The organism is Mesorhizobium sp. L103C105A0 (genome assembly GCF_000502215.1).
Lineage (GTDB): Bacteria > Pseudomonadota > Alphaproteobacteria > Rhizobiales > Rhizobiaceae > Mesorhizobium.
The window spans coordinates 1-56,373 of the sequence record NZ_AYXF01000005.1 but is presented as its reverse complement, the minus strand read 5'-3'; the positions used below and the strand labels follow the sequence as shown (position 1 = coordinate 56,373).

Here is a 56,373-nt window from a genome sequence, read left to right as displayed (position 1 = left end):
GGCTGAGGTCAGTAGTCCTGCAGTTCGCAGGAGCTCTGGTCCAGGAACTGCGACACAACCGGCTTCCAGCTGTCGTCAGGCACGAAGGCGCGGATGACGAAGATGCCTTCCTCGATCGGCGCCTCGACGAAGATCGCCCCTTGCAGGTCTTCGGGAAGCTCCCTGCGCACGTCGATCATCTGTGCCGGCGTCAGCACCACGGTGTCCAGCTTGTTGCCGGTCGCCGTGCGGTCGTTGAATGAATAGAAATTGTGGCCGTTGCGGTCATAGACCGACACCGACCAGAACGGCACGCTGCCCGGCGCCTTGATCCGCACCATGCCTTCGGCAAGGTCGAAGCGGCAGGCGGCGGCGTAAAACAGCGGATCCACCGACTTCACCACCGGCGCGCCGCCCGCCTCGGCATCCAGCCTGGTCATCTTGTAGAGGTCGGACGCCATCGCCAGCCGTGACCAGGCATCGCGCTCGGTAAATTCCGGCACCAGCAAAAGCACCACGATGTGGACGATGCCGGCGCCGAGCAGGCCGAGCAGGATGGCGTGCAGCAACCTACGCATTGCAGCCAGCCTTGACGATCCGGGGCAGCGACACGTCGGAAAGGCCGGTGCTTGAGGCAATCGGCGTGTCGTAGAAGGTGAGCACGAAATACATCCGGCCAAAACCTTCGGTCAGAAGCCAGTTGCCGGGGGCCGGACGGTTGCCGACGGCGATGATCACCGAATTGTCGGGCTGACGCAGCACCTGGTAGGATTGCAGCGCCGCCAGCCTCGGCTTGCCGGTGTCGACCACGCCGAGCGATTGATCCGCGGCATAGAGCGTCCAGAACCGGGCTGTGGGGAAACTGCCCTCGATCCTGTAGTCGCATTGCCGCTGAAGCTCATTGCCGGCCGCATCGCGCTCGGCGATGAAGGACAAGCCCTCGGCCTTGCCGAGCGCCAGCACGCCTTCACGCGCCACGCGCGCCTTCGAATAGGGGTCGGCATCTTGCGTGCCGATCTCGGGAAAGGCGGTCCATTCGCCGATGCTGATCGCGCCGACGCCGCTCTGCGCCTGCAGCGCATACCAGACGCTGCCGCCGCCGAGGCCGATGGCTATGGCAAGCGAAAGCAGCGTGAAAAAGGCGGTCTTGAGCATGAAGAACCGGGACGAGTGAATTATCGTTGGGGGATATAGCGGGGCAGGCCGCAGAGCAAGCAGCGCTGTGGAATCAAAGCGCCGACAGGGTCTCCGGTGTCTGCGGCGAGCCGAGCACGGGCGCGGCCTGGAACACCTTGGTCATCTCGCGCAGCGTCTGTGTCGTGCGGCTGGACAGCACCGCCGGGCGCTCGGCCGCGGCATCCGCTGCTGCCTGATCGGCATTTTTCTTCTCCGCTTCCTCGGCCTTGGCCGCGATCTCTTCGTCGACGAAGGGTTTGTCTAGGCCGGGGATCGGCTTCAGGTCGATATTCTGGTGCGCGTAGACCATCAGCCGCTGCCACACCATCGCCGGCAGCGTGCCGCCGGTCATGTTGCGGGTCGGGGTGAAGTCGTCATTGCCGAGCCAGACGGCAGCCGTGTAGTTGCCGGTGAAGCCGACGAACCAGGCGTCGCGGTAGGATTGCGTCGTCCCCGTCTTGCCAGCGACGACGATGTTGGGCAGCTGCGCGCGCCGCGCGGTGCCGATCGCCGGCACCGCAGCCAGCATGGTGTTCATGTATTTCAAAGCCTGTTCCGACAGAACCCGATGCGGCGCCGGCGCATCCTTGGCAAAGTCGTAGACGACATCGCCGGTGCGGGTGACGAGCTGGGTGATGCCGTGCCGCGAGCCGGCGAAGCCGTTCTGCGCGAACACGCTGTAGCCCGTCGCCTGGTCCATGACCGTCATGCCCGATGTGCCGAGCACCATGGTCTTGTGCGACTCCAGCGGCGATTCCACGCCGAATGATTCGGCCATCGCCTTGATCGGGCCGATGCCGAGATAGTCCTTGGCCAGCCGTACCGGCACGGTGTTGATCGATTTGGCGATCGCCGTGATCAGCGTCACATTGCCGGCCGAGCCGCCATTGTAATTGTGCGGTGACCAGCCGCCCCAGCTGATCGGCCCGCCTGAGACGACGGAGTCCGGGGTGAACCCGTGCTCCATGGCGGTGGCGTAGACGTAAGGTTTGAACGAGGAGCCGGTCTGGCGCAGCGCCTTGGTGGCGCGGTTGAACTGGCTTGCGCCATAGTCGCGGCCGCCGACAATGGCGCGTACCGCGCCATTGGTCTCGATCACTACAACGGCGCCCTCGGTGACGTTGTATTCCTTGCCGAACTGGCGGAGATGGAATTCGACGGATTCCTCCGCCGCTTTCTGGATGTTGGCGTCGAAAGTGGTGTGGGCGACCAGCGAATGCTGGCCGGGCTTGGCGATTTTCTTGACCTCATCGAAGGCCCAGTCGAGGTAATAATCCGGGCTCTTCTGCTCGCCGCGGTCGACGATCTCGGCTGGATGCAGCCTTGCCTGCAGCACCTGGCCTTCGGTCATGAAACCGGAATCGACGAGGTTCGACAGCACCACATTGGCGCGAGCACGGGCGGCGGGCAGGTTGATGTGCGGGGCGTATTTGGTCGGCGCCTTGAACAGGCCGGCCAGCATCGCCGCCTCGGCGAGGTTCAGATCCTTGACGCTCTTGCCGAAATAGAAATCCGCCGCCGCCTCGATGCCGAACGTGCCGCCGCCCATATAGGCGCGGTCGAGATAAAGCTGCAGGATCTCCTTCTTCGACAGATTGGCCTCCAGCCACAGCGACAGGAAGGCTTCCTTGATCTTGCGTTGGAAGGTCCGCTCATTCGACAGGAACAGGTTCTTGGCCAGCTGCTGGGTGATGCTGGAGCCGCCCTGGACGACGGAATTGGCCCGCACATTCTCGAAGATGGCGCGCGACAGGCCGAGCACGTCGATGCCGTAGTGCTCGAAGAAGCGCCGGTCCTCGGTCGCCAGCACTGCTTTGATGACATGGTCCGGCATCTCGTCGACAGGCACGGAATCGCGCTGGATGATGCCGCGCTGGCCAATCTCGTTGCCGTAGCGGTCGAGGAAGGTGACGGCGAAATCGCCCTGACTGCGCCAGTCGCCGGTGGTGATCTGGAAGGCCGGCATCGCGAGTGCGAGCAGCACGACGACGCCGCCGGCGCCCATCGTAAAACCTTCGCTCAGCACCTCGATGATGCCGCGTCGCCAGCCGGTGACTCGGAAGCGCCGCGAAAAAATGGTCGCCGATTCCCAGAACTGGCCGGCCTTGAAGCCGATTTCGTAGAGCGAGGAATCGATCCACGCGTCCACCGCCAGCAGTGCGGCGGCGATCGGACCTCTTCGTCTTGGACGTCGTTCTAAAGGACTGGCCATTCCCGAAACTCACCCCACCCACCTGAGAACCGCAAGCGGGCAATTTCAGGGCGGGCATACCCGGCGAAGACTATTCTTCCATTTCAGCCCGGCTCACAAGGGCAGCCAGGCCACACCGCACGGTTTGTTGAGCGCCGCCCGGATCGTGACGCTGGAGGTCGACGCCGTCGATGCCGACGCCAGTGGCTTCGAGCCAGTCTGGCACAAGGGCCGGCGCGTCGGCTTCGTCGCCTCAGCCGGCTATGGCTACACAATAGGCAAAAGCGTCGCGCTGACGTTGCTGGGCGACGAATTCGCCGGGGAGGGGACCGCGCTTTGGGTGCACATTGTCGGCGTCGAGCGGCCGGCGCGAATTATTCCGGCCTCGCCATACGACCCCGAGGGCAGGCGATGCGGCAATGAGGAGTTTTGGCCATGGTCGATGACATTATAAGGGAGACCAGGCGCGAGCGCCGGCGCGGGCACACCGGTGAGGCCGGCAGCGGGTCAAGCCGCCACCCGAACTATCGCTCGCTCAAGAACCCGTTCCTGCCGCAGCCGGTGTTTTCGGACGACCAGGTCGCGGCCATCCACGACACGGCGTTGCGCGTGCTGGAAGAGCTCGGCATCAAGGTGCTGCTGCCGGAGGCACGGGCGATCTACGCCAAAGCCGGTGCGCTGGTCGACGAGGACAGCCAGATGGTGCGCATCGGCCGCGATATTGTCACTGCGGCACTGGCCTCGGCGCCGAAATCCATCCGGGCGCTGGCGGGCAACCGTAGCCGCGATCTCATGCTGGAGCTCGGCTCGATGACGTTCCTGGCCGGAGCCGGGGCGCCCAACGTCACCGATCTCGAACGCGGACGGCGTCCGGGCACGCTCGCCGCTTTCGAAGAACTGACCAAGCTTGTTCAGAATTTCGACGTGCTGCATATGCTCGGCCCCTGGATCGAGCCGCAGGATGTCGACAACCATTTGCGCCACTATGCCGTCAACCGTGCGCAGCTGACCCTGTCGGACAAGTTCCCCTTCGTCTTCGCCCGCGGCACGCCGCAGGTCGAGGATGGGTTCGAGATGATCAGGCTGGCGCGCGGGCTCTCGCAGGACGAGTTCCTGGCCGGCGTCCATTGCTACACCGTGATCAACACCAATTCGCCGCGCCAGCTCGATATCCCGATGGCGCAAGGCATCATCGACTTCGCCAGCGCCGGCCAGGTCTCTGTCATCACGCCCTTCTGCCTGGCCGGCGCCATGGCGCCGATCACCGTCGCCGGCGCATTGACGCTGCAGCATGCCGAGGCGCTGGCTGGTCTCGCGCTGGCGCAGATGGTGCGGCCGGGCGCACCGGTGGTCTACGGATCCTTCTCCTCCAATGTCGACATGAAGTCCGGCGCACCGGCCTTCGGCACGCCCGAGCACGTCAAGGCGACGCTGGGCGCCGGCCAGCTGGCGCGCTTCACCGGCCTGCCTTGGCGGTCCGGCGGCGGCAGTGCGGCCAACATTTCCGATGTGCAGGCGGCGCACGAGACGCAGTTCGCGCTGTGGGGCTCGGTGCTTGCCGGCGCCACCGTCTGCATCCATGCCGCGGGCTGGCTGGAGGGTGGCCTCAGCGTCTCCTACGAGAAGCTGATCACCGATATCGAGGCATTGCAGACGGTTGCCGAACTCTGCGCTACGACCCCCGGCGACGAGGATTCGATCGGCTTCGAGGCGATCGCTGAAGTCCAGCCGGGCGGGCATTTCTTCTCCGCCGGCCACACCATGACGCGCTACCGCACCGCCTTCTACGAGCCGCTGGTCGCCGATTGGTCGAATTTCGGCAGCTGGACGCAGTCCGGTTCGAAGTCGGCCACCGAGCGCGCCACCGGCATCTGGAAGCGGACGCTGGCCGACTTCCAGCCGCCGGCGTCGGCCGTTGCCACATCCGATGTGCTCGACGAGTTCATTGCCCGCCGCACCGAAGAGGGCGGAGCGTTGCCGGTGTCGTGAGGTTGGCAGCCGTCACGTCGGCCGCTTGTCGCCGGTCTTCGACGGCTCGCGGCGAATCGGCCCGGCATCGGCCTGCCTGTGCTTGTCGGCGGCAATCCGGCGGATGCGATCGAAGCGGCTCTCCTCCGCCGGCTTGGTCGCGGATACAGCGTTTGGCTTCGGGGCGAATGTGATCATCTGTCGATCTCCCTGTCGTTGATGACAGTCTTGACTGACTGACGGAAATTCCTGGCTCGCCGGGGAAATGTCCCCGGCAGCCTGTTCTGATTTATGCCCGCCCAGATTCCAGCGGGCAATTTTCGGGCGATGGTCAGTAGCCGCCCATGCCGCCACCGCCGCCCGCAGGCGCCGCATCCTTGGCCGGAACGTCGGTGATCATCGCTTCGGCGGTGATCAGAAGGGCGGCGATCGAGCCGGCGTCCTGCAACGCGGTGCGCACCACTTTCGCCGGGTCGACGATGCCGGCCTTGATCATGTCGACATAGACCTCGTTCTGGGCGTCAAAGCCCTGATTCTGGTCCTTGCTGTCGGACAGCTTGCCGACGACGATCGAGCCTTCGACGCCGGAATTCTCGGCGATCTGGCGGATCGGCGCTTCAAGCGCCCTGAGCACGATCGAAATGCCTGCCGTCACATCGTCATTGGCGCCAGTCAGCCCGGCCAGCGCCGATCTGGCGCGCAGAAGCGCCACGCCACCGCCGGGCACGATGCCTTCTTCCACCGCCGCGCGCGTCGCATTCAGCGCGTCGTCGATGCGGTCCTTCTTTTCCTTCACTTCAGACTCGGTGACGCCGCCGACGCGGATCACGGCGACGCCGCCGGCGAGCTTGGCCAGCCGCTCCTGCAGCTTCTCCTTATCGTAATCGGACGTGGTCTCCTCGATCTGGCCCTTGATCTGCGCGATGCGCGCCTGGATGGTCGCCTTGGTGCCGGCGCCGTCGATGATCGTGGTGGTGTCCTTCTCGATCAGTACGCGCTTGGCGCGGCCAAGCATCTCGATGGTGACGTTTTCGAGCTTGATGCCGAGATCCTCGGAAATCATCTGGCCCGATGTCAGCACGGCGATGTCTTCCAGCATCGCCTTGCGGCGATCGCCGAAGCCCGGCGCCTTGACGGCCGCGACCTTGAGGCCGCCGCGCAGCTTGTTGACGACCAGCGTCGCCAGTGCTTCGCCTTCGACGTCTTCCGAGATGATCAGCAACGGCCTGCCGCTCTGCACCACTGCTTCGAGGATCGGCAGCATCGCCTGCAGATTGCCGAGCTTCTTCTCGTGGATGAGCACGTAAGGCTCTTCCAGTTCGACGCGCATCTTGTCGGCATTGGTGACGAAATAGGGTGAGAGATAGCCGCGGTCGAACTGCATGCCTTCGACGACGTCGAGTTCGGTGTCGGCGGTCTTGGCCTCCTCGACGGTGATGACGCCGTCATTGCCGACCTTGTCCATCGCCTTGGCGATCATGGCGCCGACGCTGGCATCGCCATTGGCGGCGATGGTGCCGACCTGCGCGATCTCGGCCGACGACTTGACCTTCTTGGCCTTCGCCTTGATGTCCTTGACCACGGCGGCGACAGCCTGGTCGATGCCACGCTTGAGGTCCATCGGGTTCATGCCCGCGGCAACCAGCTTGGCGCCTTCGCGCAGGATCGATGCGGCCAGCACCGTGGCGGTGGTGGTGCCGTCACCGGCGAGGTCGTTGGTCTTCGAAGCCACTTCGCGCACCATCTGCGCGCCCATGTTCTCGAACTTGTCAGCAAGCTCGATTTCCTTGGCCACCGTCACACCGTCCTTGGTGATGCGCGGCGCGCCATAGGCCTTGTCGATGATGACGTTGCGGCCCTTGGGGCCGAGCGTGACCTTCACCGCATTGGTGAGGATCTCGACGCCGCGCAGCATGCGGTCGCGCGCGTCGGTGGCGAATTTGATTTCCTTGGCAGACATTTTTTTCAATCCCGTTGGTGTGGTGAAGCAAGCGGCTCGCCGGAGCCTGGCAAAGCCAGGCCGGTCAGGCGGCCTTCTTGGCTTTGACGCTCTTCTCGGTGACGACCGTCCCGCTCTTGCCGATATTGGCCGTCTCGCTCTTGTCGATGACGCCCATAATGTCGGCTTCCTTCATGATCAGCAGGTCCTCGCCGTCGATCTTGACCTCGGTGCCCGACCATTTGCCGAACAGGATGAAGTCGCCGGCCTTGACGTCGAGCGGAACAAGCGCGCCGTTTTCGTCGCGTGCGCCCGGCCCAACGGCGATGACTTCGCCTTCCTGCGGCTTTTCCTTGGCATTGTCGGGAATGATGATGCCGCCCTTGGATTTGACATCGCCTTCGGCGCGCCGGATGACGACGCGGTCGTGGAGTGGCCGAAACTTCATGAGAACTTCTTTCTGGGGCCGGCATAGGCGACCGCGCCGTTCTTATAGGCGTATTGGCACTCGATAGATAGGAGTGCCAAAAATTATTCGTGGCCAAAATTAAATATTAAAAAGTATTATGATGTCTGCCGGATTCGAAACGTCGCGAGGCGCCTAGATATTTCGAAAAATTGAATTTCGAGGCCAAAGCGACTATTTATATCGTAAGTTCGATTTCACCATTTCAGGCACGAGGAGATTTAGGCGATGGCCGAAGGCAATCAGAGCATCATGGAAAAAGCTGAAGCCCGCTTCATGGACAAGCAGAAGAAGACGGCCGAGCGCAACAAGGCAACCTCCGACTACATGTCCGAAGCGAGGGCCAGGGAGATCAAGACGGCAAGGCTCAGGGAATTGCGCCTGGCCAAGGAAGAGGCCGACCGCGTCGCGGAAGCCTTGAACCCGACACCGAAGAAGAAGCGGGCTACCGTCAAGAAAGCCGCCGCCGCGCCGAAGGGGGGCACGTCATGAGCCTGACATTCCCCAATCCAAGCCGCTTCTATGACGAGGCCGGCAAGCGCATCCGCTTTGTCGGCCATGACGGCATGTTCCAGATTTCCTTCTCTGTCGCCGCCGATGCCCTCTCGAAGGCGCCATCAGGGACGGCGACCGCGGAAGCCACCTATCTGGCGGCCTTCGATACCGCGTCCAGCTCCATCCATGACATTGCCAGCAAGGCCTACGCCCGCACCCGCAAGAGCATTTATGTGCTCACAGCCGCAGATTTCGGCTAGCGCGCGTTCGTCTTGCAATCAGAGCGGCTGAGATCAGCGTGCGTCAGGACTTGCGGTCGGCTTTTGCCCGCCGCTTGACGTCCCGGCTGTTCAGGCGGTCGGCCATCGCTTCCGCATCGCGCAAATTCATGGCCACCATTACCTGTTGCTTAAGCTCGACAGGCTGCCCGGTGAAGATGTCGAAGATAGTCCAGCTCTCGGGCTCGTCCATGCGCAACGCGTAGCGGTTTGCCATATCGGCATCAGGCCCTTGACATGAAAAATGCCGCCGCCAGGATCAGGATTGTCAGGCCACCACCGACAGCTTCAAGGCCAGGCCGCCATGCATTGAAAGTATCTCGCGCATGCGCAGGGCCACGGTGCTCTTCGACAGGGCGGGTGCTGCCGCAATCGCGACCGGGGGCTTGACGCCAAGCTTTCCAAAGGCCGGCAGCAGCGGTGGCGTTCGCATGAAATGACCTCGAATTGCCGGAGAAAACAGGGCTCCTCATAACACCCTTCTTGAAACTCCCCGCATGCCAAATAGAACCCGGTCCGTGAAAGGGCCATGCCGCCCGATTCGCCGCCTTCCATCAGGCGGATCGTCATCTGGCGCAATCCGTGCAACGCGGTTAGGTTGCGCGCGAAACTGAGGTTGTTCAAAGCGTGACAGGCGAACGGAGACGACGATGACGGCGCCCGGCGATTTGCTGCAAGCCTTGTTCATGAGATTGAAGAGCGATGCCTCGCTGACGGCGCTGCTCGGCGGCGCCGGGTTGCGCGAGCAGGCGGCCGACAGTGCCGCCTTCCCTTATGTGACCTATGGCAGGACCAGCGCATTCGATCTGGACACCGGCGCCGACAATGATGACGACCAGCTCATCACGCTGCATGTCTGGTCGAAGGCGCAAGGCGAGGCCGAGACGCGTCTGATCATGGACAGCATCCGGGCGCGCCTTGACGGCGCCGCTTTCGCCACCGGCTCGCGCGACCAGACCCGCCTGTCCCTGGAGTTCGCCGAGGCCCGCTACGACGAGGACCTGGCGCTCTACCACGGGGTGCTGCGGATACGCGCTCTCACCGAGCAAAGTGATTGAAGCAACCTAGATTTGCGCCTGGATCTCGGCCTTGTCGATGACTGACCACACCTCGAGGATGCGACCCTCTCCGAATTCGTAGAAAACATTCTCAGCGAACGACACGCGCTTGCCGTTCACCGGCAGGCCGAACAGCACGCCCTTGGGATGACAGTCGAAATGCAGGCGCGCCGCCACGCGCGGCGGCTGGCAGACCAGCAGTTCGATGTTGAAGCGGAGGTCGGGTATCGCCTCGAAATCGCCTTCGAGCATACGGCGATAACCCGACAGGCCGAGCATTTCGCCATTGTGCTGCACCTCGTCGCCGACAAAGTCTCCAAGTTTCGCCCAGTCCTGGGCATTCAGGCAAGCGATATAGCCCCGGTAAAGGTCGGCAAGGTGTTTATCCGTCATGGCGCACTCCGATGATTTGACGTTTTCCCGCGCTATTTAGGGCGGTCCCAGAATGGTCTCGCCTTGACCTGTTCCCAATCTGGCTGCGAATTGAGAACCTGCGCGCAAACACCATAGCCGCGCAGCCGGTTTTCCGGTTATGAATCCATTGCCCGGTCTGAGGGACTGGGCAGTAGGATCGCATTCATTCGTTGCGCGCGCAGGGGGTATTGCGGGGATGGATTTTCACCCGTTCACCGTTCATTTCACGTTCAGCACAGTTGCGTTACAACGCCGACCATGAAAACGCTTCGCTCTCATGTCAGAACCGCGATACTGGCGCTCACAGCGGCCGGCCTGTTGGCGTCGCAAGCGACGCCGGCAGCCGCGGCGGATTGCTACGCGATCGGCCAGCAGGTTGCCGAGCAGAATGGCGGCACGCTGGCCAAGGCTTCGCAGACGACGCGTGGCGGCCAGGAGGTCTGCGTCATCGTCGTGCTTGTGCCGGGCAAGGACGGCCAGCGTCCGCGCCGCTCCGAGATCGTCGTCCCGGCGAACTGATCCAATCTTCCCCCTTGCAGGGTCGTTTCCCAGACCACCGGAATCGGCCTATAGCTGACCCATCAACAGGCCTGACCGATCATGCGCGTACTCGTCGTCGAAGATGACAAGGATCTCAACCGGCAACTGGCCGACGCGCTGGTCGATGCCGGCTATGTCGTCGACCGCTCCTATGACGGCGAGGAGGGGCATTTCCTCGGCGACACCGAGCCCTACGATGCCGTCGTGCTCGACATAGGCCTGCCGCAGATGGACGGCATCAGCGTCGTCGAGCGCTGGCGCCGCAACGGCCGCAAGATGCCGGTGCTGATCCTGACAGCGCGCGACCGCTGGAGCGACAAGGTGTCGGGCATCGATGCCGGCGCCGACGACTATGTCACCAAGCCGTTCCACATCGAGGAGGTGCTGGCCAGGGTGAGGGCGCTGATCCGCCGCGCCGCCGGCCATGCCTCGTCCGAGCTCACTTGCGGGCCGCTGCGCCTCGACACCAAGGCCTCCAAGGCCGATGTCAACGGCGTGCCGCTGAAGCTGACCTCGCATGAGTTCCGCCTGCTGGCGTATCTGATGCACCATATGGGCGAGGTGGTGTCGCGCACCGAGCTGGTCGAGCATCTCTACGACCAGGATTTCGACCGCGATTCCAACACCATCGAGGTCTTTGTCGGCCGGCTGCGCAAGAAGATGGGCATCGACATGATCGAAACCGTGCGCGGCATGGGCTATCGCATGCGTGAGCCGGAGGCGTAAGGCGGAACCGCTCCCCATACCAGCAAGGAAGCCTTTTTCGGCGCGGCTCTGGCCGCGCTCGCTGGCCTTCCGCGTCATCGGCTTTTCCACGATCTGGGCGATCCTCACCCTGATCGTCATCTTCACTCTGATCACCACGCTCTACCGCCAGGCCAGCGAGCGCGGCTTCGACAGCCTGCTGTCGGCGCATCTGTTCAATCTGATCGGCTCGGTCGGCGTTTCCGAATCCGGCCAGCTCACCGGTGCTCCCGACCTTGGCGACCTGCGCTTCTCGGAGCCGAATTCGGGCTGGTACTGGTCGGTGGAGCCGGCTTCCGAAGGTGTGCACGGCAACCTTCATTCGTCCTCGATGACCACGACGATCCCGTCGCCGACCGTCGCCGAGGTGCCGTTCAATTCGAGCTTCCAGCGCAGCTACTCCACCGACGGTATCGGCGACGAGCAGCTCGAAGTGTTCGAGAGCGAATTCGTGCTCGACGCCAAGAACCGCGCCGCGCGCTTCCGCGTGATGGGCAACAAGACCGAGCTCGAACAGGAGATCGCCACCTTCCAAGGCCGATTGCTGACCTATCTCAGCCTGTTCGGCGTCGGCATGATCGCCATCAATGCGATCGCTATCCTGCTCGGCCTCCAGCCCTTGCGCCGGGTTCGCAACGCGCTTGCCCAGGTGCGCGAAGGCACGGCGCAGCGGCTCGATGGCCGGTTTCCCGCCGAGATCGAGCCGCTCGCCAACGAAACCAATGCGCTGATCGAAAACAACAAGCGCATCGTCGAGCGCTCGCGTACGCAGGTCGGCAACCTTGCCCATTCGCTGAAGACGCCGCTCGCCGTGCTGATAAATGAGGGCCGGGCTCTCGGCGGCGCCAAGGGCCAGCTCATCGCCGACCAGGCCGCGTCGATGCAGAAACAGGTCGACCATTATCTGCAGCGGGCGAGGGTCGCTGCGCAGCGCGACAGCGTCGTCTACCGCACGCCGGTTACGCCGCTGGTGCAGCGCATGGTGCGCGTGCTGCAAAAACTCAAGCCTGATGTCAGCCTGTCGCTTACGCTGCCGGCGGCCGACATCGTCTTTGCTGGCGAGCGCGAGGATTTGGAGGAACTGCTCGGCAACCTTCTCGACAATGCGATGAAATGGGCGAAGAGCACTGTTGCCGTATCCGTCACGCCGGCCGCAGCCGGCCTGTTCGAGCTATCGATCGAGGATGACGGTCCCGGCATCCCCGAGGACAAGGCCCGCGACGTCTTGAAACGCGGCCGGCGCCTCGACGAGACAAAGCCGGGAACCGGGCTCGGACTTGCCATCGTTGCCGACCTCGTCAACGAGTATGGCGGGGCGCTGGCGCTGGAACGCTCCACGATGGGCGGGCTGAAGGCGGTTGTGCGCTTGCGGAGCTTGCAATGATGTACTGCCCAGGGCCAATCGACACGGCCGAATGCCTGTGTTATGGCGGCCCCTCGATTGCGCAAAAGCCGTTAAGAACGGCCAAATTTCCGACAAATATCAATAGTATGACGTCCTGACGCCCCCGATGACGCGGCCCCCAGCGCATCCCGTTCAAGAAAACCGGTTGTTGGCATGAAGATTCGCGTTGCGCTCGTTTCCGCACTGCTCGCTCTTTCCGGCTGCGGAACGCTGGGCAAGGGCAGTGGCCCGGATATCTCCATCACCAACCCGCCCGCGTCGCCTTCTTCAGGGGCCAAAGTCGCGACGACGATAATCTCGGCCATGGCCGGCGGGCTCGTCGGCGGATCGATCGGCAGTGGCCTGGACAGCACCGAGAAGCGCAAGGCGCTCGAGGCGGAATACAAGGCGCTCGAATACACGGCCAGCGGCCAGAAGGTGACGTGGAAGAGCGACAGTTCGGCCCATTCCGGCGAAGTCGTCGCGGCGCAGCCCTATCGTGTCGGCTCTCAGGATTGCCGTCAGTACACCCATACGGTGTTTACCGGCACGGCCGGCCAGACCGCGCGTGGCACCGCATGCCGCAACGCCGACGGCAGCTGGACGCCGCTGACCTGACCATTGGGGCCCGCGACCGGAATCCCGTCAAAGCGTCGCAGCATCCTCATGTTGTGAGAGCAGGGCTCTCGCTCTATTGGAAGAACCATGCTGTTCTGGGTCATAGCCGCAATTCTCACGCTGGGCGCAAGCCTGGCGGTGCTGCTGCCGCTGACCAGTGGCGGCAAGGACGCTCCGACCAGCAGCGACCACGACCTCGAAGTCTATCGCGACCAACTGGCCGAGCTTGAGCGTGACGCCGCGCGCGGCCTGATCCAGCCGGCGGAAGCCGAGGAGGCGCGCACTGAGATCGCCCGCCGCATCCTTCGCCTGGGAGATGTTGGTCAAGCCAATGTCGGTCAAGCCGATGCGCCTGGCACGCGGCAGCCGTCAAAGGCGGCAAGGCTGGTGGCAACGGCTGCGGTACTGGCGGTCCCTCTGCTCAGCTGGGGCCTTTACAGCCAGCTCGGCTCGCCGGATCTGCCGTCGCAGCCGCTTGCCGAACGGCTGGCCAAGAATCCGGCCGATAGTTCGGTCGACGAGTTGGTGGCGCGCGCCGAGGCCCATCTTGCCGCCAACCCTGGCGATGGACGCGGCTGGGACGTGCTCGCCCCGATCTATCTGCGCCTGCAGCGCTTTCCCGATGCCGTGACCGCCTATCGCAATGCCATCCGCCTCGATGGCGACACGGCTGCCCGCGAGGCCGGTCTCGGCGAAGCGATTGCCAATGCGGCCGGCGGCATCGTTTCGGCCGATGCGCAATCCGCTTTCGAACAGGCGCTAAAACTCGACCCGGCAAACGCGAAAGCCTCGTTCTATTTGGCGATGGCGCTGGCCCAGGAAGGCCGCATACCCGAGGCAACCACGGCTTGGCAGAAAATGCTCGATTCCCTGCCGCAGGATTCGCCATGGCGCGGAGCTGTCCAACAGGCACTGGCCGAGGCCGCCAACCGCAGCGTCGCGTCAGGAGAGCCCGCCAAAGGCCCCGACGCCGCAGCCGTCGATGCCGCCTCGTCGATGGCGCCGCGGGACAGGCAGGCCATGATCGAAACCATGGTCGCCGGCCTCGACGAAAAATTGCGGCAAAATCCGCGCGACACGGAAGGATGGATGCGGCTCATTCGTTCCTATGTTGTGCTGGGCAAGGCCGACCAGGCGCGCGACGCGCTGCATCGCGGTATTGCCGTGTTTGGCGCCGACAGTGAGGAAGCGAAGAAATTCACCGCCTTTGCCGCCTCGCTCGGCCTGACGGCGACGGAGTAGGACATGACGCGCAAGCAGAAGCGATTGTCGGTGATTGTCGGAGGTCTTGCCTTCCTCGGCGCCGCCACCGGGCTGACCTTCTATGCGTTGGGCCAGAAGGCCTCCTATTTCTATATGCCCGCCGATCTGACCACCGCCAGCTTGCAGCCGGGACAGCGCATCAGGCTCGGCGGCCTCGTCGAAAAGGGCACGGTCGTGCGCGGGCAGGGCGCGACGGTTGCGTTCTCGGTCACCGACACGCACAAATCGGTCAAGGTCAGCTATACCGGCATCCTGCCCGATCTGTTCCGCGAGGAGCAGGGCGTCATCACCGAAGGCAGCTTTGGCGCCGACGGCGTTTTCGTCGCCGACAGCGTGCTGGCCAAGCATGACGAGCGCTACATGCCCAAGGAAGTCGCTGACGGGCTGAAGGCCAAGGGCGTGTGGCAAGAGAGCAAGAGCCAGTAATGGTTGAGACCGGACACTTCGCGCTCGTCCTCGCCTTTGTGCTGTCGCTGGTGCAGACGCTGGTGCCGCTGATCGGCGCCCGTACCGGCAACCAGAGGCTGATGGCTGTCGGCGGTCCCGTCACGGTCACAGGCTTCGCGCTCACGGCGCTATCGTTCGCAGCACTCGCCGGCGCCTATGCAAGTTCCGATTTCTCGGTGGCGAGCGTGTGGGAAAACTCGCATTCGCTGCAGCCGCTGATCTACAAGATCACCGGAACCTGGGGCAATCACGAAGGCTCGATGCTGCTCTGGGTGCTGATCCTGACCTTCTTCGGTGCGCTGGTCGCCGTCTTCGGCTCCAACCTTCCGGCGACGCTGCGCGCCAATGTGCTGGCCGTGCAGGGGGCTATCGGCGCCACCTTCTTCCTGTTCATCCTGGCGACATCCAATCCGTTCACCCGGCTCAATCCGGCGCCGATCGAGGGCCGCGATCTCAACCCGGTCCTGCAGGATCTTGGCCTCGCCATCCATCCGCCGCTGCTCTATCTCGGCTATGTCGGGTTCTCTATCTGCTTTTCCTTCTCGGTCGCCGCCCTCATCGAAGGCCGCATCGATGCCTCCTGGGCGCGCTGGGTGCGGCCGTGGACGCTGGTCGCCTGGATGTTCCTCACCGGCGGCATCGCGATGGGCTCCTACTGGGCCTATTACGAGCTCGGCTGGGGCGGCTTCTGGTTCTGGGATCCGGTCGAAAACGCCTCCTTTATGCCGTGGCTGGCCGGCACGGCTCTTCTGCATTCGGCGATCGTCATGGAGAAGCGTTCGGCGCTCAAGATCTGGACGCTGCTGCTTGCCATCCTCACCTTCTCGCTGTCGCTGCTCGGCACCTTCCTGGTGCGCTCCGGCGTGCTGACCTCGGTGCATGCTTTCGCCACCGATCCGACCCGCGGTATCTTCATCCTGTGCATTTTGACGCTGTTCATCGGCGGCTCGCTGGCCCTGTTTGCGCTGCGCGCCTCGCGGCTGACGGCCGGCGGCCTGTTCCACCCGATCTCGCGCGAAGGCGCGCTTGTCCTCAACAATCTGTTCCTGACCACGGCCACCGCCACCGTGCTGGTCGGCACGCTCTATCCGCTCGCGGTCGAGGCGCTTTCGGCCGGCAAGATCTCGGTCGGCGCCCCCTTCTTCAACCTGACATTCGGCCCGCTGATGGTGCCGCTGCTGGTCGTGGTTCCGTTCGGGCCGCTGCTAGCCTGGAAGCGCGGCGACCTCTATGCCGTCGCTCAGCGCCTGATGGCGGCTTTCGGCGCCGCTCTCCTGGCGATGCTGGTCACGGGGCTGTTTATCGACGGCGCGTCGGTGTTCGCCGCCCTTGGTGTCGGCCTCGCCTGCTGGCTGGTCTGCGGCGCGCTCACCGACCTCGCCGTCAAGTCCGGCTTTGGCAATGTGTCGCCCGCCATCATGCTGCGCCGTTTCGCCGGCCTGCCGCGTTCGGTGTTCGGCACTGCACTTGCCCATCTCGGCCTCGGGCTGACGACGCTCGGCATTGTCGGCACGCTGTGCTTCGGCACCGAAAGGATACTGTCGATGCATGCCGGCGAGAGCGTCGAACTCTCCGGCCACACGCTGCGTTTCGACGGCCTCTTCCCGGCGCAGGGTCCGAATTACAGCGAGCAGCGCGGCCGCTTTTCCGTGATCGGCGCCGGTGGCGGCGTTTCAGCCGAGATCACCTCGGCCAAGCGCTTCTTTCCGGTGCGGCAGACGACGACGACCGAATCCGGCATCGAGACGATCGGCTTCAGCCAACTCTATCTGTCGCTGGGCGATGAGGGCACCGATGGGTCGGTCGTGGTGCGCCTGTGGTGGAAGCCGCTGGTGACGCTGATCTGGGGCGGAGCTCTGGTGATGATGGCGGGAGCCGCAATGTCGCTGCTCGACCGGCGCCTGCGGGTTGGCGCACCCTCGCGCCGCCGCAAGCAGGCAGCCTCCATGCCGTCGGCAGGCGCGCCGTGAGCACCAGGTTCTCGTTGGCCTCGCTCACCCTGCTTCTGGCGCTGCTGTTTGCCGGCGCGGCGCAAGCGGTGAAACCGGACGAGGTTCTCATCGATCCGGCGCTCGAGGCGAGGGCGCGGCTACTGTCGGAAGGCCTGCGCTGCATGGTCTGCCAGAACCAGTCCATCGACGAATCCGATGCAGACCTCGCCCGCGACCTGCGCATCCTGGTGCGCCAGCGCCTGGTTGCCGGCGATACCGACCAGCAGGTGATGGACTATATCGTGTCGCGCTACGGCGAGTTCGTGCTGTTGAAGCCGCGCTTCAGCCCGCGCAACGCCTTGCTTTGGGGCACGCCGGTGCTTCTGCTTCTAGTCGGCGGCATTTTCATTGTGCTGACCACACGCTCCCGCCGCTCGTTGGCAACCAAGGCGCTGAGCGCCGAGGAACAGGCGGCGCTGGACAAGATGCTGAGCGACTAGCTCGGCCATTCCTCCAAAGGCCAGTCCCGCGACGTGTGGATGGCGCGCAGGATAACAATGCTCTGACGGCCGGCGATCAGGCGCAATTCATAGGCAATGATGTAGGGCAGGCGGCCGATGGGCTTCTCATAAGTGCCTGTTACCCGGCCAGGTCGGCCCGTCGCCATATCACCAAGGCCCCGGCCCATTTCACGGATACGGTCCGCGAGGCGTCGGGCGGCGGCAGGATTGTCCTGAGCGATAAAGGCAACTTGCTGCGTGAGATCGTCCAGCGCCTCTCGCGACCAGGTGACGAACCGCTTCACGCCTTGCCTGCGCGCCTGGCTTTCGCTGCTTCGATCACCGCGTCGACCTCCGCCATGGCGTCGTCGTGGGGCACGACGCGGCCAGCCTCTGCGTCGGCCATGCCACGTTTTATGCCTTCGATGATATCCAGCTCGCGATCGACATAGGCTGAGACCGCCTCGGCGGCGAGGAATGATTTACTACGCCTGGTATCGGTAGCGATCTGCTCCAGCTTCAGCTTGGTCTCGGACGAGACTCGAATGGTCATGGTGGTGCTTGCTGTCATTGTGAAAGCCTTGTGCTGAGTTGTGTACACCATAGCGCAGCAGGCGAGCGCAACCAAGCGATTTGTGCGTCCGCCCAACATTACAAAACTTTCATGCTTCGGAAATGGCGCGGTAATGTGCGCCTCTCTATTTCTCTTGTCCGAGGATGCTCTGCCTGAGCCGCATCCAGTGAAAAGAGGATATGAGACCCATGACTATCGCCCCCAACCCATATTCCCGGACCCGCAAGCGCCTGTTGGCCGCCGCCGCTTCGCTGGCCATTGCCGGCGGCATCGGTTTCGGCGCCGTTGCCACTGGTACAGCTCCCGTTCTGGCCGATGCCGTGCGGGTCGAAGCGCCGCAGGTACCGGGCTTTGCCGACGTCGTCGAGCGCGTTTCGCCGGCCGTGGTCAGCGTCAAGGTCAAGGCCAAGATCGAGCCTGCCGCCGATGACGGCTCCGACCAGTCCGACGATCCGGACGGCATGAACAACCTGCCCGACAATCCGCAGCTGCGCCAGTTCTTCAAGCAATTCCGGGGCTTTGGCGATCAGAACGGCCAGGGCGGCGGCAATCGTCGCTTCAGCCACCGCGACCATAACAACGACCAGCCGCGTCCGGTAGCCCAGGGTTCGGGCTTCTTCATCTCGGATGACGGTTATCTCGTCACCAACAACCATGTCGTCGAGGAAGGCTCCGCCTTCACAGTGGTAATGAATGACGGCAAGGAGCTTGACGCCAAGCTGATCGGCACCGATCCGCGCACCGATCTGGCGGTGCTCAAGGTCGATGGCGTCGGCAAGTTCACCTATGTCGATTTCGCCGACGATTCCAAGGTTCGCGTCGGCGACTGGGTGGTGGCCGTCGGCAATCCGTTCGGCCTCGGCGGCACCGTCACCGCCGGCATCGTCTCGGCCCGTGGCCGTGATATCGGCGCCGGTCCCTATGATGACTTCATCCAGATAGACGCTTCGGTCAACCGCGGCAATTCGGGCGGCCCGACCTTCAACCTTAACGGCCAGGTCGTCGGCATCAACACCGCGATCTTCTCGCCGTCGGGCGGAAGCGTCGGCATCGCCTTCGACATTCCGGCCTCGACCGCCAAGCAGGTGGTGCAGGATCTGATGAAGAGCGGCTCGGTGCAGCGTGGCTGGCTCGGCGTCGAAATCCAGCCGGTTACATCGGACATCGCCGAATCGCTGGGCCTGAAGTCGCAGAACGGGGCTCTGGTTTCGGGCGCCCAGGACGGTGGCCCCGGCAAGAAGGCCGGCATCACCGCCGGTGACGTGATCACCCAGGTCGAAGGCAAGGACGTCGCATCGCCGAAGGAACTGGCTCGTCTGATCGGCGCCTACCCACCCGGCAAGTCGGTCGACGTCACGGTGTGGCGCGACGGCAAGAGCCAGACCATCAAGGTCGATCTCGGCACGTTGCCATCCACTGACAAGCAGGCCTCGGCCGACCCGCAGCAGCCCGCGGCACCGGCAAAGCCCGCCGCGCTGGCCGATCTCGGCCTCACCGTCACCAAGTCGGAAAACGGCAAGGGCCTGGTGGTGACCGATGTCGATCCCGACAGCGATGCCGCCGACCGCGGCATCCAGCCCGGCGATGTCATCACCTCGGTCAATTCGACGGAGGTGAACGGCACCGAAGACGTCGCCAAGGCGATGGCCGATGCGGTCAAGTCCGGCCGCAAGGCGGTGCTGATGCAGATCACCCGCGACGATTCAAACCGCTTCGTCGCGCTGCCAGTCGCCAAAGGCTGACATCACACAGTTTCCAGTGCGGCGGTTTCAACACCCCCGAGCCGCCGCACGGGAAGCAAGGGGCCGAACGCGTTAGTCAGTCATCGTGTTCTGCCCCCGGCGGCAGCGGGCCCCATCGCCCGCTGCCGCTCTAACATCGAAGCATGTCGCCCAAAAGTGCACGGCGGTTTTGGCAAAACGACATGCTTGAACGAAAGCTTTTGCGCTCATGGCCGCCCCTCAATCTTCCGGCGAAATCGCGTATAACGGCTCTATGAAGATTCTCGTCATAGAAGACGATCGCGAGGCGGCCGACTATATGCAGAAGGCCTTTGCCGAGGCTGGGCACACCGCCCATGTCGCCGGCGACGGCGAAACCGGCTTTGCGCTGGCCGATGCCGGCGACTATGACGTGATGGTCGTCGACCGCATGATGCCACGCCGCGACGGGCTCTCCGTCATTGCCGGCCTGCGCTCGCGCGGCAACACCACGCCGGTGCTGATCCTGTCGGCGCTGGGCGAAGTCGATGACCGCGTCACCGGTCTGCGCGCCGGCGGGGACGACTATCTGACCAAGCCCTATGCCTTTTCCGAATTGCTCGCCCGCGTCGAGGTGCTGAACCGCCGCGCCAGCGCCAGGGAGGCCGAAACCGTCTACCGGGTCGGCGATCTCGAGCTTGACCGGCTGTCCCATTCGGTCAAGCGCGCGGCGCGCGAGATCACGCTGCAGCCGCGCGAATTCCGCCTGCTCGAATATCTGATGCGCCATGCCGGCCAGGTGGTGACGCGCACCATGCTGCTCGAAAATGTCTGGGACTATCATTTCGATCCGCAGACCAACGTGATCGACGTTCACGTCTCGCGCCTGCGTGGCAAGATCGAGAAGGGTTTCGACAAGCCGATCCTGCATACGGTTCGCGGCGCCGGCTATATGCTGAAGAGCGGCTAGAGCATGATCCCAAAAAGTAGGTACCGGTTTTTGGAGAAGATCATGCTCCAACAAAGGGGTAGGTCATGATGAGATTTCAGCCAAATCTCATCATGAGCTAGAACTCGATGGCCCTTTCCCTGCCGGCCATCATGAGGACGACGGCGGCGCGGCTTTCAGCGCTTTATTTCCTGCTTTTCGCGCTATGTGCCGTGTTGCTGGTCTTCTACATGACGTCGTTGTCGGCCCGCATGCTGACCGGCCAGACCCAGCAGACCATCAATGACGAGGTGCTCGGCCTCGCCCGTGCCTATCAGAGCGGCGGCCTGCCGCGGCTGGTGCGCGTCGTCGAGCAGCGCTCGCGCCAGCCCGGCGCCAACCTCTATCTCATTGCCGATGTCAACGGCCAGATCCTCACCGGCAACGTGCAGAGCCTGGCACCGGGGGTGCTCGAGACCGATGGCTGGACGACCGAACCCTTCTCCTATCGCCGTTTCGGCGAAGGTGAGCTCGAACGGCAGCGCAACCAGGCTTCTGACCCGAATGGCGCGCAGCCCGGCGAGACCGAAATTCAGCCCGAGGGCGAGAAGGGCCACAACGCCATCGCGCTGGTGCTGCGGCTGCCCAACCAGATGATCATGCTGGTCGGCCGCGATCTCGGCGAGCCCGAGCGCTTCCGCGCCGTCGTCCGCCGCGCCCTGATGCTGGCGCTGGGCATGATGGGCCTGGGCGGGCTGCTGATCTGGTTCCTTGTCGGCCGCGCCGCGCTGAAGCGCATCGACAGCGTCTCGGAGGCAAGCCGCCGCATCATGGGCGGCGATCTCACGGGACGGCTGCCGGTGACCGGCGCCGGCGATGAGTTCGACCGCCTGTCGGAAAACCTCAACACCATGCTGGCCAGGATAGCGACGCTCAACGAAGGGCTGAAGCAGGTCTCCGACAACATCGCCCATGATTTGAAGACGCCGCTGACCAGACTGCGCAACCGCGCTGAGGCGACACTTTCGGGCAAGCACAAGACCACCGACTACCGGCAGGCGCTGGAAGGCACCATCGCCGAATCCGACCAGCTGATAAAAACCTTCAACGCCATCCTGATGATCTCCAGGCTGGAGGCCGGCTATTCCTCGGAGAGCACCAGCAAGGTCGATCTCGCCGCCGCGGTGCATGACGTTGTCGAGCTTTATGAGCCGGTGGCGGAGGAGGCTGGCGTGGTGCTTGAAACTGCCGCGGACGGGAATTTTTCCGTCGATGGCAACCGCGAGCTGATCGGCCAGGCACTGTCGAACATCGTCGACAACGCCATCAAATACTCGACCGATGCGACGGAAAAGCCTGCCGTGCGCGTAGCCCTGCAGCGCGTCGGTCACGAAATCCGCCTTTCCGTTTCCGACAATGGCCATGGCATCCCCGACGATGCCGACCGCGCCAGGGCGACCGAGCGCTTCGTGCGGCTGGAAAAGAGCCGCTCGCAGCCGGGATCCGGTCTTGGCCTCAGCCTCGCCAAGGCGATCATGACTTTTCACAATGGCCGGCTTGAACTTCTGCCTGCCAATCCCGGATTGTCCGTTATCATGAGCTTCCCGGCGCGGGAGGACCATTGATGGCGGTGAGGATGGCTGCGAAACGGATCGAGACCGAATGGCGCCTGCAACTGGCGGCGCGGCTCGCGCCGCTGGATGAGGCCCGCGCCCGGCGTGAACTGTCGGAGATCGCTGGCGATGCCAAGGACGAGAACCTGCCGCGGCTGGCGAAATTCCTAGGGGGCAAGGGCGCCGCACAGGAGTTTCTCGCTGCCGTCTTCGACCTCTCGCCCTTCCTCCGCGATGTCGCGCGCCGCCGGCCGCAAATCCTCGACGCGCTGTTCGATGGCAGTGTCGAGGCTCGGCTGCTCGCCATCGCCGAAGCGATCGGCAAGGCCGCCTTTTCCGAGACCGTTTCCGAATCCAGCCTGATGATGGAACTCAGGCAGTGGAAGGGTGAAGCTCACTTCCTGATCGCACTTGCAGACCTCTCCGGCGAGGCCGATGCAGCGCTGACGGTAAGGCGCCTCAGCAATCTCGCCGATGCCTGCACCTGCGCGGCGGTCGACTTCCTGCTGCGCGAGGCGCACAGCCAAGGCAAGCTCAAATTGCCCGATCCCGAAAATCCGTCACGGCAATCCGGCTGGATCGTGCTCGGCATGGGCAAGCTTGGCGCGCATGAACTGAATTTCTCCTCCGACATCGACCTGGTCGTCTTCTTCGATCCGGATGCGCCGGCAATCGTCGATCCGCTCGACGCCACAGAGCTGTTTGCGCGCCTGACCCGCAGGCTGGTCCGCATCCTGCAGGACCGCACCGGGCACGGCTATGTCTTCCGCACCGATTTGAGGCTTCGTCCCGATCCAGGCTCGACGCCGCTGGCCATCCCGGTCGAGGCAGCACTTCGCTACTATGAGGCGCGCGGCCAGAACTGGGAGCGCGCCGCCATGATCAAGGCGCGTCCCGTGGCCGGCGATCTCGATGCCGGGGACGCGTTCCTGCGGGAATTGCAGCCCTATGTCTGGCGCAAATACATGGACTATGCGGCGATCGCCGACGTTCATTCGATCAAGCGCCAGATCCATGCCCACAAGGGTCATGGCGAGATCACGGTCAAAGGACACAACGTCAAGCTCGGCCGCGGCGGCATTCGCGAAATCGAATTCTTCGTCCAGACCCAGCAACTGATCGCCGGCGGCCGTTTTCCGGAGCTGCGCGGCCGCGAGACTGTGCCGATGCTGGGTGCGCTGGCGGCGCGCAACTGGATCACCGCCGATGCACGCGACGCGCTCACGCAGCAATATTGGTTTCTGCGCGGCGTGGAACACGCCATCCAGATGGTCGCCGACGAGCAGACGCATATTCTGCCCGACGATGATGAAGGGCTGGAACGCATCGCCCATATGCTGGGCTTTGCCGATGCCGCCAGATTTGCCGAAACCTTTCGCGCGGCTTTGCATGAGGTCGAGCGCCATTACGCCGCGCTGTTCGAGACCGCGCCTGAATTGTCGGCCGGCGTCGGCAATCTGGTCTTCACCGGCGATGTCGACGATCCCGACACGCTGCAGACCTTGCATGGCCTTGGCTTCCAGCGGCCAAGCGACATCTGCCGCGTCATTCGGGGCTGGCATTTCGGCCGCTATCGCGCCACCCAGTCGGCGGAAGCGCGCGAGCGGCTGACCGAACTGACGCCGGCGCTGCTCAAAGCCTTCGGCCAGACGCGCCGGGCCGACGAGGCGCTGGTTCGCTTCGATGAATTCCTCGCCGGCCTGCCCGCCGGCATCCAGCTGTTTTCGCTGCTGCAGTCGAATCCCGCTCTGCTGAAGCTTATGGCGACGATCATGGGCGCCGCGCCTCGGCTGGCGGCAATCATCACAAGGCGCCCGCATGTCTTCGACGGTCTGCTCGACCCGGCGCTGCTCACCGAACTGCCCAACCGCGCCTATCTCTCAGCGCGGTTGGCCGCTTTCATCGATGGCGACAGGCCCTACGAGGATGTGCTTGACCGGCTGCGCATCTTTGCCTCCGAGCAGAAATTCCTGATCGGTGTCAGGCTGCTCGCCGGCTCGATCGACGCGGCGCGCGCCGGCCGCGCCTTTTCCGATCTCGCCGACCTCACCATCGACGCCGCATTGCAGGCGGTGACCACCGAATTCGCGCTGCGTCATGGCCGCATCGCCGGCGGCACCGTGTCGCTGCTCGGCATGGGCAAACTCGGCAGCCGCGAGCTCACCGCCGGCTCCGATGTTGACCTCATTCTGCTCTACGACCACGACGCGGATGCCGACGAGTCCGAAGGCGACAAGCCGCTCGCACCATCGCACTACTATACCAGGATGACGCAGCGGCTGATCGCGGCTGTCTCGGCGCCGACCGCCGAAGGCGTTCTCTACGAGCTCGACCTGCGCTTGCGGCCATCCGCCAACAAGGGGCCGGTGGCCACCCACATCGATGCCTTCAAGAAATACCAGCGCCAGGAGGCCTGGACCTGGGAGCACATGGCGCTGGCCCGGGGGCGCGCCATCGGCGGCGACGCGGCCCTTTGCACCGAGGTCGAGGCCGAGGTGGCGGCACTTCTGGCCTTGCCGCGCGACGCCGCCAAGGTGAGGGCGGAGGCATCCGAGATGCGCGCGCTGATCGAGAAGGAAAAATCGCCGCGCGATCTCTGGGACATCAAGCTCATCTCCGGCGGCCTCATCGACCTCGAATTCATCGCGCAGGTGGCGGTTATAACCGGGCAGGTCGAAGCCGGCCGCAGGGTGACCGCGACCGGCGAAATTCTGGCGCATCTGTCGCCGGATTTCGCCGAGGCTGACGTCAGGCAGCAGCTTTGCGAAGCCTACCAGCTCTATCTGGCGCTGACCCAGATGACGCGGCTTTGCCTCACCGGCGCATTCGAACGCGATGACGTTCCGCCGGGACTGTCGGATCTGCTTCTGGCGGTGACTGACCTGCCGGATTTCGGTGTGCTGGAAGCACACCTCAAGGAGACGTCGCAAAAGGTCAGAAAGGATTTCGACCTTTTGCTTCGTACGAAACGGTTGTGAGGGCGTGAAGCGCTGGCGGCTGTTTCGGATCGCATCGGGGGTGACGATGCAACAGGAGAATACCCATGAGAAAGACAACCGGACTTGCCCTTGCCTTCGTCGCGCTTGCCGGCGCCGTTGGCACCACCGCCTATGCCGAGAACAATGCCAGCGCCAGAATGCGCGAGGGCGCGATGATGCGCCTCGACAAGGCGATGAAGGATTCCAACGGCACCATCAGCTTCGACCAGTTTTCCGACGCCATGAACGCGCGGCTGAAGAAGCTGGTCGCCGACAATGGCGGCAAGCTGACCGTTGCCCAGCTCGCCGACGCGCTGGAAAAGGCGCGGTTCGAGGAAATGGCAAAGCGTATCGTCGCCCGCTACGACACCAAGGGCGACGGCACGCTGACCACGGACGACATCACCGGGCGTGAGAAGAAGGTGTTCGCCATGCTCGACCGCAACAATGACGGCAAGATCGAGCGCAACGAACTCCCAAAGAAAGGCCGCATGGGCCGCCACCACCAATGGGACGGCGGCGACGACAGCATGGAGTGAGTGGTGATTGTGGCTCCGGCGGCGAAGCCGCCGGAGTCCTTACATGACCGCGCCTACTCAGTCCTTGAACGCAGCGGAGAGCACCGCTGGCATTGGCGGGCCGTCAGGCCGCCGCCTTCACCGCCGGTTGCGCCTTCTTCACCGGGATGCGCACCGACACGATCGTGCCGACGCCTTCGGTCGAGCGGATTTTCAGCGCTCCTCCTTGCAACTCGGCCAGCGAGCGCGAGATGGCAAGGCCGAGGCCGGAACCGGCGTGGTTCTTCGAAAACTGGTTCTGCACCTGTTCGAAGGGGCGGCCAAGCTTGCTCAGTGCCTCCTTCGGAATGCCGCAGCCATTGTCCTCGATGGTCAGCACCAGCGCGCCTGACGTGTTGCGGGCGCGCACCGAGATATGGCCGCCCTGGCCGGTGAACTTCACCGCATTCGACAGCAGATTGATGGCGATCTGCTTGATCGCCCGGCGGTCGGCGAACAGCGTCATCGTATCAGCGATGCGGGTTTCGACCGTGATCGATTTCTCCGCCGCCTGCAGCGAGATCACCCGCACCGTCTCGCGGATCAGCGGGCAGAGATCGATTTCCTCGCGGTCCACCGAGAATTGGCCGGCTTCGATCTTCGACATATCGAGTATGTCGTTGATGACGCCGAGCAGATATTTGCCGCTGCCGTTGATGTCGTTGGCATATTCCTCGTAGCGCGGCGAACCGAGCGGCCCGAACAGGCCTTGTTCCATCAGTTCGGAGAACCCGATGATGGCGTTGAGCGGCGTGCGCAGCTCGTGCGACATGTTGGCTAGGAATTCGGATTTGGCCCGATTGGCGGCCTCGGCGCGCTCGGTTTCCTTCATATATTCGCGGTTGAGCTCGACCAGTTCCTTGGCGCGCTCTTCCTCGGCCCGGCGGGCGAGGCTGAGGTCGTGGATGGTCGCCATCAGCCGGCGCTCGCTGTCGACCAGCTTTTCCTGGTGCAGCTTGATCTGGGTGATGTCGGAGCCGACGGAGACCGTGCCGCCGTCCCGGGTCCTCAGTTCGTTGACCTGCAGCCAGCGGCCGTCGGAGAGCTGCCGCTCGAAGGTTGCGCCCCCTTGCGGCCCGTTGGTGTTGGCCAGCCGCCGTTCAGAGGCGAAGGCCAGCATGCGCTCTTCAAGCACGGCGCGCGCAGCGCCCGGCATGACGTCGCGGTCCGACAGGCCGTTGTCCTTCTGGTATTTGGAATTGCACATGATCAGGCGCTGGGCGGCATCCCACAGCACGAAGGATTCGTTGATGTTTTCGATCGCGGTCCGCAGGCGCAGGTCGGCCGCCTCCGAGCGCAGCGCCAGATGCCGCTGCTCGGTGACGTCGACGGCAATGCCGATCAGCTGGATCTCAGGCGCTTCCGGGTCGATCACCTGGGCCCTGGCGCGCATCCACACCCACTGGCCGTCGGCGTGACGCATCCGGAACACCTGGTCGATATGGTCGATCTCGCGCTCGACGATTTTGTTGGCGAGCTCGAACAGGTCGCCGTCCTCAGGGTGGATGATGTCGTCGACCTCGCCGAACGACAGCATCGAGTTGCAGGGCTCGTAGCCCAGCATGTCGTACATCGAGCGCGACCAGTACATCTTGCCGCGCACCATGTCCCAGTCCCACAGGCCGCAGCGACCGCGAACCAGCGCCATGTCGATGCGCTGATGGGCTTCGAGATAGATGCGGTCGGCTGTCTGGGCGCGCGATGCCTGGCCGAAATAGGCGTAGAGGATGATGATCAGCACGCCGGCTGTCAGCACAAACAGCGTGACGTTGAGCGAGACGGTCTTGCGCCAGTTGTCGAACACCGCTTCCTGCGGCACCAGCACGGCGGCGGCGTTCTTGCGGTCCCGGGTCAGGCTCACCGCCGCGTACCAGTCCTGGCCGCCGATGCTGACATCCATGACCCCGGCGCGGTCGCCGAACATGAACAGCGGCTGGCCGTCCAGCACCAGGCTGTCCAGCGATCGCCCTTGCCAGCCGGTCGACAGCGGCGACACGGCAATGATCTTGAAGGCGCTGTCGGTGATCACAAGCACATGGCTTCTGCCCATGGCGCCCTGGCGGCTCGTGCTTTCCAGAAGATCAATTGCACCGCTGGATGCCGCGGTCGGGTCGGCCGAGATTGCGTTCGCCATCTGGCCGGCGGCGAGACCTAGCACCGCCTTGCCGTCGCGCTCGGCCTCGTCGCGCTCGTTCATCAGCGACAGCACGCGCAGTGCGGCGATGACGATCAGGAAGATGATGATGAGAGCCGGTATCGAACGGCGCAGAAGGGGTTCGGCAGCCAGGAGCCGCCGGTAGGCTGGTTCAGCGATGAGCCGCGTATTGCCGGCGAGGCCGTCGCCTCGCGCCTTGCGCCGCTCAAAAGCCGTCCCTTCGGGCGCGCCCCACGCGTCCGCCTTGGCCATAAATGGCACTCCCCGAATTTCCGTACGCTTGACGATCCGGCAACACCGCACATCCGAATCGTCTGTAAAGAATCAAAGGTGATTCGCCTTGTCCAGAGGCGCGGCCGAAAAACATTAAAAATTGATTGAAATAACGCTGAAATCCCTCCCCTTGAGGGGAGGGTGGCCCGAAGGGCCGGGTGGGGTCCTCGGCGAAGCGCTCGACTCTCTCAATCACGGTCGAAGTTGGTCGAGGTCGCGCACTGCCGCAACGACCCCACCCGTCCATCCGCCTTCGGCGGCTGTCCACCGTCCCCTCAAGGGGGAGGGATCAGGCCAGCGTTCGCTCCACAATGTCCCGCAAATCCGCCGACAGGTTCTCGGCACCGGCGATGGCCAGCAGCGCTTCCCTGGCCTTGGCTTGCCTGCCCGGCTCCAGCGAGCGCCACGAGCGCAGCGCTGTCGCCAGCCTGGCCGCCACTTGCGGATTGCGTTTTTCAACCTCGAGTACGGTCTGGGTAAAAAACCGGTAGCCTTCGCCATCGGCGCGGTGGAAGCCGGTCTGGTTGGCGCTGGCGAATGTGCCGACCAGCGAGCGCACCCGGTTCGGATTGGCCATCGAGAAAGCTGCGTGACCAGTCAGCTCGCGTACCGTGTCGACTGTCCGGCGTCCCGGCACGCTGGCCTGGATCTGGAACCATTTGTCCATGACCAGCGGATCGGCGCCATAACGCGCCTCGAAATCGGCCAGCGCCTTGATCGCCTCCGGCGAACCGTCATGGCGGTGCGCAAGGACGGTCAGCGCTGCGGCGCGGTCGGTCATGTTGGTCGCGGTTTCGAAATGCCGGGCGGCGAGCGCAGCACCTTTCGGCAGCAGCGAGAGGTAGTCGAGCAGGATGTTGCGCAGCGCGCGGCGTCCCGCACTTGCCGCGTCAGGGCTGAACGGCCCGTCGCCGGCGAGGCGGCCGTATAGGTCGGTGAACGTTTGCTGATTGGCGCGCGCGATTGCCAGCGCCAACGCCTCGCGAGCGGCAAAGATGGCGTCGGGATCGATGTTCGTGCCGATGTCGCGGGCAATGTCGGCCTCGCCCGGAAGTGACAGCGCCAGCGCCCGGTAGGCAGGTTCCAGGGTCTCGTCGCCGGCGATCTTGCCGGCAAGTCCGGTCAGCCTGGCGGTGAAAGCCGGCTTCGCGCCGCCGAGGATCTGGCGGAAGGCCGCTATCAGCGCATCGGTGAGCAGCGTGTTGAACGCCTGCCAGCGCGCGAAGGCATCGCTGTCATGGCCGGCGAGGAAGAACTGGTCGTCGGCCTTCTGCTCGACCGAAAGTGTGATCGGCGCCGAAAAGCCGCGATTGAGCGACACCGCCGGCCGCTCGGCGACGCCTGAGAAGCGCACCATGTGACGGCGCTTGCGGATGTGGATAACGCCGTCCTCGACGGTGGCTCCCTCGACGCCATCATAGGCGACCGGCTCACCGCCCGCGCCGACCAGCCCGAAGGCGAGCGGAATGTGCATCAAGCGCTTGCGGCTCTCCGACGGTGTCGGCGGCACCGACTGCTCGATCTCAAGCGTAAACTCGCGCGTCGCCGGATTGTGCGTCGAACTGACGGTCAGGTTCGGCGTGCCCGCCTGGTGATACCAGAGCGCGAACTGCGACAGGTCGCGCCCGGAGGCGTCCTCGAACACCTTCAGGAAGTCCTCGATCGTCGCGGCCTCGCCATCATGGCGCTCGAAATAGAGGTCCATGCCGGCGCGGAAAGCCTCGGCCCCGAGGATAGTGCGGATCATGCGCACGACTTCCGAGCCTTTTTCGTAGACCGTCGCCGTGTAGAAATTGTTGATCTCGCGGTAGCGGCGCGGCCGCACCGGATGCGCCAGCGGTCCCTGGTCCTCGGGGAACTGGTGTGCCCTCAGCGTGCGCACTTCGGCGATGCGCTTGACCGCGCGCGAGCGCTGGTCGGCGGAGAATTCATGGTCGCGAAAGACCGTCAGCCCTTCCTTGAGGCAGAGCTGGAACCAGTCGCGGCAGGTGATCCTGTTGCCGGTCCAGTTGTGGAAATACTCATGCGCGATGATCGCCTCGATATTGGCGAAATCGGCATCGGTGGCGGTTTCCCGGTCGGCCAGCACATACTTGTCGTTGAAAATATTGAGGCCCTTGTTCTCCATGGCCCCCATGTTGAAGTCGGAAACGGCGACGATGTTGAAGACGTCGAGGTCGTATTCGCGGCCGAAGGCCTGCTCGTCCCATTGCATCGAGCGCTTCAGCGCATCCATGGCGTAGCCGGCAAGCCCCTCCTTGCCTGGCTCGACATAGATGCCGAGTTCGACCTCGCGCCCGGACATGGTGACGAAACTGTCCGCAACCTTGCCGAGATTGCCGGCCACGAGCGCAAACAGATAGGACGGCTTGGGGAAGGGGTCGTCCCAGACTGCAAAGTGCCAGCCGTCGGCAAGCGCGCCGCTTTCGACCGGATTGCCGTTGGAAAGCAACAGCGGCGCTTCGTCCAGCCTCGCCTCGATACGCACGGTATAGACCGACAGGATGTCGGGGCGGTCGAGGAAATAGGTGATGCGGCGAAAGCCCTCGGCCTCGCATTGCGTGCAATAGACATTGCTGGAGCGGTAGAGGCCCATCAGCGCCTCATTGCTGGCCGGCGCGATCTCGGTCTCGAGCAGCAGCTGGAAACGGGGCGGCGGCCTCAAAATGGTCAGCTGGTCCGGCGTGGCGAGATACTCGGCCGGGGCAAGCTCGCGACCGTCGATGGCAATGCGCTTGAGCACCAGGCCGTCGCCGTCCAGCACCAGCGACGTCGAGGCGGCGGCGCCATCGCGGCGTTCGATCGTCAGCACTGCGGTGACACGCGTTGCGTCTGGCGAAAGGCGGAAGGTGAGGCCGGTTTGCGGGATGGAAAAGTCGTTGGGGCGGTAGTCTTCGAGCTTGAAGACCTGGCCGGTATCGGTTCGCATTCCCTTGGGTTTCCCTGTCGCTATCGGAGCCGCTGACGTGTCCTGGCCCATTAAATCTAAAGTTGCGCGCTCTTTACACGAAACGGTCACTCGACAAAACTGCGCCAATGCCTATTTCGGGGCGTTCCCCTTCCGCCATTATCGTGAGGCCTTGATGACCGTCGTCACATCGAAGTTCGGCATGGGCGCCTGTGTACCGCGTCGTTCGACGCGCATCTCAGCGGAGATCCGGGAAGCAACAAAACAGTGAAAGCCGGGCCTGGAGACGAAGCGGGCGGGAAACTGTCCGATCATCCCGGCGCGCATCGGCCCAAAAATCAATGTCGATTTTTGGAAAGCACGATGCGCAGATTCAAAGTGTCAGAGCGTCCTTTGCGCGTCGAAGACGACGCGCGGCGCTCTAATGTTCTCACCGGGATCATGCTCAAGATCATGTCGGTGGCGGTCTTTGTCAGCATGCAAACCTGCATCAAGGCCGCCGGCACTTTGCCGGCCGGCCAGATCGTCTTCTTCCGCTCCTTCTTCGCCATCTTCCCGATCATCGTCTTCCTGGCCTTCACGAGAAAACTGGGCACGGCGTTTGCCACCAAACGCCCGCTGAACCACATCGCACGTGGTGTCGTCGGCGTCTGCGCCATGGGGCTCGGCTTCTTTGCGCTGACCCGGCTGCCGCTGCCGGAAGCGATCACGCTGAACTATGCCCAGCCTTTGCTGGTGGTGGTGTTCTCCTCGCTATTCCTCGGCGAAGCCATTCGCGTCTATCGCTGGAGCGCGGTTGCGGTCGGTCTGGTCGGCGTGCTGATCATCTCCTGGCCGGAGCTGACGCTGCTCACGTCGGGCGCCGCGCTCGGCGACCAGGAGGTGCTGGGCGTCATCGCTGCTCTTGTTTCTGCGGCAATCTCCGCCAATGCCATCCTGCTCGTGCGCAATCTGGTTCAGACCGAACGGACAGCGACCATTGTGTTGTGGTTTTCGGCGACGGCGAGCGTCATGGCGCTGTTTTCGCTGCCTTTCGGCTGGCAGGCGCTGACGCTATTGCAGACCGGCCTTCTGGTCGCCGCAGGCTTCTGCGGCGGGCTGGCGCAGATCCTGATGACGGCAGCCTATCGCCACGCCGAGGCCTCGGTGGTGGCGCCGTTCGAATACACCTCGATGATCCTCGGTGTCGTCGTCGGCTATTTCGCCTTTGGCGATATCGCCACCTTCAACACGCTCGTCGGCGGTGTGATCGTCGTTGCCGCCGGCATGTTCATCATCTGGCGCGAGCGCCAACTCGGCCTGGAACGCACCCGAACGCGCAAGGCAGCGCCACCACAGGGGTGAGGAGGTCCGCGGGGTTGGCTCAGTTAGCTTCCGCACGTTCCTTCGCCAGCCGCACCAGCACCGCTCGCGTCTGCTCGTCGGCCGGGAAGAAAGACTCGATCGCCAGTTCCGACAGCGTCACGTCAAGCGGCGTGCCGAAGACGGTGATGGTGCTGATGAAGGACAGCACCTGGTCGCCATGCGCCAGCCGCAGCGGATGGACGATGCCGTTGGGCTCGACCGGCACCGGCCGCGCACCCTTGAGCCCGGACGGATAGGTTCGCAATTCGCGCTCCAGCTCGACCAGGACGGGACCGCCGGCGGCATCGTTCTGGTGTTTCAGCCGCTCCAGCAGATGCGCCCGCCATTCCGCGAGATTGACGATGCGCGGTGCGATGCCGTTCGGGTGCAGGCTGAGGCGCAGCACATTGACCGGCGGCTGGAGCAGCGACGGCTCGGCAACATCGGCCAGAAACGGGCCGATGGCGGCATTGGCGGAAATCAGGTTCCAGTGCCGGTCGACGGCCAGGGCGGGGAACGGCTCATGCCCTTTGAGCACGCTCTCGACCGCGGCAAGCGCCGGCGCCAGCGTCGTATCTGTGAGTGGCCGCTCGCTGAAGCTCGGGGCAAAGCCGGCAGCCAGCAACAGCTGATTACGCTGCCGCAGCGGAATCTCAAGCTGCTCGGCCAGATGCAGCACCATCTCGCGCGAGGGCGCGGCGCGGCCGCTTTCGACGAAGGAGAGATGACGCTGGGAAATCTCAGCCTCCATTGCGAGATCAAGCTGGCTCATGCGCCGGCGCGTGCGCCATTCGCGGATCAGGCTGCCGGCGGAGGTTTGGACTGTTGTCATGGGAGGATGAGTAGGCCGGGGCGGGCGGTATTTCAATTACCTCTGAGGTCATTGGCGCGGTTCTCCCTTCTCCCCCTGTGGGAGAAGGTGGCCGAGCGAAGCTCGGTCGGATGAGGGGTGTTCCAGGGAACGCCAACGTCTCACTCCGCTGGAACACCCCTCATCCGTCTCGGCGCTGCGCGCCGATCCACCTTCCCCCACAAGGGTGGAAGGAAGAGGCGCGCCTCACCCCACCTCCCGCAACTTCGCCTTCACCTCGAGAAAGTCCCGCCAGGCTAGCTTCTTGTGCGCAGGGGTCCGCAAGAGATAGGCCGGGTGCAACGTCGGCATGGCCGGAATGGCAGTGCCCGACACCGTCGTGTGCACCTGCCAATTGCCGCGCAGGCGCAGGATGCCCTCGGTAGTGTTGAGCAGGGTTTTGGCCGAAGGGCCGCCGAGATTGACCAGCACCTTCGGATTGACCAGCTCTATCTGCCGCTCAATGAAGGGACGGCAGATTTCGGTCTCGTGCGGCGTCGGCGTGCGGTTGCCGGGTGGCCGCCAGGGAATGACGTTGGCGATATAGACCGAAGTCCGGTCAAGCCCGATCGCCGCCAGCATGCGGTCGAGCAGCCGGCCCGAGCGGCCGACGAAGGGCAGGCCCTCAATATCCTCGTCGCGGCCGGGCGCCTCGCCGACCAACATCACCGAACCTTCCGGATTGCCGTCGGCAAAGACCAGGTTCTTGGCGGTGAATTTGAGGTTGCAGCCATCGAACGACGCCATGTGCTGGCGCAGTTCGTCGAGCGTCGAGGCACTTGCCGCCATTTGCCGGGCCAGGGCCGCCTGTGCCTCGTCGGGCACCGTCGCCATGGCCGGAACGGAACGCGCCGGCGCGTCCGGCACCCGGCTTGCGTCCAGCCCGGGGCTGGCGGCGGCTTGTTCCGGAAACTTGTTTTCGCGAGGCGGCGCGGCAGGCGCCGTTGTGCGCTCGGGGCGCTTCGGTGCTGCCCCGGCAAACCGGTTCACCGGCGCGTCCTCCAACGCTTCGTCGACACCGGCAGAGGCGTAGAAGGCGAGCAACTCGGCTAGGTCGGATCGGTTGTTGGGGGAGGCGGCAGTCATGCCGGGCACATTCGTCCGCCGAGAGACGATTTGCAAGGTTGGGCGGTTAGTAATCTCCCCCTCAAGGAGGGAGATTACGCGCTCGTCGGCTTTCGCCAATCACGAAGGGCATTTCGTGGCGATTTTCACGGCGTCTGCCGCTTACCCCGTCGGTATCCGCGGATCCTGCACCAGATAGAACGTCCAGCGCGGCGTGTAGTCGGTGATCAGAAACTGGAAGCGTCCCCTCTTCAGCGGGTCGATCTGTCCACTCTTGAACAAGAGCCGGTCATAGGGTTCGAAATCGCGGTCGAAATCGGCGTACGCGCTCGACAGGATGTTGTCGGGCGTCTTGTTGCGCTGGTCGAAGGACAGGCCGTCGCCGAACACGCTCGGCTGGTTGAGTATCTCCTGCAGCTCGAACTGGAATTCGACCCAGGCCTGGCCGCTGTTGTTGAGCACCTCGATACGCATGTACAGGATGCCGTTGGCGAATTCGCCGTTGGTGCTGAACGGCTGGATCGGTTTGGTGGTGCGGATGGTGAGCGTCACCGGCGTCGACGAATTCAGCTCCTCGGAGATGACCAACGGATCTTCCTTGGTGCCGGTGCCCGAGGCGCCGGTGATGTGGAAACCGCCAAGCTCGTCGGAAAAGGAATAGGCGCCGGTCGCCCACACCTTCACCGGCTCGGCCTGAGCGCGAACCGGCGTAAGCATTGAAAGGGCGAGAAGGATCGCTCGGCAGGTCCGGCCGGGCGGAAGGGGGAAGCGCGTCAATGAATAGCCGGACGGCGTGCGCATGGAAATAAGTATGGCCGATAAGAGAGCCGTCGAACAATTAAAATATGGGACGCTGAGCGCGGCCGCGCGCAAAACGCTTGCGGCAGAGTTGTTATCCGCGACTTTTTGTCGAAATCGGCATTGTCACGTCAGCGCCGGTTTCCTGTCGCGGATTGATGCGCTATGCAGCGCAGGAGCCAGCAAAATGCCGGAAACGGTTGGCCAGAGCGGAGGGGTTGATGAGCGAGATCGAACGCGAGAGCATGGAATTCGACGTGGTCATCGTCGGGGCCGGCCCGGCGGGCCTTGCCGCAGCGATCCGTCTCAAGCAGGTCAATCCCGAGCTTTCCGTCGTGGTGTTGGAAAAGGGCGGCGAGGTTGGTGCCCACATTCTGTCAGGCGCCGTCGTCGATCCCATAGGCATCGACCGCCTGTTGCCGGGCTGGCGCGAGGAAGATGGCCACCCCTTCAAGACGCCGGTTACGGCCGACGATTTCCTGGTGCTCGGCCCCGCCGGCTCGTTCCGTCTGCCCAATATCCTGATGCCGCCGCTGATGAACAATCACGGCAACTACATCGTCTCGCTCGGCAATGTCTGCCGCTGGCTGGCAACCAAGGCTGAAGCGCTAGGCGTCGAAATCTATCCGGGCTTTGCTGCCGCCAGCCTCGTCTACAACGATGCCGGCGCGGTCACGGGCGTCGTCACCGGCGACATGGGCGTCGAAAAAGACGGCACACATGGCCCGGGCTTTGCGCCGGGCATGGCGCTGATGGGCAAATACGTGCTGATCGGCGAGGGCGCGCGCGGTTCGCTGTCCAAGCAGCTGATCGCAAAATACAAACTGTCCGACGGCCGTGAGCCCGGCAAGTACGGCATCGGCCTCAAGGAGCTGTGGCAGGTCAAGCCCGAGAACCACCGGCCGGGCCTGGTGCAGCACTCCTTCGGCTGGCCGCTCGACCTGAAGACAGGCGGCGGCTCCTTCCTCTACCACCTCGAGGATAACCAGGTCGCGGTCGGCTTCGTCCTGCATCTCAACTACAAGAACCCCTGGCTGTCGCCCTTCGAGGAATTCCAACGGTTCAAGACGCATCCGGCGATATCGCGCACCTTCGAGGGCGCCAAGCGCATCGGCTATGGCGCGCGCGCCATTACCGAAGGCGGCTGGCAGTCGGTGCCGAAACTCTCCTTCCCCGGCGGCGCGCTGATGGGGTGTGCGGCGGGCTTCGTCAACGTGCCGCGCATCAAGGGTTCGCACAATGCGGTGCTGTCCGGCATGCTGGCGGCCGAGCATGTCGCGCAAGCGATCGGCTCCGGCCGCGCCAATGACGAACTGTCGTCTTATGAGGACGCCTGGCGCGCGACCGATATCGGCAAGGATTTGAAGAAGGTCCGCAACGTCAAGCCGCTCTGGTCGCGCTTCGGCACCATTATCGGCGTCGGCCTCGGTGGTCTCGACATGTGGCTGAACACGCTGTTCGGCTTCTCGCCCTTCGGCACGCTGAAACATGGCAAGGCCGATTATGCCACGCTTGAGCCCGCGGCCAAGCACAAGAAGATCGCCTATCCCAAAGCGGACGGCGTGCTGACCTTCGACCGCCTGTCCTCGGTGTTCCTGTCCAACACCAATCACGAGGAAAACGAGCCGGTGCATCTCATCGTCGGCGACATGGAGTTGCAGAAGCGTTCCGAGCATGATGTCTTTGCCGGGCCTTCGACCCGCTATTGCCCGGCCGGTGTTTACGAATGGGTCGACAAGGACGGCAACGCCGCCGCCGATCCGTCTGCCAAGGATGTGCGCTTCGTCATCAACGCGCAGAACTGCGTGCACTGCAAGACCTGCGACATCAAGGATCCCAACCAGAACATCAACTGGGTGCCGCCACAAGGCGGCGAAGGCCCGGTCTATCAGGGCATGTGAGCCCCACCGACCGGGGCCGTCTCGACCAGCAAAAATGGCGGCGATGGCCGGGTTTACCAAGGCATGTAAGGCGCTCGGCGCCAAAGATTGTTGAAACCGTCGTCTGCTTGTGGTCTCATTGCCGCGTCCATGGGGAAAATGGCATGCGCGTGTTGGTCTTGTTTTGCGTCGCCGTCATAAGCGCGGCCTGCGGCGTCGTCGGGACGGCGTCGGCGGGGGTGAAAACCGTCGTCAAGACGCGAACCTATGACATCACCGGCACGACAGGTGCCGGTCTGGTTATCGCCATGAACCGCAGGGGCCCCAAGCACGGTTTCATGACCCACGCCATCGCGCAGACAAGCTACACCGCCGACTGGAGCCTGGACGTGGGTCAGGTCAACGGCGTCTGCCGCCTGCGCCAGGCCAATGGAACGCTCAACATCGCCTACACCTACCCGCGCGTCGCCTCGGCCGTCACGCCGGCGCTGCGCAAACGCTGGAACCGGTTTTTCACAGGCGTTCTCGCTCATGAAGGAACCCATGGCCGTATCGCCGGGCAGATGATGCAGGCTGCCGAGCGGTCGGTTCGCGGCCTGAAATTTGCCAACGATCCGCAATGCAACAAAACGCGCGTCGAAGCCACGCGGCGCTTGCAAGCCACTTCCAAGCTCTATGAGGCAAAACAGATCGCGTTCGACGCGCGCGAGCACAGTGAAGGCGGCCATGTCGAGCGCATCATCGAGGCCTTGGTAGGCTTGTGAAACCGTAAGCCCCGTGGCGTACGATCTAGCCGCCCATGTTGGGCTGGATCAGCGACACAGTCGCGGTAGAATCCTCGTCGACCGGCTTGGTCTCGTCGCGCATCAATGAAAATTCCACCATCACCGGCAGATGGTCGGAGCCGGTCTCTTCCATCTGCGTCGACGACAGGATGGTCACCCCGCCCTTCGAAAACACCTGGTCGATCGGCAGGCCCGCATAGCGCCGCAGGAAATCGGGCAGGGTCCGGTGGATCCAGGTCGGTCCGGCCGACGGCATCACGGTCAGTCCGCCGAGCGAGGCAACGCGCCGTACCGCGGCGCTCCACGGCACGGCATTGCAGTCGCCGGCCATGATCGCCGTCTCGCCGAGCGAGGTGAGCGTCTCGGTCAACTCGCCGATCTGCCAGTATTGTTCCTTCGGCCACGGCCAGCTCAAATGGATCGCCGCGACATCGACCGGAGTGCCGCCGAAATCGACGGTGGCGGCCGCCATCGCGCCGCGCGGTTCGCAATGCGGCTCGGTGCCGGCCGCAAAGGGTCGCCGGGACAAAAGCGCCACGCCCCACACGCCCTCGGGATGGGCGCACAGGATGCGATAGGGATAGGCGTTCTGGATATAGCCGAGTTCGGTCGCCCACATGGCCGATACTTCGTCGAGCGTGATCACGTCTGGGTTGGTCCTGGCGATCAGCGAAAGAACCTTCTTGGGTGTCGGATTGTTGAAACGCAGGTTCATCTGCAGCAGCCGGTAGACCGGTTCGTTGCCGGGCGCGGCGTCATTGGCGGCCTGCACCGGCCACAGGCGCGGCAAGGTGCTCAACGTGCTGGCGAAGGCGGCCACGGCCAGCAGCAGGCCCACGCCCGCCTGCAGGCGAAACGAGGTGGCGAGCAGCGGCAGCGCAATCAGCCCCATCAGCACGGCAAAATGGATGCGGAAATGGGCGAAGGAATCGAAGGCCGGATGCAGTGCGCCAAAGAACCCGGCTACAAGCGCGGCCGAGAGGCCGAGCATTGCCAGGAACGCCATTGAAGCCATCATCTTTCGCACGCGTGCCATCAGACCGGGTTTGCCCATAGACCGGGTAATACATTGCCGAGGTATCAGGCCTTTATCGGCTGAAATGCGGCCCAATCAAGATGACGAAACGCCTCGCGGCAAACATTTACGGCAAGCCGGTCTACTGAAAGGCCGTCTCCGAAAAGCTTCTCAGCTTGCGCGAATGCAACCGTTCCATCGGCATTTCCGCCAGCTTCTCCATCGCCTTGATGCCGATGGTCAGATGCTGCGCCACTTGCCGCTTGTAGAATTCGGTCGCCATGCCGGGCAGCTTCAACTCGCCATGCAGCGGCTTGTCGGAGACGCAAAGCAGCGTGCCGTAGGGCACGCGGAAGCGGAAGCCATTGGCGGCGATCGTGGCCGATTCCATATCGAGCGCTATGGCGCGCGACTGCGACAGCCGCTGCACCGGTCCGCGCTGGTCGCGCAGTTCCCAGTTGCGGTTGTCGATGGTGGCGACGGTGCCGGTGCGCATGATGCGCTTGAGATCGTAACCGGAAAGTCCGGTGACTTCGGCGACCGCCTCCTGCAGCGCCACCTGGATCTCGGCCAGCGGCGGTATCGGCACCCACACCGGCAGGTCATCGTCCAGCACATGGTCTTCCCGGACATAGGCATGCGCCAGCACATAGTCGCCCAGCGCCTGAGTGTTGCGCAGGCCGGCGCAATGGCCGAGCATCAGCCATGCATGTGGCCGCAGCACCGCGACATGGTCGGTGATCGTCTTGGCGTTGGACGGGCCGACGCCGATGTTGACCATGGTGATGCCGCCATGGTTCGGCTTCTTCAGATGATAGGCTGGCATCTGAGGCAGGCGCGGCGCCGCCACGCCTTCGCTGGGCGCGTTTTGCCCTGCCTTGGTGATGACATTGCCCGGTTCGACGAATTCGGTATAGCCGTGGCCGCCTTCAGCCATCTGGGCCCGCGCGCGGGCGACGAACTCGTCGATGTAGAACTGGTAGTTGGTGAACAGCACGAAGTTCTGGAAATGCTGCGGGCTGGTCGCCGTGTAGTGCGTCATGCGGTGCAGCGAATAGTCGATGCGCTGCGCCGTGAACGGCGCCAGCGGCCTTGGTTCGCCGAACGCGACCTCGAAGGTGCCGTTGGCGATCTGGTCGTCGGTGCCGTCGAGATCCGGCACGTCGAACAGGTCGCGGATCGGCCGTTTGATGCGGTCGGCGGCGGCGCCATCGACATGGGTTCCTTCAAGGAACGCGAAATGCAGCGGGATCGGCGTGGTCGATTCCGAAACCGTTACCGGCACGCCGTGATTGCGCATGATCAGGCGAAGCTGCTCTACGAGATAGCGTTCGAACAGCACCGGCTGGGTGATGGTGGTCGAGAAATGCCCGGGGGTCGGCATGTGGCCGTAGGCCTGGCGCGAGTCGATCTGGGTGAACGAATTGGTGGTGACGCCGATCTCCGGGTAGAAGGCGCGGTAGCGCTTGCTTTCGTCGCCGCCGGCGGCAAGCGTGGCAAAGGAGTCGCGCAGAAACTTGGTGTTGCGGTCGTAGAGCACCTGCAAGGCGGCCACGGCCTTTTTGGCGTCGTCGAAGCTCTGCTTGCCGAAAGGCTCCGGCATGAGGACCGATTCGATAGCTTGTGGGTAGATTCGCTTTTCCATGGCTCAATATAGAGACTTGAGGCCGCACTTGGGAGGGGAGGGTGGCCGCCAAGTGGTCGATTTATTCGTCCACGCCCAAGGTGTGCTGAGATTCAGGTAAGGCTGAGCCGGAGTCGAGGACGGGCGCGAAGCGACCAAACTGGTTGGCTTCGAGAACCGGAGCGGAGCGTACTCGAAGCATGTGAGCACCAAGGCCGCCACTTGCAGGCCGGCATCACCTTAATACCGGCACACCTTACCCGCGCTGCAGACTGACCAGCAAGACAAAGCCGACGCCATGCTTCTTCGTCGCCGGCGCGTCGATCGTCGTGTCGGCATTGGCCCGCATCATTGGCATGGCCAGGACCGGCGCCGACAGCACGACCAGGACGAGCGCCGCCCGCGGCAGGAGCCGAAGGGTCTGGAGGGCGTTGATGGCGATGCGGTTCATGGCTTTTGCTTTTCTGTTTGGATCTATGTCTTTGTCGTCTCAGGGGCGAAAATGGTTCATGCAATCGAATTGGCAGGAACTGGCTGCATCCCAGGAACGGGCCGGACGGCCGGATTCGGCCACGAGGATGGCGAAGAGCATCCCGAACAGGCTCATCAACAGGCAGACGATGGTGAAGCGGCGAGCGAGCATTTGCGGAGTGTCTCCTTGAACACGCCATCAAAATGCCCTGATGCGACTGAACCGGCGCTGATGCCGACGTTCATCTGCGGTTCAAAGTGATTGACGATGTTTTAGGGAGAGCATCGGTTCGGGTTTGCGCCGCCGCAAACGGCACGGTCGTCGCTATGGCGCGGACCGTCCTGCAAAAGAAAACGGGGCCTGTGAAGGCCCCGTTGGTCAACTCAAAGCAGCAAGATCAGAGCTTGTGCCAGGTCTGGCTCTTGCAGATCAGCCCGCCGAGCACGCAGCCGCTCATCTTGAGNCCCCGGCCGCCTTGAGCGAACCGATGGTCTTCCCGGCATATTTGCCGGTCTTCAGCGTGATGGAGAATGAACCGCTGCCGCCGATTACTGCTGTGTCGCCGGCTTGTGTCTTCCAATTGCCTTCGATCGGATCGGCCCAAGCCGCACCAGCCATCATCACGGCGGCCGCCAGGGCCAAGCTCACTTTGCGAAACATGTCTGTCCTCCCTGGTTTAGATGGGGCAGCCGCCTCTCTGCCGCTTACGCAAACGTAAGCTAATCCAGCTCCCGGCAAAACAAAAGCGTGCCGCGACGGAAGGTTTCGCAATTTTCATGCGGGGTCGGGAGAGCGCAGCCCGTGAAAATGAAACGATCGAGGCGTTGGCTTTGGTTTGCGTGGTTAGCAGAGTGTTGATCGGCGCCTTGCAAATTTTCGTCAAATCGATCGAAAAACGGCGGGATTGCTGACTTTGTATCCTTAACGAATTTCCGCGTTTACCTCTTGTTTTAGCTTTGTTTTCTCCAAATTAAGCACGCCATTTAACGACGGATTCAAGGCTCGGCCTCATTCTCGGAAGCATCGAAAGAGCGGCTCCCCAGGGAACACCGGGGGACAGAAGAGGCCCGCTCTCGGGAGCCAGACAGGGGACTAAAATGGCACGTTTTGAAATGCTTGAAGCCGGCTTCGGCGCCATGGGGGCAACTGCCCAGGCCGACATTCTTTTCGAACTGGGCATGATGTATGCGACCGGCCGCGATTGCGAGATCGATGTCGTTGCCGCCCACAAATGGTTCAACATCGCCGCCATCAAGGGCTCGGTCCGCGCCGCGGAACTGCGCTCGGAATTGTCGGCCGCAATGTCCAAGGTCGAGATCGCCAAGGCGCTGCGCGAAGCCCGCGAATGGATGACGATGCACTGAGATCGCGAGCAGATTATCGCAGGCAGATTATCGAAAACAGGGAAGCCCCGGGATCAAGACCGCAAAGACGGTCGGAACCGGTGAAACGACAAGGCCGCGACAAGACGGCCGACCATGAAAGAACAAGAACGCGGCAGGCCGGCACGGTCCAGTCGTGCACAATGGGGACGGCGGGCAGGTTTTCGTGGCGCGGGGGCGCATGGGGACTGCTACGAGCAAAAAGCCACGACCGGCCGGAACAGGCTGGCGTGGCTTTTTGCGTTGATGAGGCCCAATCGAGCGGCGCCGATGCGCCTAGACAGGCCCAATGAAGGATGAAATTGTCCCGCCTTCGGAAAGAAGCGCGGCCAGAGCGGCTGCGCGAGTGTGGGAGGAGTTCTATCACCATGAAAAAAACGGGTATTTTGAGCGCGGCCGTATTTGGCCTGATGATGAGCGCTCCGGTTGCCTTTGCCGATGACATCACCATTTCGGTGGTCGGCCCGATGACCGGACAACTCGCCACGATCGGCGACCAGTTCAAGCAGGGCGCAACGGCAGCCGCCGACGCGATCAACGCCGCCGGCGGTGTCAACGGCTCGATGATCAAGCTCGACATCGAGGACGACCAGTGCGATCCCAAGCAGGCGGTTTCGGTGGCCAACCGGATCGTTGCCAACAGCGTCAAGTTTATTGACGGCCATGCCTGTTCAGGTTCGAGCATCCCGGCTTCCGCCGTCTACGCCGAGGCCGGCGCGCTGATGATGAGCCCGGCCTCTTCAAATCCCGAGCTGACCGATGCCGCCGCCAAGGCCGGCTGGCCGACGATCATGCGTCTCTATACGCGTGACGACGCGCAGGGCGCCTTCATTGGCCCGTGGATCGCCAAGAAATATGCCGGCAAGAATGTCGTTATCCTGCATGACAAGAGCGCCTACGGTCAGGGCGTTGCCGATGCCGTGAAGGCGACGATGAATGCCGGTGGCCTAAAGGAGATCGACTATGAAGGCATCAATGCCGGCGAGAAGGATTATTCGGCTCTCGTCACCAAGCTGAAGGACCTCAAGGCCGACGTTGTCTATTTCGGCGGCTATCACCCGGAAGCCGGGCTTATCCTGCGTCAGTCGGCTGAGCAGAGCGTCAAGTTCCAGCTGATCATGCCGGATTCGATCGCCTCGCCAGAATTCTGGCAGGTCGCCGGCCCCGCCGGTGAAGGCACCCTGTTCGTCTTCCCGTCGGACCCGCAGGCCAAGCCGGAAGCCAAGGAGGCCATCGCCAAGATCAAGGCGGGCGGCTTCGTGCCGGAAGGCTTTACGCTGTTCTCCTACGCCGTCGTTCAGGCGTTTGCAGAGGGCGTCAAGCGCGCCGGAACGGACGATCCGGTCAAGGTAGCCGAAGCGCTGAAGAACGGCACGCCGTTCAGCACCGTGGTCGGCGACGTGACCTTCGACGAGAAGGGCGATCTGAAGAACGCCAGCTACGACATCAACCAGTGGCACGACGGCAAATACGCACCGATCGCGCAGTAAGCGGCCGCGTACTCATGGCAATGGCCGGGCTTGTCCCGGCCATTTTTCATTCAAGCCTCCAGCCGGCTATGAAGCCTCTTCAACGAAGCGCACCAGCACCGTTCCGTCGGTGACCTGCGCGCCCTCGGTGGCGATTTCCGCGATCACGCCGTCATGGCTGGCCGCGATCGTGTGCTCCATCTTCATCGCTTCCAGGATCAGTAGCGGCTGGCCCTTGATCACCCTTTCGCCCTTTGCCGCGCGCACCAGCTTGACCACGCCTGGCATCGGCGCGCGCAGGCTGCCGGAAGCGGCGGCCGCCCCGTCGGTGCGCGCCAGCGGATCCGGGACGAGGAAACTGTAGCCGACCGCGCCTTCGAATACGGTGACGTGGCCTGGCCAGCGGGCAAGGCGAGGGGCGGCGCGAAGATCATGCGAATTGACGCTGTCATAGGGCGCGTCCAGCGCCACCTCGAAGCGCCCGTCCGGCCGCACTGAAACACGCGCCAGTATATCGTCCTCGCCATGGCGCAGGCGCGTGCGGCGCGCAATGCTGTGGAAATGCGCATAGCCGGCAAGCGACGACCACGGATCGTTCGACGGCGGCAAGGCACCGGCGCCCGCCGCGGCAAGGGCCGCCGCGGCAACGATCTCGCTGCGCGGCGGGGCGACCGCGGTCAGCGCTTCCTGATGCCTGCCGATCAGGCCGGTATCGACATCACCGGCCGAAAAATCGGCGTCCGCGGCAAGTGCCGCGAGAAACGCGGTGTTGACGGTCGAGCCGGCAATCTCGGTCTGCGACAACGCAGTCCCGAGCGCATCGAGCGCCGCCTGCCTGTCCTTGGCGTGGACGACCAGCTTGGCGATCATCGGATCGTAGAAGGGCGAGATCGCATCGCCGGCCCGCACGCCGGTCTCGACGCGCATGCTGGCGCCTTCGGGCGCGTTGTCGGGAAACGCCAGGTGATGCAGCCTGCCGGTCGCCGGCAGAAACCCTTTCGCCGCGTCCTCGGCATAGATACGCGCCTCGAAGGCGTGGCCGGAAAGCGTGATTTCGCTCTGCGTCTTTGGCAGCTTTTCGCCGGCGGCTACGCGCAACTGCCATTCGACGAGGTCGGTGCAGGTGACCATTTCGGTGACGGGATGCTCGACCTGCAGGCGGGTGTTCATTTCCATGAACCAGAAACGGTCGGCCTTCAGCCCTTGCGAGGCATCGACGATGAATTCGATGGTGCCGGCGCCGGAATAGCTGATCGCCTTGGCGGCTTTGACCGCCGCTTCCGTCATCGCCTTGCGCAGCGCCGGCGTCATGCCGGGCGCCGGCGCTTCCTCGATCACCTTCTGGTGGCGGCGCTGCGCAGAGCAGTCGCGCTCATAGAGATGCACGGCATTGCCAAAATTGTCGCCGAACACCTGGACCTCGATGTGGCGCGGCTTGTCGACATATTTTTCGACCAGCACGCGGTCGTCGCCGAACGCGGCCTTGGCCTCGCGCCGTGCGCCCGACAGCGCCTCGGAGAAATCGTCGGGATGTTCGACCCGGCGCATGCCCTTGCCGCCACCGCCGGCGCGCGCCTTGATCAGAACGGGATAGCCGATCTCACGCGCCTTGGACGCCAGCAGCACGATCTCCTGCGCCTCGCCATGATAGCCCGGCACCACCGGCACGCCGGCCTTTTCCATCAGCCGCTTGGCCGCGTCCTTCAGCCCCATGGCGCGGATCGAGGCGGCCGACGGGCCGATGAAGGTGAGCCCTGCCGCCACCACCTGGTCGACGAAATCGGGGTTTTCCGAGAGGAAGCCGTAGCCGGGGTGAATTGCTTCGGCGCCGGTCGCCAGCGCCGCCGCAACAATCCTGTCGCCGCGCAGATAGCTTTCACCGACGGGCGAAGCGCCGATATGCACCGCCTCGTCAGCCATTTCGACGTGCAGAGCCTTGGCGTCCGCGTCGGAATAGACGGCAACGGTGCGCACCCCCATCTTCCTGGCCGTGCGTACCACCCGGCAGGCGATCTCGCCGCGATTGGCGATCAGGATCTTGGCGAACATGGAGCCTCCCGGGTTTGTCTCGGGCGGCGCCGGTCTGGCAGGAATGAGCCTATTTCGAAGCCGCGATTTTGCAGCCGCCGCTCGCGGTCTGAACCTTCCACTTTTTCAGGCCAACCTGACAGCTTCGCAACGCCAACTCTTCCGCGACCTTCTGAGATGGCGCGTTCAGCCGCGCACCGCAGATGATGTAAAGATCGTCGACGCGCGAGTAGAATGTGGTCGCGTAGGCCGAGTGGCCACTCGCCGCGACATAGGCGTTGTACGACTTCGTGCAGGGCTCCTTTGGATTCAGTGACAACGGAGGCCAGAATCGGGTGTCTCCCTTGCTGCCCGCCAGCGATCCAGCCGCTCCGATACCGGGTGCCGTAAATACGAGCAGGCCGGCAAGCATCGATACAGTAATTCGTTTGATGCGTGTCGATTTCATCTTGCGCCGCCCATTTGAAAAATGCCCAAGCCGATGCTTGTCGGCCTACTTCGATGCCGCAACTTCGCAGCCAGCCCCTGTAATGACCTTGTAATGGCTGCGGGCGGACTCGCAGGATTTCATCGCCCGTTCTTCGGCAGCCTTCTGTGACGGTGCATTCAAGCCCGAGCCGCAGATGATGTACAACGAACGGATCCGGGCATAGGGCGTGGTCGCATAGGCCGAATGGCCGCCGGCGGCCACATAGGCGTTGTAAGCCATGGTGCACTGGTCTTTCGGGCTTTTCGGCAAATACGGATAGAAATGGATGTCGCCTTTGCTTCCCGCCAGCGATGCCGCGGCGCCAACGCCGGGTACCGCAAATATAAGCAAGACTGCAAGTACCGACGCAGTCGTTTTTCCCGAATATTTCGGCCTCATCTTTACCCCATCCCCGTTGCCCAATGCGGGATGAACAATAGCGTCTATTCTCCAGTGCCGCCAGCCTGCTCACCGAAAATTTCTTTTGCGTAGGTGGATGAACCATCTTATCCATGCAGACTAGCATCCTTCAATGGCAGCAACGGCTTGTCGGTATAGTTGAGCTGTTGGCTCGTCGAAGCAGCAGAAAATAACTGTTTCGGGCGTTGAGTTCTGTCCGACGAAGGTACCTGCGATGCCAACGGCAATCTGCGTCGCCTCATTTTTCGGATAACGGTAGATGCCGGTGGAGATCGCCGGAAATGCCACGGTCCGGCAATCCCTGGCGGCGGCGATTTCGAGCGACCTGATAATAGCAGGAGGCGAGCAGCCCGGCTTCGCCTTTTCCGCCGCCTTGCCAGACAGGTCCGACCGTGTGGATGATGTAACGTGCCGGCAGGTGATAGCCCTTGGTAAGCTTTGCTTCGCCGACCTTGCAGCCGTTCAGCATCCGGCATTCGAATTCGAGCTCCGGGCCTGCGGCGCGGTGAATGGCGCCGTCGACGCCGCCGCCGCCCAGCAGCGAGGAATTGGCGGCGTTGACGATGGCATCGACCGCAAGCCTGGTGATGTCGCCGGTGTGGACATGTATCCGTTCGCCGAACTTGCTCATCTACATCCTGAACACGCCGAACTTCGTTTCTTCGATGTCGGCGTTGAGCGCTGCCGAAAGGCTGAGCGCGAGCACTTCGCGCGTTTTCCCCGGATCGATGATGCCGTCGTCCCACAGCCGCGCCGAGGAGTAGAGCGGGTGGCCCTCATGCTCGTATTTCATCAGGATCGGCTTCTTGAATTTCGCTTCCTCGTCCGCGCTCCACTCACCGCCCTTGCGCTCGATGCCCTCGCGCTTGACCACCGCCAGCACGGTCGCCGCCTGTTCGCCGCCCATCACCGAAATGCGCGCGTTCGGCCACATCCACAGGAAGCGCGGCGAGTAGGCGCGGCCGCACATGCCGTAATTGCCGGCGCCGAACGACCCGCCGATGATCATCGTCACCTTCGGCACCTTGGCGGTGGCAACCGCCATCACCAGCTTGGCGCCGTCCTTGGCGATGCCGCCGGCCTCGTACTTTCGCCCGACCATGAAGCCGGTGATGTTCTGCAGGAAGATCAGCGGGATCTTGCGCTGGCAGCACAGTTCGATGAAATGCGCGCCCTTCACAGCACTTTCGGAAAACAGCACGCCATTGTTGGCGATGATGCCGACCGGCATGCCCTGAAGATGGGCAAAGCCGGTGACCAGCGTGGTGCCGTAATTCTGCTTGAACTCGTCGAACTCGGAGCCGTCGACGACGCGCGCGATCACCTCGCGCACATCATAGGGCTGGCGCAGATCCGTCGGCACGATGCCGTAGAGTTCCTGCGCGTCATGAAGCGGCGGCATGGGTTTCTGTAAGGTCAAGCTTACAGTCTTGCGCCGGTTGAGGTTTTTGACGATGCGCCGGCAGATGGCCAGCGCATGTTCGTCGTCCAGCGCATAGTGGTCGGCGACACCGGACAGCCTGGTGTGCACGTCGGCGCCGCCAAGCTCCTCGGCGCTGACATCTTCGCCCGTAGCCGCCTTCACCAGCGGCGGGCCGCCGAGAAAAATGGTCGCCTGGTTGCGCACCATGATCGTCTCGTCCGACATTGCCGGCACATAGGCGCCGCCCGCAGTACATGAGCCCATGACGCAGGCGATCTGCGGAATGCCGGCCGCCGACATGTTGGCCTGGTTGTAGAAGATGCGGCCGAAATGCTCGCGGTCGGGAAACACCTCGTCCTGGTTGGGCAGGTTGGCGCCGCCGCTGTCGACCAGATAGACGCAAGGCAGATTGTTTTGCAGCGCGATCTCCTGTGCGCGCAAATGCTTCTTCACCGTGAGCGGATAATAGGTGCCGCCCTTCACCGTGGCGTCGTTGACCACGACCATCACCTCGGTGCCTTCGACACGGCCGACGCCGGCGATGAGGCCGGCCGAGGAAATCTCCTCGCCATACATGGACCATGCCGCGAACTGGCCGATCTCGAGGAAAGGCGAGCCGGTGTCGAGCAACTGCGCCAGCCGCTCGCGCGGCAACAGTTTCCCGCGCGAAACATGACGCTCGCGCGCCTCCTCCGAGCCACCGCGCTCGACGGTTGCCGCCTTGTCCGCAATGTCGGCAACCAGCGCCCGCATGCGCTCGGCATTGGCGAGGTAGGTTTCGGAGGAGGGCGAGATCTGGGTTTGGAGTACGGCCACATCGGTTCCTATTGCTCTGCCACGACTTGCAGCTTGCCGTCACGGCGCTCGAAAATGTACTCGGAGAGAAGATCAGGTTCGGTCTTGAAAACCTTGTCAATAAATGAGCGAGCAAACTGAACCGCATTGGGAAGCCGCTTGTCTACAACGACGATGGCATCGCGTTTTGGAATGGCTATGAAAACGCCGTTGGGGAATTGCGGTCCAAGCGTGGCCCAGAATTTTTCGGTCAGGAGGAGAGCGGGTGAGATGGCCTCATCCCCTTCGACGGTGAAGATCGATATCCCGTCGAGGATACGCTCCTGCTTGACCTTCGTAATCTGCTTGTTGATGTTTTCCAGAGCAAGCTGGCGAAGCTGTGCGAGTGAGCGGTCTCCAACATCGTCAAGCCGGACGCTGGCGAGCGAGTCCTCATTGTCGATCTGGTAAAGGATCACGACGTCACCCGCCAAGGTTTCAAACGCCGGTCCTTTGTCGGGCTCTGTGCCATCGCCTTTGAAAGCGTCGAGATGTTCGCGCGGTCGAATGTTGGCAATCAGTAGATCGGCCTGGAAGCCGCTTTCGCTATCGCTGAGCACGAGCGTGGTTAGAAAACGTTCGATTTCGGTTTCCGCCTCTCCCGCCGGCAGGTCGCGAATGCGGCCTAGCAGGTTCGTAACGTCCACCTGAAGATGAATATCCTTGCCGGTAGAACCGACCCTGGTTACGTCAAGACGCGCCGGATCGGCGGGGTTGGGAATTGCTTGCTTGACTCGGCTGTCAGCCTTCAGGCGGGAAATGACTTCAACCCGCAGTGCTGCAACGTCTCGAAATTGCGGCATATCTGAAGAGGCGGCATTCGCAAATCCCGACAATGGGATCAATGCGACGATAGTCCGTGCTAATACTCCAAGGTATTTTGGCAAACCAGGCATTGAAATCGCTCACACCCCTTCCGCCATGATCTCGCGCCCGATCAGCCAGCGTCGAATCTCGCTGGTGCCGGCGCCGATTTCGTAGAGCTTGGCGTCGCGCAACAGCCGGCCGGTCGGATACTCGTTGGTATAGCCGTTGCCGCCAAGCAGCTGGATGGCGTCGAGCGCCATCAGCGTCGCTTTTTCGGCGGCAAACAGCACGCAGCCGGCGGCATCCTTGCGTGTCGTCTGGCCGCGATCGCAGGCAGCCGCGACAGCATAAACGTAAGCGCGCGCGGCGTTCATCGTCGAATACATGTCGGCAAGTTTGCCCTGCACGAGTTGGAACTCGCCGATCGGCTGGCCGAACTGCTTGCGCTCATGCACATAGGGGATCGCCACGTCGAGACAGGCCGCCATGAGCCCGAGCGGGCCGCCGGCGAGCACGGTGCGCTCGTAGTCGAGGCCCGACATCAGCACCTCGACGCCGCGGCCCTCCTCATGCAGCACATTGTCATAGGGCACCTCGACATTGTCGAACACCAGTTCGCCGGTGTTGGAGCCGCGCATGCCGAGCTTGTCGAGCTTTGGCGATGCCGAGAAGCCGGCCATGGTCTTTTCGACGATGAAGGCGGTGATGCCGCGCGATTTCCGCTCCGGATCGGTCTTGGCGTAGACCACCAGCGTTTCGGCGTCGGGGCCGTTGGTGATCCACATTTTCGAGCCTTTGAGCACATAGCGATCGTTGCGCTTTTCGGCGCGCAGCTTGAGCGAGACGACGTCGGAGCCGGCGCCCGATTCCGACATGGCCAGCGCACCTGCCCTTTCGCCCGAGCACAATGCCGGCAGGAATTTCTCCTTCTGCGCCGGCGTCGCCCAGCGGTTGATTTGGTTGACGCAGAGGTTCGAATGGGCGCCGTAGGAAAGGCCGACCGAGCCCGAGGCGCGCGAAATCTCTTCCACCGCAATGACATGGGCGAGATAGCCCATGCCGCTGCCGCCGAAATCGGGATCGGCGGTGATGCCGAGAAGGCCGAGCGCGCCGAGCTCTTTCCACAGATGCGTGGGGAATTGATTGCTGCGGTCGATCTCGGCAGCAATCGGCGCTATTTTCTCCTGGGCAAAGCGGCGCACCAGATCGCGCAGCGCCTCGATGTCTTCGTCATGCCCGAAGCTGAGTGTGTTCGTGTACATGCCGTTCCTCCCCGATTTCGATCTTCGCGCCAACCAGGCGCATTGTCATTGAAAGATATGTCGCCGTGACTTCAGCCATCGACAGCCGCTCGCCCGGCCGGAACCAGACGATGACGCCGGTCATCATCTGGATCAGGGCCATGGCAGTGAGCCCGGTGTCATCGACACTGAAGGCGCCGGCCTCCGCGCCGTCGCGCAGGATGGCGCGCAACTCCTTCTCATAGGCGGTGCGCATGCGAAGGATCTGCGTCAGCCGGTCATGCGACAGGCTGCGCAATTCCATGTTCGAGACATGGGTGGAGTGGCGGCGCTCGATGTGGAAAGCGATGTGGTTTTCGACATAGGCGGCAAGCCGCATTGCCGGATCGGCTGCGTCGGGGCGTGCGGCGTCCCACGCTTCGATCAGCCCTTCCATATGTTCGCGCATCAGCGTGAACAGCAGGTCTTCCTTCGTCGGAAAATAGCGGTAGAGCGCGGCCGCCTGGACGCCGACCTCGGCGGCAAGCTGTCGCATCGACGTCGCCTCATAGCCGAAGCGGGCGATCAGGCTGACCGCCGCCTCGCGGACGGCCGCTTCAGTTTTTTCGCCATCGGATCCCGTTGTGCGTGCCATGATCGCCTCCCGGTATTTAGTAATAAAACGAACGTTCGATTAATTCAAGCGGCAATAAAGTGGTTCCGTCTAGACAATGATCCGAAAGTCGATGGGCGCGTCGAGGAGTTCGAATTCTTCGATCTCGACCTTCGAAACCGAAGCACCCCGTGGCCCTTGCCGGAGCCGTTCGATCATTGTGGAAACCGCAGCATCGGCACCGGCAATCGAGGCCGTCACCGTGCCGTCTCGTTCATTGCGTACCCAACCTACGAGGCCAAGCCCTATCGCTTCGCGTCGCGCCCACATCCGATAGCCGACGCCTTGCACCTTACCATGCACGCGCGCCTGCACCGCCTTTTGCCGGTCGTTATCTCCCATGCTCAAGAACTGGCGCGGGATCGGACGAAAGCAACAGCCTTGAACGGTTGGATTGTTGTTGGATCGACGGAAGCCGGGGACCCGGCTGATTCTGTCTTGGCCTTTGGCGGCATTGGCAGGCCGTGTCGCGACGGCAATCGGCCGGGCTAATTTCCCCGCGCAGCGGCGAGCGCGCCGGGCAGTTCCTCGGCAAAGATGTCGAGCTCATGATCGAGGCCGACGCTGACCCTTATGCAACGGTCGAGCCCTGGCGCCATCGGTTTGCGAATGAACACGTCGCGCGACAAAAGATTTTGCAGCACTTTCAGCGCGAAGGCGCCGTCCTTGCCGCAATCGATGGTGACGAAATTGGTCGCCGATGGCAGCGGCTTCAGCCCGTTCGTCTCGGCAATCCCGGCTATACGTGCGCGTCCGGCAGCGACTCGCGCCACCACGCTGTGCAGCCAGTCCTGGTCGGCCAGCGCCTCGACGCCGGCGATCTGCGCCATGCGGCTGACGCCGTAATGGTTGCGGATCTTCTCGAAATCGCGGATCACCTCAGCTTCGGCCACCGCATAGCCGCAGCGAATGCCGGCCAGCCCGTATGCCTTGGAGAAGGTGCGCATGCGGATGACGTTGGGCCGCGCGACATCGATCGGCGGCAGCGCCGAGGCCGGCCCCAATTCGCCATAGGCCTCGTCGAGCACCAGCATGGTGGTTTCCGGCAACGCTTCGACGAAGCGGGTGATATCTCCTGCTTCCCACCAGCTGCCCATCGGATTGTCCGGATTGGAGAGATAGACCAGCGGCGCCTTCTCCTTGATAATTGCCTTGAGCAGTCCATCCAGACTTTCCTTGTCGTTCTCGTAAGGCACCGTGACCAGCCGGCCGCCGACGCCGGCAATGTGGAAATTGAACGTCGGATAGGCGCCGAGCGAGGTGACCACCGCGTCGCCAGGCGCGACATACATGCGCGCCACCAGGCTAAGCAGCCCGTCTATGCCTTCGCCGACCACGACGTTTTCGGCGCCGATGCCGAGATGGGCGGCCGCAGCCTGCTTCAGCTCGTAATTGTCGGGATCGCAATACATCCACTGGTCACGCGCGACGCTCTCCATGCGCTCGATAACGCGCGGCGAAGGCCCGAAACTGCTCTCATTGGCGCCGATGCGAGCGCGAAACGCACGTCCGCGCTCGCGCTCCTGCGCTTCCGGTCCGACAAACGGCACCGTGGAGGGAAGCGCGCCGACAAGCGGCGTGAGGGCAGGGCGCTGGCGCATGGCAAAAGCTCACGAGAAAATGGCTCTTCTTGCTAGCGTGCCCGATAGGACGGCGCAAGTTCTGGCGAGGCGCAAGGCGGCGCCTTTGCCGATCTGCCGGTTGAGCCAGAAAACCCCTCGAGATCCGCACGGCGACCGATCAGTCCGGACGCCTCACAAGAAAAACCCGGCGGTTGCCCGCCGGGTTCGATTTTCAGCCAGGTTCTGCCTGTTAGAACGAGCGCTGGAAGCGGAGGAGACCGCCGATGCTGCTCTTCTTGTCGGCATTGGTAAAGTTGGAGAAGTTGGCGTCGTCGAACTTGCCTGCGTTGAGGTAGTCGACTTCGGCCGTGACCGTGAAGCCGGGAACAACGTCGTAGGCGATGTTCGCGGCGACGCCGAGGTTCTTCCACTCGTCATACGAGACCTGGGCATTAAACGAGGTCTTCTCGTTTATGGTGTAGGTGCCGCCACCCCAGAATGCCCAGTTGCCGCCCCACTGCTTGTAGAAACCGCGGCCACCGGCGTTGATCGCGTTGCCGTTGTGAATCAAGGTCGTGTCGTCATTCAGGTTGTCGTCGGTGCCGTAGCCGCCCATGATGAACAGCGACAGGTTCTGCATCGGGGTGATGTCTAGGCGAACCTTGCCGGCGACTTCTTCATAGTTGCTGTCATAAGCGACGACGCCGGTGATGGCGCCCCAGCCCTGCGTGTACTTCACGCCGCCGACGACATGCGGAACGTAGCTGTCGATCGTGCCGACGACGCCCGAGCCTTCTTCAAGAGAGACGACGGCCGAGAAGCCGTTGCCCGCATCGAAGTAGTACTGGACCACGTTGGTGTCGAAATCGCCGTAGGGAACGAGCGTATCCTGGAGGACGTTGCCGGCGTAGCCGATGAACGTGTCGAAGGCCGATTCGTCCTTACCGACGCGCAGGCCACCGAGCTGGATCCAGGCGAAGTTCAGCGAAACGTTCTTGTTGCCGGCAGGGTTGGAGTTGAACTCGTCTGCTTCCGTGGTCGGATCGTCTGCCGACGGGTAGCCGTTACGATTGCCGAAGTTGAAGCGGGTCTCGGTGTAGGTCTTCAAGGTGCCGAGTTCGGTTTCCTGGCCGGTCCAGGTCTTCAGCGTGAAACGGGCATTCTTGTAGAAGGTGTCCTGCTCGTCGCCATCCTTATGGTCGAAGGACCTCGCACCGTCGAACGAGCCGACGTCGCCCACGCCGATGTCGTAGCGGACATAGCCGCCGATGCGCAGGCAGGTTTCGGTGCCGGGGATGTAGAAGTAGCCGGCGCCGTAGACGTCGCAGATCTTGACGTATTCAGCCGGTTCCGGCTCGGCGACGACGACGGCGTCGGCGGCGCGCGCACCGGAAACTGCGATCANCCGCCGATGTCGTAGCGGACATAGCCGCCGATGCGCAGGCAGGTTTCGGTGCCGGGGATGTAGAAGTAGCCCGAGCCGTAAACGTCGCAAATCTTGACGTATTCAGCCGGTTCCGGCTCGGCGACGACGACGGCGTCGGCGGCGCGCGCACCGGAAACTGCGATCAAGGCCGCAGCGGAGCCGAGGAGAAGGCTCTTAATGTTCATTTTCTGACCTCCAGTCAGAATCGAACAAGATAGTGAAGCCGGCGACAAGCGTTTTCGCTGTAACCAATTGTTATTGTTGAAGTTTATTGAAAAGATGGACCTTTGCGGCAGGTGATGCGGCCATCACCACAGGGGCTTGTTGGCGAAAGCATGCCCTGAACCGGATTTGAGATAGCGCTCGAATGAAGCTGCCTTGGCCTGGTTCGAAAAGGCCATATAGCTGACGATCCGCCACGGCAGAAACTTGGATGTATGGCTGGATTTCCCCGCATTGTGCTCGACAAGCCGCCGTTTCAGGTCTGTCGTTATGCCGATATAGCGTTCGCCTTCCGCAGCCGTACTCTCCAGAAGATACACATACCACGTGAGCTGCTCTCCTACGCCAAGGCTTCGGAGGGCATCCTCTCCGCCATCCTGCTTCGCGCTGAGGGTTGGGCTTGTCCTGCGAAGCTCGAAGAGCGAAGCAGGACTGCCAATCGAATTTTGCAAGGGATTTTCTGGGCCTACGCTGTGCGGCACGTAGCACACCACACGGTCCGGCCCTCCTACGCCAAGGCTTCGGAGGGCATCCTCTCCGCCATTGCTTCGCGCTGAGGGTTGGGCTTGTCCTGCGAAGCTCGAAGAGCGAAGCAGGATGGCGGAGAGGATGGGATTCGAACCCACGAGAAGCTTTTGACCTCTACTCCCTTAGCAGGGGAGCGCCTTCGACCACTCGGCCACCTCTCCNTTGGCGGAGAGGATGGGATTCGAACCCACGAGAAGCTTTTGACCTCTACTCCCTTAGCAGGGGAGCGCCTTCGACCACTCGGCCACCTCTCCGTTGCGCCGCTGGATAAAGAAAAGCGCGGGCACAATCAACAAGCCGGCGCCATTATCTATGAAAATTCCGGATTCGGCTGCGGCGTCGCCTTTTGCATGCGGCGAATCTGCGGCGGCTCCCTGGCCGGCGAGTCGGCAGCAGCGCCGCAATTCCGGCCGGCGATCGCCGGATTCTGCCGCAATGCGGCGCGCTGGACAAGGCTTCCGGGCCCCTCGATAGTTAATGAGAGCTTTCTGACTGAGGCCAAATCGTGTCATTTGTGCAACAACGCCGGGGGATAGCACCCGCACAGCCCTTTTGCCGGTACGATCGTGGTTGAACGCCGCCGCCTCATGGGTAATGTCGATTTCGAAGGAGCGGCGCGGTGCGCATCTTTTTCGGTAGTGGGGATGGGGCAGGGAACGCTGTCCTTCAGCNCCTGATCGCAGTTTCCGGTGCGCGCGCCGCCGACGCCGTCGTCGTCGCCGAGCCGGAACCGGCTGAATACGTCAAGATTTGCGACGTTTACGGCTCGGGCTACTTCTACATCCCCGGCACCGAGACCTGCCTGCGCATCGGCGGCTATGTCCGTTACGACATCGGCGTCGGCGACGTCGGTTCGTTCGACGGTGCGACGTCCGCCGACGTTGAGGACGGCGGCAGCAACGACACCTACTACAAAAAGGCCCGCTTCTCGCTGAAGACCTGGACCGGCCAGGAAACCGAGCTCGGCACCTTGAAGACCTACACTGAGACCCGCTTCAAC

The 56,373-nt window shown here is 63.2% G+C and carries 56 protein-coding genes, 2 tRNA genes and 3 pseudogenes; 25 read left to right on the top strand and 36 right to left on the bottom strand.

Translation table 11 applies throughout. The features are described 5' to 3' along the window. Positions 1-8: 8 nt before the first annotated feature. The 3 genes from X727_RS148795 to X727_RS148805 all read right to left on the bottom strand — a co-directional run bounded on the left by X727_RS148795 (position 9) and on the right by X727_RS148805 (position 3,367). Entirely contained in the window at positions 9-557 is a 549-nt protein-coding gene (locus tag X727_RS148795) for a DUF1254 domain-containing protein (protein WP_023732034.1), read from the bottom strand. Then, on the bottom strand, positions 550-1,134 hold the full coding sequence (locus X727_RS148800) for a DUF1214 domain-containing protein (RefSeq protein ID WP_023732033.1): 585 nt from the start codon (positions 1,132-1,134) through the stop codon (positions 550-552). Before X727_RS148800 ends, X727_RS148795 begins: the two co-directional genes overlap by 8 nt. A gap of 73 nt (positions 1,135-1,207) precedes the next feature. Beyond that, the gene (locus X727_RS148805; protein WP_023684539.1) at positions 1,208-3,367 is read right to left on the bottom strand and encodes a penicillin-binding protein 1A; all 2,160 of its coding nucleotides are present in this window, start codon (positions 3,365-3,367) and stop codon (positions 1,208-1,210) included. Positions 3,368-3,494: 127 nt separating this feature from the next. On the opposite strand from X727_RS148805, the gene X727_RS1000000169040 reads away from it, so the two are divergent. Next, positions 3,495-3,800 carry a glycine cleavage T C-terminal barrel domain-containing protein gene (locus X727_RS1000000169040; protein WP_023727644.1) on the top strand — a complete coding sequence of 102 codons (306 nt, stop codon included), beginning with the start codon at positions 3,495-3,497 and terminating at the stop codon, positions 3,798-3,800. Further along, positions 3,782-5,335: a trimethylamine methyltransferase family protein gene (locus X727_RS148815; RefSeq protein ID WP_023732032.1), complete on the top strand. Its 1,554-nt coding sequence runs from the start codon at positions 3,782-3,784 to the stop codon at positions 5,333-5,335. Before X727_RS1000000169040 ends, X727_RS148815 begins: the two co-directional genes overlap by 19 nt. A 12-nt stretch (positions 5,336-5,347) precedes the next feature. On the opposite strand, the gene X727_RS1000000168545 is transcribed toward X727_RS148815, so the two are convergent. The 3 genes from X727_RS1000000168545 to X727_RS148825 all read right to left on the bottom strand — a co-directional run bounded on the left by X727_RS1000000168545 (position 5,348) and on the right by X727_RS148825 (position 7,701). Continuing rightward, on the bottom strand, positions 5,348-5,512 hold the full coding sequence (locus X727_RS1000000168545) for a hypothetical protein (protein ID WP_023687237.1): 165 nt from the start codon (positions 5,510-5,512) through the stop codon (positions 5,348-5,350). Between the two features lie 133 nt (positions 5,513-5,645). After that, on the bottom strand, positions 5,646-7,274 hold the full coding sequence (groL, locus tag X727_RS148820; RefSeq protein ID WP_023687238.1) for a chaperonin GroEL: 1,629 nt from the start codon (positions 7,272-7,274) through the stop codon (positions 5,646-5,648). 64 nt (positions 7,275-7,338) lie between these two features. Then, a complete protein-coding gene (locus X727_RS148825) occupies positions 7,339-7,701 on the bottom strand; it encodes a co-chaperone GroES (protein WP_023834437.1) in 363 nt (120 codons plus the stop codon). 246 nt (positions 7,702-7,947) lie between these two features. Between X727_RS148825 and X727_RS148830 the strand changes: the two genes are divergently transcribed. Together X727_RS148830 and X727_RS148835 are read left to right on the top strand one after the other, a co-directional pair. Next, positions 7,948-8,211, top strand: a complete 264-nt coding sequence (locus X727_RS148830) for a hypothetical protein (protein WP_023670169.1) — start codon at positions 7,948-7,950, stop codon at positions 8,209-8,211. Beyond that, positions 8,208-8,474: a DUF1488 domain-containing protein gene (locus X727_RS148835; protein WP_023670170.1), complete on the top strand. Its 267-nt coding sequence runs from the start codon at positions 8,208-8,210 to the stop codon at positions 8,472-8,474. The genes X727_RS148830 and X727_RS148835 overlap by 4 nt, the downstream gene beginning before the upstream one ends. Positions 8,475-8,517: 43 nt before the next feature. Here the strand turns inward: X727_RS148835 and X727_RS148840 are convergent, their stop codons facing one another. Continuing rightward, a complete protein-coding gene (locus X727_RS148840) occupies positions 8,518-8,709 on the bottom strand; it encodes a hypothetical protein (RefSeq protein ID WP_023670171.1) in 192 nt (63 codons plus the stop codon). A gap of 51 nt (positions 8,710-8,760) precedes the next feature. Beyond that, complete coding sequence (locus X727_RS01000000164765; protein WP_245265722.1) at positions 8,761-8,925, bottom strand: hypothetical protein; 165 nt, start codon at positions 8,923-8,925, stop codon at positions 8,761-8,763. A 217-nt stretch (positions 8,926-9,142) separates the two neighbouring features. On the opposite strand from X727_RS01000000164765, the gene X727_RS148845 reads away from it, so the two are divergent. Continuing rightward, entirely contained in the window at positions 9,143-9,550 is a 408-nt protein-coding gene (locus tag X727_RS148845) for a DUF3168 domain-containing protein (RefSeq protein WP_023670173.1), read from the top strand. 6 nt (positions 9,551-9,556) lie between these two features. Here X727_RS148845 and X727_RS148850 read toward each other — a convergent pair whose 3' ends face one another. Next, a complete protein-coding gene (locus X727_RS148850; protein WP_023743734.1) occupies positions 9,557-9,943 on the bottom strand; it encodes an ester cyclase in 387 nt (128 codons plus the stop codon). A gap of 279 nt (positions 9,944-10,222) precedes the next feature. Between X727_RS148850 and X727_RS148855 the strand changes: the two genes are divergently transcribed. From X727_RS148855 to X727_RS148890, 8 genes are all read left to right on the top strand, one after another. Then, the gene (locus X727_RS148855) at positions 10,223-10,483 is read left to right on the top strand and encodes a hypothetical protein (RefSeq protein WP_023670174.1); all 261 of its coding nucleotides are present in this window, start codon (positions 10,223-10,225) and stop codon (positions 10,481-10,483) included. An 81-nt stretch (positions 10,484-10,564) separates the two neighbouring features. Then, a complete protein-coding gene (locus tag X727_RS148860) occupies positions 10,565-11,230 on the top strand; it encodes a response regulator transcription factor (protein ID WP_023670175.1) in 666 nt (221 codons plus the stop codon). Next, on the top strand, positions 11,214-12,632 hold the full coding sequence (locus X727_RS148865; RefSeq protein ID WP_023702189.1) for an ATP-binding protein: 1,419 nt from the start codon (positions 11,214-11,216) through the stop codon (positions 12,630-12,632). The genes X727_RS148860 and X727_RS148865 overlap by 17 nt, the downstream gene beginning before the upstream one ends. Before the next feature lie 174 nt (positions 12,633-12,806). Continuing rightward, positions 12,807-13,250 carry a hypothetical protein gene (locus X727_RS148870; protein WP_023834435.1) on the top strand — a complete coding sequence of 148 codons (444 nt, stop codon included), beginning with the start codon at positions 12,807-12,809 and terminating at the stop codon, positions 13,248-13,250. A gap of 87 nt (positions 13,251-13,337) precedes the next feature. After that, entirely contained in the window at positions 13,338-14,492 is a 1,155-nt protein-coding gene (gene ccmI, locus X727_RS148875) for a c-type cytochrome biogenesis protein CcmI (RefSeq protein WP_023834434.1), read from the top strand. Between the two features lie 3 nt (positions 14,493-14,495). After that, on the top strand, positions 14,496-14,939 hold the full coding sequence (gene ccmE, locus X727_RS148880) for a cytochrome c maturation protein CcmE (protein ID WP_023670179.1): 444 nt from the start codon (positions 14,496-14,498) through the stop codon (positions 14,937-14,939). Beyond that, positions 14,939-16,930, top strand: coding sequence for a heme lyase CcmF/NrfE family subunit (locus X727_RS148885; protein ID WP_023738550.1), 1,992 nt, complete (start codon positions 14,939-14,941; stop codon positions 16,928-16,930). Before ccmE ends, X727_RS148885 begins: the two co-directional genes overlap by 1 nt. Next, on the top strand, positions 16,927-17,391 hold the full coding sequence (locus tag X727_RS148890) for a cytochrome c-type biogenesis protein (RefSeq protein WP_023834433.1): 465 nt from the start codon (positions 16,927-16,929) through the stop codon (positions 17,389-17,391). Before X727_RS148885 ends, X727_RS148890 begins: the two co-directional genes overlap by 4 nt. Here X727_RS148890 and X727_RS148895 read toward each other — a convergent pair. Then, entirely contained in the window at positions 17,388-17,696 is a 309-nt protein-coding gene (locus X727_RS148895) for a type II toxin-antitoxin system RelE/ParE family toxin (RefSeq protein ID WP_023670182.1), read from the bottom strand. The genes X727_RS148890 and X727_RS148895 overlap by 4 nt on opposite strands. Beyond that, positions 17,693-17,962: a CopG family ribbon-helix-helix protein gene (locus X727_RS148900; RefSeq protein WP_023670183.1), complete on the bottom strand. Its 270-nt coding sequence runs from the start codon at positions 17,960-17,962 to the stop codon at positions 17,693-17,695. Before X727_RS148900 ends, X727_RS148895 begins: the two co-directional genes overlap by 4 nt. 191 nt (positions 17,963-18,153) lie before the next feature. On the opposite strand from X727_RS148900, the gene X727_RS148905 reads away from it, so the two are divergent. The 5 genes from X727_RS148905 to X727_RS148925 all read left to right on the top strand — a co-directional run bounded on the left by X727_RS148905 (position 18,154) and on the right by X727_RS148925 (position 25,723). Then, positions 18,154-19,707, top strand: a complete 1,554-nt coding sequence (locus X727_RS148905; RefSeq protein WP_023670184.1) for a Do family serine endopeptidase — start codon at positions 18,154-18,156, stop codon at positions 19,705-19,707. A 253-nt stretch (positions 19,708-19,960) separates the two neighbouring features. Further along, positions 19,961-20,635 (top strand): response regulator transcription factor, encoded by a 675-nt coding sequence (locus X727_RS148910; protein ID WP_023670185.1) that lies wholly within the window; start codon positions 19,961-19,963, stop codon positions 20,633-20,635. Positions 20,636-20,742: 107 nt separating this feature from the next. Beyond that, the gene (locus X727_RS148915; protein ID WP_023742645.1) at positions 20,743-22,218 is read left to right on the top strand and encodes a HAMP domain-containing sensor histidine kinase; all 1,476 of its coding nucleotides are present in this window, start codon (positions 20,743-20,745) and stop codon (positions 22,216-22,218) included. A gap of 5 nt (positions 22,219-22,223) precedes the next feature. Continuing rightward, positions 22,224-25,184 (top strand): bifunctional [glutamine synthetase] adenylyltransferase/[glutamine synthetase]-adenylyl-L-tyrosine phosphorylase, encoded by a 2,961-nt coding sequence (locus X727_RS148920; protein WP_245274180.1) that lies wholly within the window; start codon positions 22,224-22,226, stop codon positions 25,182-25,184. 65 nt (positions 25,185-25,249) lie between these two features. Continuing rightward, the gene (locus X727_RS148925) at positions 25,250-25,723 is read left to right on the top strand and encodes a hypothetical protein (RefSeq protein ID WP_023715676.1); all 474 of its coding nucleotides are present in this window, start codon (positions 25,250-25,252) and stop codon (positions 25,721-25,723) included. Between the two features lie 103 nt (positions 25,724-25,826). Here the strand turns inward: X727_RS148925 and X727_RS148930 are convergent, their stop codons facing one another. Together X727_RS148930 and pepN are read right to left on the bottom strand one after the other, a co-directional pair. Then, entirely contained in the window at positions 25,827-28,148 is a 2,322-nt protein-coding gene (locus tag X727_RS148930) for a PAS domain-containing sensor histidine kinase (RefSeq protein WP_023670189.1), read from the bottom strand. 310 nt (positions 28,149-28,458) lie between these two features. Further along, entirely contained in the window at positions 28,459-31,098 is a 2,640-nt protein-coding gene (pepN, locus tag X727_RS148935; protein ID WP_023834431.1) for an aminopeptidase N, read from the bottom strand. A 37-nt stretch (positions 31,099-31,135) separates the two neighbouring features. Here pepN and X727_RS1000000167975 point away from each other — a divergent pair, with 37 nt between their 5' ends. After that, on the top strand, positions 31,136-31,348 hold the full coding sequence (locus X727_RS1000000167975; RefSeq protein WP_155922471.1) for a hypothetical protein: 213 nt from the start codon (positions 31,136-31,138) through the stop codon (positions 31,346-31,348). Between the two features lie 170 nt (positions 31,349-31,518). Beyond that, entirely contained in the window at positions 31,519-32,421 is a 903-nt protein-coding gene (locus X727_RS148940; protein ID WP_245274179.1) for a DMT family transporter, read from the top strand. A 19-nt stretch (positions 32,422-32,440) separates the two neighbouring features. Here X727_RS148940 and X727_RS148945 read toward each other — a convergent pair whose 3' ends face one another. The 3 genes from X727_RS148945 to X727_RS148955 form a co-directional block, all read right to left on the bottom strand. After that, the gene (locus tag X727_RS148945; RefSeq protein WP_023834429.1) at positions 32,441-33,253 is read right to left on the bottom strand and encodes a helix-turn-helix transcriptional regulator; all 813 of its coding nucleotides are present in this window, start codon (positions 33,251-33,253) and stop codon (positions 32,441-32,443) included. A 225-nt stretch (positions 33,254-33,478) separates the two neighbouring features. Then, positions 33,479-34,357: a uracil-DNA glycosylase gene (locus tag X727_RS148950; RefSeq protein WP_023670194.1), complete on the bottom strand. Its 879-nt coding sequence runs from the start codon at positions 34,355-34,357 to the stop codon at positions 33,479-33,481. Positions 34,358-34,498: 141 nt separating this feature from the next. After that, a complete protein-coding gene (locus X727_RS148955; RefSeq protein WP_032889263.1) occupies positions 34,499-35,053 on the bottom strand; it encodes a hypothetical protein in 555 nt (184 codons plus the stop codon). Between the two features lie 302 nt (positions 35,054-35,355). Between X727_RS148955 and X727_RS148960 the strand changes: the two genes are divergently transcribed. Then, the gene (locus X727_RS148960; protein ID WP_023727629.1) at positions 35,356-37,035 is read left to right on the top strand and encodes an electron transfer flavoprotein-ubiquinone oxidoreductase; all 1,680 of its coding nucleotides are present in this window, start codon (positions 35,356-35,358) and stop codon (positions 37,033-37,035) included. Positions 37,036-37,178: 143 nt separating this feature from the next. Then, the gene (locus tag X727_RS148965) at positions 37,179-37,778 is read left to right on the top strand and encodes a DUF922 domain-containing protein (protein WP_023692824.1); all 600 of its coding nucleotides are present in this window, start codon (positions 37,179-37,181) and stop codon (positions 37,776-37,778) included. A 25-nt stretch (positions 37,779-37,803) separates the two neighbouring features. Here the strand turns inward: X727_RS148965 and X727_RS148970 are convergent, their stop codons facing one another. From X727_RS148970 to X727_RS01000000164760, 5 genes and pseudogenes are all read right to left on the bottom strand, one after another. Beyond that, a complete protein-coding gene (locus X727_RS148970; protein ID WP_245274174.1) occupies positions 37,804-38,805 on the bottom strand; it encodes an endonuclease/exonuclease/phosphatase family protein in 1,002 nt (333 codons plus the stop codon). A 151-nt stretch (positions 38,806-38,956) separates the two neighbouring features. After that, on the bottom strand, positions 38,957-40,417 hold the full coding sequence (locus X727_RS148975) for an AMP nucleosidase (RefSeq protein WP_023731828.1): 1,461 nt from the start codon (positions 40,415-40,417) through the stop codon (positions 38,957-38,959). 277 nt (positions 40,418-40,694) lie between these two features. Continuing rightward, positions 40,695-40,889: a hypothetical protein gene (locus tag X727_RS148980; protein WP_023670200.1), complete on the bottom strand. Its 195-nt coding sequence runs from the start codon at positions 40,887-40,889 to the stop codon at positions 40,695-40,697. Between the two features lie 39 nt (positions 40,890-40,928). Further along, positions 40,929-41,081: a hypothetical protein gene (locus tag X727_RS1000000168540; RefSeq protein ID WP_023670201.1), complete on the bottom strand. Its 153-nt coding sequence runs from the start codon at positions 41,079-41,081 to the stop codon at positions 40,929-40,931. 226 nt (positions 41,082-41,307) lie between these two features. Next, positions 41,308-41,570: pseudogene (locus X727_RS01000000164760) on the bottom strand (DUF2147 domain-containing protein). A gap of 437 nt (positions 41,571-42,007) precedes the next feature. On the opposite strand from X727_RS01000000164760, the gene X727_RS148990 reads away from it, so the two are divergent. Then, positions 42,008-42,274, top strand: a complete 267-nt coding sequence (locus X727_RS148990) for a sel1 repeat family protein (protein ID WP_023747480.1) — start codon at positions 42,008-42,010, stop codon at positions 42,272-42,274. 386 nt (positions 42,275-42,660) lie between these two features. Next, a complete protein-coding gene (locus tag X727_RS148995) occupies positions 42,661-43,782 on the top strand; it encodes an ABC transporter substrate-binding protein (protein ID WP_023687260.1) in 1,122 nt (373 codons plus the stop codon). A gap of 66 nt (positions 43,783-43,848) precedes the next feature. Here X727_RS148995 and X727_RS149000 read toward each other — a convergent pair whose 3' ends face one another. The 15 genes and pseudogenes from X727_RS149000 to X727_RS149065 all read right to left on the bottom strand — a co-directional run bounded on the left by X727_RS149000 (position 43,849) and on the right by X727_RS149065 (position 55,627). After that, entirely contained in the window at positions 43,849-45,810 is a 1,962-nt protein-coding gene (locus X727_RS149000) for an acetyl/propionyl/methylcrotonyl-CoA carboxylase subunit alpha (RefSeq protein WP_023834425.1), read from the bottom strand. A 49-nt stretch (positions 45,811-45,859) separates the two neighbouring features. Next, positions 45,860-46,237 carry a hypothetical protein gene (locus X727_RS149005; protein WP_023834424.1) on the bottom strand — a complete coding sequence of 126 codons (378 nt, stop codon included), beginning with the start codon at positions 46,235-46,237 and terminating at the stop codon, positions 45,860-45,862. Positions 46,238-46,282: 45 nt separating this feature from the next. Then, positions 46,283-46,657, bottom strand: coding sequence for a hypothetical protein (locus tag X727_RS149010; protein WP_023670207.1), 375 nt, complete (start codon positions 46,655-46,657; stop codon positions 46,283-46,285). Positions 46,658-46,777: 120 nt separating this feature from the next. Continuing rightward, positions 46,778-47,309, bottom strand: a pseudogene (locus X727_RS01000000164755) (O-acetyl-ADP-ribose deacetylase). Beyond that, positions 47,310-48,917 (bottom strand): carboxyl transferase domain-containing protein, encoded by a 1,608-nt coding sequence (locus tag X727_RS149015; RefSeq protein ID WP_023834423.1) that lies wholly within the window; start codon positions 48,915-48,917, stop codon positions 47,310-47,312. Between the two features lie 8 nt (positions 48,918-48,925). Beyond that, a complete protein-coding gene (locus X727_RS149020) occupies positions 48,926-49,831 on the bottom strand; it encodes a hypothetical protein (RefSeq protein WP_155922473.1) in 906 nt (301 codons plus the stop codon). A 9-nt stretch (positions 49,832-49,840) separates the two neighbouring features. After that, positions 49,841-51,004, bottom strand: coding sequence for an isovaleryl-CoA dehydrogenase (locus tag X727_RS149025; protein WP_023805711.1), 1,164 nt, complete (start codon positions 51,002-51,004; stop codon positions 49,841-49,843). Continuing rightward, entirely contained in the window at positions 50,973-51,617 is a 645-nt protein-coding gene (locus X727_RS149030; protein WP_023834422.1) for a TetR/AcrR family transcriptional regulator, read from the bottom strand. Before X727_RS149030 ends, X727_RS149025 begins: the two co-directional genes overlap by 32 nt. A 69-nt stretch (positions 51,618-51,686) precedes the next feature. Further along, positions 51,687-51,977: an acylphosphatase gene (locus X727_RS149035; protein WP_023709796.1), complete on the bottom strand. Its 291-nt coding sequence runs from the start codon at positions 51,975-51,977 to the stop codon at positions 51,687-51,689. Between the two features lie 146 nt (positions 51,978-52,123). Further along, complete coding sequence (locus X727_RS149040; protein ID WP_023834421.1) at positions 52,124-53,236, bottom strand: pyridoxal phosphate-dependent aminotransferase; 1,113 nt, start codon at positions 53,234-53,236, stop codon at positions 52,124-52,126. A gap of 211 nt (positions 53,237-53,447) precedes the next feature. Further along, positions 53,448-54,602 carry a porin gene (locus X727_RS149045; protein WP_196815001.1) on the bottom strand — a complete coding sequence of 385 codons (1,155 nt, stop codon included), beginning with the start codon at positions 54,600-54,602 and terminating at the stop codon, positions 53,448-53,450. Positions 54,603-54,604: 2 nt separating this feature from the next. Next, positions 54,605-54,808, bottom strand: a pseudogene (locus X727_RS1000000166555) (porin); the annotation flags it as partial. 123 nt (positions 54,809-54,931) lie between these two features. Continuing rightward, positions 54,932-55,165 (bottom strand): GIY-YIG nuclease family protein, encoded by a 234-nt coding sequence (locus X727_RS149055; protein WP_023834418.1) that lies wholly within the window; start codon positions 55,163-55,165, stop codon positions 54,932-54,934. Between the two features lie 278 nt (positions 55,166-55,443). Continuing rightward, positions 55,444-55,534: transfer RNA gene (locus tag X727_RS149060), tRNA-Ser, on the bottom strand. A gap of 2 nt (positions 55,535-55,536) precedes the next feature. After that, positions 55,537-55,627 (bottom strand) — tRNA-Ser (locus tag X727_RS149065). A gap of 365 nt (positions 55,628-55,992) precedes the next feature. Here X727_RS149065 and X727_RS0134045 point away from each other — a divergent pair. Continuing rightward, positions 55,993-56,373: porin (locus X727_RS0134045; protein ID WP_031204310.1), on the top strand; the 381-nt coding region annotated here is incomplete at its 3' end.

Coding starts and splice junctions, on each gene's coding strand:
- X727_RS149000 (WP_023834425.1), bottom strand. CDS start 45,810: ATGTTCGCCAAGATCCTGATCGCCAATCGCGGCGAGATCGCCTGCCGG.
- X727_RS149030 (WP_023834422.1), bottom strand. CDS start 51,617: ATGGCACGCACAACGGGATCCGATGGCGAAAAAACTGAAGCGGCCGTC.
- X727_RS148835 (WP_023670170.1), top strand. CDS start 8,208: ATGAGCCTGACATTCCCCAATCCAAGCCGCTTCTATGACGAGGCCGGC.
- X727_RS148970 (WP_245274174.1), bottom strand. CDS start 38,805: ATGGCGTTCCTGGCAATGCTCGGCCTCTCGGCCGCGCTTGTAGCCGGG.
- X727_RS148860 (WP_023670175.1), top strand. CDS start 10,565: ATGCGCGTACTCGTCGTCGAAGATGACAAGGATCTCAACCGGCAACTG.
- X727_RS1000000168545 (WP_023687237.1), bottom strand. CDS start 5,512: ATGATCACATTCGCCCCGAAGCCAAACGCTGTATCCGCGACCAAGCCG.
- X727_RS148795 (WP_023732034.1), bottom strand. CDS start 557: ATGCGTAGGTTGCTGCACGCCATCCTGCTCGGCCTGCTCGGCGCCGGC.
- X727_RS148870 (WP_023834435.1), top strand. CDS start 12,807: ATGAAGATTCGCGTTGCGCTCGTTTCCGCACTGCTCGCTCTTTCCGGC.
- X727_RS148940 (WP_245274179.1), top strand. CDS start 31,519: ATGCTCAAGATCATGTCGGTGGCGGTCTTTGTCAGCATGCAAACCTGC.
- X727_RS148805 (WP_023684539.1), bottom strand. CDS start 3,367: ATGGCCAGTCCTTTAGAACGACGTCCAAGACGAAGAGGTCCGATCGCC.
- X727_RS148885 (WP_023738550.1), top strand. CDS start 14,939: ATGGTTGAGACCGGACACTTCGCGCTCGTCCTCGCCTTTGTGCTGTCG.
- X727_RS148840 (WP_023670171.1), bottom strand. CDS start 8,709: ATGGCAAACCGCTACGCGTTGCGCATGGACGAGCCCGAGAGCTGGACT.
- X727_RS148945 (WP_023834429.1), bottom strand. CDS start 33,253: ATGACAACAGTCCAAACCTCCGCCGGCAGCCTGATCCGCGAATGGCGC.
- X727_RS148925 (WP_023715676.1), top strand. CDS start 25,250: ATGAGAAAGACAACCGGACTTGCCCTTGCCTTCGTCGCGCTTGCCGGC.
- X727_RS148950 (WP_023670194.1), bottom strand. CDS start 34,357: ATGACTGCCGCCTCCCCCAACAACCGATCCGACCTAGCCGAGTTGCTC.
- X727_RS148830 (WP_023670169.1), top strand. CDS start 7,948: ATGGCCGAAGGCAATCAGAGCATCATGGAAAAAGCTGAAGCCCGCTTC.
- ccmE (WP_023670179.1), top strand. CDS start 14,496: ATGACGCGCAAGCAGAAGCGATTGTCGGTGATTGTCGGAGGTCTTGCC.
- X727_RS148845 (WP_023670173.1), top strand. CDS start 9,143: ATGACGGCGCCCGGCGATTTGCTGCAAGCCTTGTTCATGAGATTGAAG.
- X727_RS149010 (WP_023670207.1), bottom strand. CDS start 46,657: ATGAGGCCGAAATATTCGGGAAAAACGACTGCGTCGGTACTTGCAGTC.
- X727_RS148910 (WP_023670185.1), top strand. CDS start 19,961: ATGAAGATTCTCGTCATAGAAGACGATCGCGAGGCGGCCGACTATATG.
- X727_RS149020 (WP_155922473.1), bottom strand. CDS start 49,831: ATGCCTGGTTTGCCAAAATACCTTGGAGTATTAGCACGGACTATCGTC.
- X727_RS148930 (WP_023670189.1), bottom strand. CDS start 28,148: ATGGCCAAGGCGGACGCGTGGGGCGCGCCCGAAGGGACGGCTTTTGAG.
- X727_RS148960 (WP_023727629.1), top strand. CDS start 35,356: ATGAGCGAGATCGAACGCGAGAGCATGGAATTCGACGTGGTCATCGTC.
- groL (WP_023687238.1), bottom strand. CDS start 7,274: ATGTCTGCCAAGGAAATCAAATTCGCCACCGACGCGCGCGACCGCATG.
- X727_RS148915 (WP_023742645.1), top strand. CDS start 20,743: ATGGCCCTTTCCCTGCCGGCCATCATGAGGACGACGGCGGCGCGGCTT.
- X727_RS148905 (WP_023670184.1), top strand. CDS start 18,154: ATGACTATCGCCCCCAACCCATATTCCCGGACCCGCAAGCGCCTGTTG.
- X727_RS149035 (WP_023709796.1), bottom strand. CDS start 51,977: ATGGGAGATAACGACCGGCAAAAGGCGGTGCAGGCGCGCGTGCATGGT.
- X727_RS149040 (WP_023834421.1), bottom strand. CDS start 53,236: ATGCGCCAGCGCCCTGCCCTCACGCCGCTTGTCGGCGCGCTTCCCTCC.
- X727_RS148900 (WP_023670183.1), bottom strand. CDS start 17,962: ATGACAGCAAGCACCACCATGACCATTCGAGTCTCGTCCGAGACCAAG.
- X727_RS148850 (WP_023743734.1), bottom strand. CDS start 9,943: ATGACGGATAAACACCTTGCCGACCTTTACCGGGGCTATATCGCTTGC.
- X727_RS148995 (WP_023687260.1), top strand. CDS start 42,661: ATGAAAAAAACGGGTATTTTGAGCGCGGCCGTATTTGGCCTGATGATG.
- X727_RS148815 (WP_023732032.1), top strand. CDS start 3,782: ATGGTCGATGACATTATAAGGGAGACCAGGCGCGAGCGCCGGCGCGGG.
- X727_RS148800 (WP_023732033.1), bottom strand. CDS start 1,134: ATGCTCAAGACCGCCTTTTTCACGCTGCTTTCGCTTGCCATAGCCATC.
- pepN (WP_023834431.1), bottom strand. CDS start 31,098: ATGCGAACCGATACCGGCCAGGTCTTCAAGCTCGAAGACTACCGCCCC.
- X727_RS148955 (WP_032889263.1), bottom strand. CDS start 35,053: ATGCTTACGCCGGTTCGCGCTCAGGCCGAGCCGGTGAAGGTGTGGGCG.
- X727_RS148825 (WP_023834437.1), bottom strand. CDS start 7,701: ATGAAGTTTCGGCCACTCCACGACCGCGTCGTCATCCGGCGCGCCGAA.
- X727_RS148965 (WP_023692824.1), top strand. CDS start 37,179: ATGCGCGTGTTGGTCTTGTTTTGCGTCGCCGTCATAAGCGCGGCCTGC.
- X727_RS149025 (WP_023805711.1), bottom strand. CDS start 51,004: ATGTACACGAACACACTCAGCTTCGGGCATGACGAAGACATCGAGGCG.
- X727_RS01000000164765 (WP_245265722.1), bottom strand. CDS start 8,925: ATGCGAACGCCACCGCTGCTGCCGGCCTTTGGAAAGCTTGGCGTCAAG.
- X727_RS148980 (WP_023670200.1), bottom strand. CDS start 40,889: ATGAACCGCATCGCCATCAACGCCCTCCAGACCCTTCGGCTCCTGCCG.
- X727_RS1000000168540 (WP_023670201.1), bottom strand. CDS start 41,081: ATGCTCGCTCGCCGCTTCACCATCGTCTGCCTGTTGATGAGCCTGTTC.
- ccmI (WP_023834434.1), top strand. CDS start 13,338: ATGCTGTTCTGGGTCATAGCCGCAATTCTCACGCTGGGCGCAAGCCTG.
- X727_RS148975 (WP_023731828.1), bottom strand. CDS start 40,417: ATGCCGGAGCCTTTCGGCAAGCAGAGCTTCGACGACGCCAAAAAGGCC.
- X727_RS148855 (WP_023670174.1), top strand. CDS start 10,223: ATGAAAACGCTTCGCTCTCATGTCAGAACCGCGATACTGGCGCTCACA.
- X727_RS148990 (WP_023747480.1), top strand. CDS start 42,008: ATGGCACGTTTTGAAATGCTTGAAGCCGGCTTCGGCGCCATGGGGGCA.
- X727_RS149005 (WP_023834424.1), bottom strand. CDS start 46,237: ATGAAATCGACACGCATCAAACGAATTACTGTATCGATGCTTGCCGGC.